The organism is Mesorhizobium sp. C395A, from assembly GCF_030323205.1.
Lineage (GTDB): Bacteria > Pseudomonadota > Alphaproteobacteria > Rhizobiales > Rhizobiaceae > Mesorhizobium.
Map to the genome: position 1 here is coordinate 905694 of NZ_CP100473.1, position 54848 is coordinate 960541.

General features: G+C 62.6%; 63 protein-coding genes and 2 pseudogenes (2 of these 65 cut by a window edge). 45 read left to right on the plus strand and 20 right to left on the minus strand.

Going from position 1 to position 54848, the window contains the following annotated elements; genetic code table 11:
* Positions 1-474, plus strand: partial view of an aminotransferase-like domain-containing protein gene (locus tag NLY37_RS04385; protein WP_023743298.1) — the 3' portion only. It extends 723 nt beyond the left edge of the window; the window shows 474 of its 1197 coding nt (coding positions 724-1197); its start codon lies off the left edge, out of view; its stop codon occupies positions 472-474.
* Between the two features lie 151 nt (positions 475-625).
* Here NLY37_RS04385 and yghU read toward each other — a convergent pair whose 3' ends face one another.
* The gene (gene yghU / locus NLY37_RS04390) at positions 626-1495 is read right to left on the minus strand and encodes a glutathione-dependent disulfide-bond oxidoreductase (RefSeq protein WP_023693764.1); all 870 of its coding nucleotides are present in this window, start codon (positions 1493-1495) and stop codon (positions 626-628) included.
* Between the two features lie 420 nt (positions 1496-1915).
* Here yghU and NLY37_RS04395 point away from each other — a divergent pair, with 420 nt between their 5' ends.
* A complete protein-coding gene (locus NLY37_RS04395; protein WP_023743299.1) occupies positions 1916-2827 on the plus strand; it encodes a S1C family serine protease in 912 nt (303 codons plus the stop codon).
* A 40-nt stretch (positions 2828-2867) separates the two neighbouring features.
* Here the strand turns inward: NLY37_RS04395 and NLY37_RS04400 are convergent, their stop codons facing one another.
* Positions 2868-3482, minus strand: coding sequence for an FG-GAP repeat protein (locus tag NLY37_RS04400; RefSeq protein WP_033003255.1), 615 nt, complete (start codon positions 3480-3482; stop codon positions 2868-2870).
* A gap of 171 nt (positions 3483-3653) precedes the next feature.
* On the opposite strand from NLY37_RS04400, the gene NLY37_RS04405 reads away from it, so the two are divergent.
* The 7 genes from NLY37_RS04405 (at position 3654) to NLY37_RS04435 (ending at position 10494) form a co-directional block, all read left to right on the plus strand.
* Positions 3654-4250, plus strand: a complete 597-nt coding sequence (locus NLY37_RS04405) for a YdeI/OmpD-associated family protein (protein ID WP_031246636.1) — start codon at positions 3654-3656, stop codon at positions 4248-4250.
* A 210-nt stretch (positions 4251-4460) separates the two neighbouring features.
* Positions 4461-5519: a GSU2403 family nucleotidyltransferase fold protein gene (locus NLY37_RS04410; RefSeq protein WP_033003257.1), complete on the plus strand. Its 1059-nt coding sequence runs from the start codon at positions 4461-4463 to the stop codon at positions 5517-5519.
* 208 nt (positions 5520-5727) lie between these two features.
* Entirely contained in the window at positions 5728-6936 is a 1209-nt protein-coding gene (locus tag NLY37_RS04415; protein ID WP_023743303.1) for an ABC transporter substrate-binding protein, read from the plus strand.
* Positions 6937-6938: 2 nt separating this feature from the next.
* Positions 6939-7742, plus strand: coding sequence for an ABC transporter ATP-binding protein (locus tag NLY37_RS04420; protein WP_286441604.1), 804 nt, complete (start codon positions 6939-6941; stop codon positions 7740-7742).
* Positions 7739-8443 (plus strand): ABC transporter ATP-binding protein, encoded by a 705-nt coding sequence (locus NLY37_RS04425; protein WP_023743305.1) that lies wholly within the window; start codon positions 7739-7741, stop codon positions 8441-8443. Before NLY37_RS04420 ends, NLY37_RS04425 begins: the two co-directional genes overlap by 4 nt.
* 175 nt (positions 8444-8618) lie before the next feature.
* Entirely contained in the window at positions 8619-9506 is an 888-nt protein-coding gene (locus tag NLY37_RS04430) for a branched-chain amino acid ABC transporter permease (RefSeq protein ID WP_023743306.1), read from the plus strand.
* Position 9507: 1 nt separating this feature from the next.
* Positions 9508-10494 carry a branched-chain amino acid ABC transporter permease gene (locus NLY37_RS04435; protein WP_023743307.1) on the plus strand — a complete coding sequence of 329 codons (987 nt, stop codon included), beginning with the start codon at positions 9508-9510 and terminating at the stop codon, positions 10492-10494.
* Here NLY37_RS04435 and NLY37_RS04440 read toward each other — a convergent pair.
* Genes NLY37_RS04440 through NLY37_RS04455 form a run of 4 tightly spaced genes read right to left on the minus strand, consistent with a single transcriptional unit; the run spans position 10488 to position 15088 of the window.
* A complete protein-coding gene (locus NLY37_RS04440; protein WP_031246640.1) occupies positions 10488-11441 on the minus strand; it encodes a Csu type fimbrial protein in 954 nt (317 codons plus the stop codon). The genes NLY37_RS04435 and NLY37_RS04440 overlap by 7 nt on opposite strands.
* Before the next feature lie 14 nt (positions 11442-11455).
* Complete coding sequence (locus tag NLY37_RS04445; protein ID WP_031246641.1) at positions 11456-13876, minus strand: fimbria/pilus outer membrane usher protein; 2421 nt, start codon at positions 13874-13876, stop codon at positions 11456-11458.
* Positions 13848-14570 (minus strand): fimbrial biogenesis chaperone, encoded by a 723-nt coding sequence (locus NLY37_RS04450; protein ID WP_031246642.1) that lies wholly within the window; start codon positions 14568-14570, stop codon positions 13848-13850. Before NLY37_RS04450 ends, NLY37_RS04445 begins: the two co-directional genes overlap by 29 nt.
* Before the next feature lie 26 nt (positions 14571-14596).
* A complete protein-coding gene (locus NLY37_RS04455; RefSeq protein WP_023685937.1) occupies positions 14597-15088 on the minus strand; it encodes a Csu type fimbrial protein in 492 nt (163 codons plus the stop codon).
* 819 nt (positions 15089-15907) lie between these two features.
* On the opposite strand from NLY37_RS04455, the gene NLY37_RS04460 reads away from it, so the two are divergent.
* From NLY37_RS04460 to NLY37_RS04470, 3 genes are all read left to right on the plus strand, one after another.
* On the plus strand, positions 15908-16297 hold the full coding sequence (locus tag NLY37_RS04460; RefSeq protein WP_023743311.1) for a DUF427 domain-containing protein: 390 nt from the start codon (positions 15908-15910) through the stop codon (positions 16295-16297).
* Positions 16298-16453: 156 nt separating this feature from the next.
* Positions 16454-17011 carry an RNA polymerase sigma factor gene (locus NLY37_RS04465; RefSeq protein ID WP_023743312.1) on the plus strand — a complete coding sequence of 186 codons (558 nt, stop codon included), beginning with the start codon at positions 16454-16456 and terminating at the stop codon, positions 17009-17011.
* A 145-nt stretch (positions 17012-17156) separates the two neighbouring features.
* Complete coding sequence (locus NLY37_RS04470) at positions 17157-19271, plus strand: EAL domain-containing protein (RefSeq protein WP_023743313.1); 2115 nt, start codon at positions 17157-17159, stop codon at positions 19269-19271.
* Between the two features lie 38 nt (positions 19272-19309).
* On the opposite strand, the gene NLY37_RS04475 is transcribed toward NLY37_RS04470, so the two are convergent.
* Together NLY37_RS04475 and NLY37_RS04480 are read right to left on the minus strand one after the other, a co-directional pair.
* The gene (locus tag NLY37_RS04475) at positions 19310-19810 is read right to left on the minus strand and encodes a hypothetical protein (protein ID WP_023693749.1); all 501 of its coding nucleotides are present in this window, start codon (positions 19808-19810) and stop codon (positions 19310-19312) included.
* A 106-nt stretch (positions 19811-19916) separates the two neighbouring features.
* The gene (locus tag NLY37_RS04480) at positions 19917-20234 is read right to left on the minus strand and encodes a DUF6894 family protein (RefSeq protein ID WP_023743314.1); all 318 of its coding nucleotides are present in this window, start codon (positions 20232-20234) and stop codon (positions 19917-19919) included.
* Positions 20235-20428: 194 nt separating this feature from the next.
* Here NLY37_RS04480 and NLY37_RS04485 point away from each other — a divergent pair, with 194 nt between their 5' ends.
* Positions 20429-21148, plus strand: a complete 720-nt coding sequence (locus NLY37_RS04485) for a Crp/Fnr family transcriptional regulator (protein ID WP_023671436.1) — start codon at positions 20429-20431, stop codon at positions 21146-21148.
* Positions 21149-21197: 49 nt separating this feature from the next.
* On the opposite strand, the gene NLY37_RS04490 is transcribed toward NLY37_RS04485, so the two are convergent.
* Positions 21198-21491: a DUF982 domain-containing protein gene (locus NLY37_RS04490; RefSeq protein ID WP_023685943.1), complete on the minus strand. Its 294-nt coding sequence runs from the start codon at positions 21489-21491 to the stop codon at positions 21198-21200.
* 113 nt (positions 21492-21604) lie between these two features.
* On the minus strand, positions 21605-21781 hold the full coding sequence (locus NLY37_RS04495) for a hypothetical protein (protein ID WP_023671438.1): 177 nt from the start codon (positions 21779-21781) through the stop codon (positions 21605-21607).
* Between the two features lie 241 nt (positions 21782-22022).
* On the opposite strand from NLY37_RS04495, the gene NLY37_RS04500 reads away from it, so the two are divergent.
* The gene (locus tag NLY37_RS04500) at positions 22023-22187 is read left to right on the plus strand and encodes a hypothetical protein (protein WP_023671439.1); all 165 of its coding nucleotides are present in this window, start codon (positions 22023-22025) and stop codon (positions 22185-22187) included.
* On the opposite strand, the gene NLY37_RS04505 is transcribed toward NLY37_RS04500, so the two are convergent.
* Positions 22184-22549 (minus strand): VOC family protein, encoded by a 366-nt coding sequence (locus NLY37_RS04505; RefSeq protein WP_023727100.1) that lies wholly within the window; start codon positions 22547-22549, stop codon positions 22184-22186. The genes NLY37_RS04500 and NLY37_RS04505 overlap by 4 nt on opposite strands.
* 83 nt (positions 22550-22632) lie before the next feature.
* Positions 22633-23190, minus strand: a complete 558-nt coding sequence (locus NLY37_RS04510; RefSeq protein WP_023727101.1) for an RBBP9/YdeN family alpha/beta hydrolase — start codon at positions 23188-23190, stop codon at positions 22633-22635.
* A 114-nt stretch (positions 23191-23304) separates the two neighbouring features.
* On the opposite strand from NLY37_RS04510, the gene NLY37_RS04515 reads away from it, so the two are divergent.
* Together NLY37_RS04515 and NLY37_RS04520 are read left to right on the plus strand one after the other, a co-directional pair.
* Positions 23305-23778, plus strand: coding sequence for an Lrp/AsnC family transcriptional regulator (locus NLY37_RS04515; RefSeq protein ID WP_031246646.1), 474 nt, complete (start codon positions 23305-23307; stop codon positions 23776-23778).
* A 145-nt stretch (positions 23779-23923) separates the two neighbouring features.
* Positions 23924-24337: a DoxX family protein gene (locus NLY37_RS04520; RefSeq protein ID WP_023727103.1), complete on the plus strand. Its 414-nt coding sequence runs from the start codon at positions 23924-23926 to the stop codon at positions 24335-24337.
* A 22-nt stretch (positions 24338-24359) separates the two neighbouring features.
* Here the strand turns inward: NLY37_RS04520 and NLY37_RS04525 are convergent, their stop codons facing one another.
* The 5 genes from NLY37_RS04525 to NLY37_RS04545 all read right to left on the minus strand — a co-directional run bounded on the left by NLY37_RS04525 (position 24360) and on the right by NLY37_RS04545 (position 26887).
* On the minus strand, positions 24360-24665 hold the full coding sequence (locus NLY37_RS04525) for a hypothetical protein (RefSeq protein WP_023671444.1): 306 nt from the start codon (positions 24663-24665) through the stop codon (positions 24360-24362).
* Positions 24666-24759: 94 nt separating this feature from the next.
* Positions 24760-25029: a hypothetical protein gene (locus NLY37_RS04530; RefSeq protein ID WP_023697755.1), complete on the minus strand. Its 270-nt coding sequence runs from the start codon at positions 25027-25029 to the stop codon at positions 24760-24762.
* 114 nt (positions 25030-25143) lie between these two features.
* On the minus strand, positions 25144-25338 hold the full coding sequence (locus tag NLY37_RS04535) for a hypothetical protein (RefSeq protein ID WP_023689866.1): 195 nt from the start codon (positions 25336-25338) through the stop codon (positions 25144-25146).
* Positions 25339-25380: 42 nt separating this feature from the next.
* Complete coding sequence (locus tag NLY37_RS04540) at positions 25381-25824, minus strand: Ros/MucR family transcriptional regulator (RefSeq protein ID WP_023671447.1); 444 nt, start codon at positions 25822-25824, stop codon at positions 25381-25383.
* A gap of 247 nt (positions 25825-26071) precedes the next feature.
* A complete protein-coding gene (locus tag NLY37_RS04545) occupies positions 26072-26887 on the minus strand; it encodes a class I SAM-dependent methyltransferase (RefSeq protein ID WP_023743318.1) in 816 nt (271 codons plus the stop codon).
* 432 nt (positions 26888-27319) lie between these two features.
* On the opposite strand from NLY37_RS04545, the gene NLY37_RS04550 reads away from it, so the two are divergent.
* The 5 genes and pseudogenes from NLY37_RS04550 to NLY37_RS04570 all read left to right on the plus strand — a co-directional run bounded on the left by NLY37_RS04550 (position 27320) and on the right by NLY37_RS04570 (position 30484).
* On the plus strand, positions 27320-27751 hold the full coding sequence (locus NLY37_RS04550; RefSeq protein ID WP_023743319.1) for a hypothetical protein: 432 nt from the start codon (positions 27320-27322) through the stop codon (positions 27749-27751).
* The gene (locus NLY37_RS04555; RefSeq protein WP_023743320.1) at positions 27744-28133 is read left to right on the plus strand and encodes a hypothetical protein; all 390 of its coding nucleotides are present in this window, start codon (positions 27744-27746) and stop codon (positions 28131-28133) included. The genes NLY37_RS04550 and NLY37_RS04555 overlap by 8 nt, the downstream gene beginning before the upstream one ends.
* Positions 28060-28851: pseudogene (locus tag NLY37_RS04560) on the plus strand (terminase large subunit domain-containing protein); the annotation flags it as partial. The gene NLY37_RS04555 and the pseudogene NLY37_RS04560, both read left to right, overlap by 74 nt.
* Before the next feature lie 189 nt (positions 28852-29040).
* Positions 29041-29790: pseudogene (locus NLY37_RS04565) on the plus strand (phage terminase large subunit family protein); the annotation flags it as partial.
* Between the two features lie 223 nt (positions 29791-30013).
* Positions 30014-30484: a hypothetical protein gene (locus tag NLY37_RS04570; RefSeq protein ID WP_286441620.1), complete on the plus strand. Its 471-nt coding sequence runs from the start codon at positions 30014-30016 to the stop codon at positions 30482-30484.
* Between the two features lie 373 nt (positions 30485-30857).
* On the opposite strand, the gene NLY37_RS04575 is transcribed toward NLY37_RS04570, so the two are convergent.
* Entirely contained in the window at positions 30858-31229 is a 372-nt protein-coding gene (locus NLY37_RS04575) for a nuclear transport factor 2 family protein (RefSeq protein ID WP_023743324.1), read from the minus strand.
* Positions 31230-31289: 60 nt separating this feature from the next.
* Entirely contained in the window at positions 31290-32072 is a 783-nt protein-coding gene (locus NLY37_RS04580) for a class I SAM-dependent methyltransferase (protein ID WP_198024965.1), read from the minus strand.
* Between the two features lie 208 nt (positions 32073-32280).
* On the opposite strand from NLY37_RS04580, the gene NLY37_RS04585 reads away from it, so the two are divergent.
* From NLY37_RS04585 to NLY37_RS04635, 11 genes are all read left to right on the plus strand, one after another.
* The gene (locus NLY37_RS04585; RefSeq protein WP_023743326.1) at positions 32281-32808 is read left to right on the plus strand and encodes a hypothetical protein; all 528 of its coding nucleotides are present in this window, start codon (positions 32281-32283) and stop codon (positions 32806-32808) included.
* Between the two features lie 10 nt (positions 32809-32818).
* Positions 32819-32944 (plus strand): hypothetical protein, encoded by a 126-nt coding sequence (locus NLY37_RS04590; protein ID WP_023740006.1) that lies wholly within the window; start codon positions 32819-32821, stop codon positions 32942-32944.
* 304 nt (positions 32945-33248) lie between these two features.
* Entirely contained in the window at positions 33249-34436 is a 1188-nt protein-coding gene (locus NLY37_RS04595; protein WP_031246651.1) for an acyltransferase family protein, read from the plus strand.
* A gap of 211 nt (positions 34437-34647) precedes the next feature.
* On the plus strand, positions 34648-36453 hold the full coding sequence (locus NLY37_RS04600; protein ID WP_286441626.1) for a portal protein: 1806 nt from the start codon (positions 34648-34650) through the stop codon (positions 36451-36453).
* A complete protein-coding gene (locus tag NLY37_RS04605; RefSeq protein ID WP_023743526.1) occupies positions 36450-36773 on the plus strand; it encodes a Bbp19 family protein in 324 nt (107 codons plus the stop codon). The genes NLY37_RS04600 and NLY37_RS04605 overlap by 4 nt, the downstream gene beginning before the upstream one ends.
* 325 nt (positions 36774-37098) lie before the next feature.
* On the plus strand, positions 37099-39435 hold the full coding sequence (locus NLY37_RS04610; protein WP_023743525.1) for a hypothetical protein: 2337 nt from the start codon (positions 37099-37101) through the stop codon (positions 39433-39435).
* Complete coding sequence (locus tag NLY37_RS04615) at positions 39435-39863, plus strand: hypothetical protein (protein ID WP_031246756.1); 429 nt, start codon at positions 39435-39437, stop codon at positions 39861-39863. Before NLY37_RS04610 ends, NLY37_RS04615 begins: the two co-directional genes overlap by 1 nt.
* A gap of 98 nt (positions 39864-39961) precedes the next feature.
* Positions 39962-40387, plus strand: a complete 426-nt coding sequence (locus tag NLY37_RS04620; RefSeq protein ID WP_031246755.1) for a hypothetical protein — start codon at positions 39962-39964, stop codon at positions 40385-40387.
* Between the two features lie 152 nt (positions 40388-40539).
* Positions 40540-40929, plus strand: a complete 390-nt coding sequence (locus tag NLY37_RS04625) for an SMI1/KNR4 family protein (protein ID WP_023743522.1) — start codon at positions 40540-40542, stop codon at positions 40927-40929.
* Positions 40930-40931: 2 nt separating this feature from the next.
* A complete protein-coding gene (locus NLY37_RS04630; protein ID WP_031246754.1) occupies positions 40932-41123 on the plus strand; it encodes a hypothetical protein in 192 nt (63 codons plus the stop codon).
* Positions 41124-41255: 132 nt separating this feature from the next.
* Entirely contained in the window at positions 41256-41723 is a 468-nt protein-coding gene (locus NLY37_RS04635) for a hypothetical protein (protein WP_031246753.1), read from the plus strand.
* A gap of 130 nt (positions 41724-41853) precedes the next feature.
* On the opposite strand, the gene NLY37_RS04640 is transcribed toward NLY37_RS04635, so the two are convergent.
* Complete coding sequence (locus tag NLY37_RS04640; RefSeq protein WP_023739167.1) at positions 41854-42171, minus strand: YMGG-like glycine zipper-containing protein; 318 nt, start codon at positions 42169-42171, stop codon at positions 41854-41856.
* A 345-nt stretch (positions 42172-42516) separates the two neighbouring features.
* Here NLY37_RS04640 and NLY37_RS04645 point away from each other — a divergent pair, with 345 nt between their 5' ends.
* From NLY37_RS04645 to NLY37_RS04705, 13 genes are all read left to right on the plus strand, one after another.
* Positions 42517-43089, plus strand: a complete 573-nt coding sequence (locus tag NLY37_RS04645) for a hypothetical protein (RefSeq protein ID WP_031246752.1) — start codon at positions 42517-42519, stop codon at positions 43087-43089.
* Positions 43090-43296: 207 nt separating this feature from the next.
* A complete protein-coding gene (locus tag NLY37_RS04650) occupies positions 43297-44208 on the plus strand; it encodes a hypothetical protein (RefSeq protein WP_023743517.1) in 912 nt (303 codons plus the stop codon).
* A gap of 45 nt (positions 44209-44253) precedes the next feature.
* A complete protein-coding gene (locus NLY37_RS04655) occupies positions 44254-45243 on the plus strand; it encodes a hypothetical protein (RefSeq protein WP_023743516.1) in 990 nt (329 codons plus the stop codon).
* Positions 45244-45511: 268 nt separating this feature from the next.
* A complete protein-coding gene (locus NLY37_RS04660; protein WP_023743515.1) occupies positions 45512-46114 on the plus strand; it encodes a phage connector family protein in 603 nt (200 codons plus the stop codon).
* Entirely contained in the window at positions 46111-48591 is a 2481-nt protein-coding gene (locus NLY37_RS04665; RefSeq protein ID WP_023743514.1) for a phage tail protein, read from the plus strand. Before NLY37_RS04660 ends, NLY37_RS04665 begins: the two co-directional genes overlap by 4 nt.
* Positions 48592-48841: 250 nt before the next feature.
* Positions 48842-49543: a hypothetical protein gene (locus NLY37_RS04670; RefSeq protein ID WP_023739173.1), complete on the plus strand. Its 702-nt coding sequence runs from the start codon at positions 48842-48844 to the stop codon at positions 49541-49543.
* Between the two features lie 2 nt (positions 49544-49545).
* The gene (locus tag NLY37_RS04675; protein WP_023747773.1) at positions 49546-50076 is read left to right on the plus strand and encodes a hypothetical protein; all 531 of its coding nucleotides are present in this window, start codon (positions 49546-49548) and stop codon (positions 50074-50076) included.
* Positions 50077-52395, plus strand: a complete 2319-nt coding sequence (locus NLY37_RS04680; RefSeq protein ID WP_023739175.1) for a hypothetical protein — start codon at positions 50077-50079, stop codon at positions 52393-52395.
* A 2-nt stretch (positions 52396-52397) separates the two neighbouring features.
* Positions 52398-52793: an SMI1/KNR4 family protein gene (locus NLY37_RS04685; protein WP_023735867.1), complete on the plus strand. Its 396-nt coding sequence runs from the start codon at positions 52398-52400 to the stop codon at positions 52791-52793.
* The gene (locus tag NLY37_RS04690; protein ID WP_023734799.1) at positions 52790-52996 is read left to right on the plus strand and encodes a hypothetical protein; all 207 of its coding nucleotides are present in this window, start codon (positions 52790-52792) and stop codon (positions 52994-52996) included. The genes NLY37_RS04685 and NLY37_RS04690 overlap by 4 nt, the downstream gene beginning before the upstream one ends.
* A gap of 454 nt (positions 52997-53450) precedes the next feature.
* On the plus strand, positions 53451-53708 hold the full coding sequence (locus tag NLY37_RS04695; RefSeq protein ID WP_156929854.1) for a hypothetical protein: 258 nt from the start codon (positions 53451-53453) through the stop codon (positions 53706-53708).
* 663 nt (positions 53709-54371) lie between these two features.
* A complete protein-coding gene (locus tag NLY37_RS04700) occupies positions 54372-54524 on the plus strand; it encodes a hypothetical protein (protein ID WP_023734801.1) in 153 nt (50 codons plus the stop codon).
* Between the two features lie 221 nt (positions 54525-54745).
* Positions 54746-54848, plus strand: partial view of a pyocin knob domain-containing protein gene (locus tag NLY37_RS04705; protein WP_286441644.1) — the start only. Its footprint extends 1796 nt past the window's final position; 103 of the gene's 1899 nt are visible here — the first part of the coding sequence; its start codon is at positions 54746-54748; its stop codon lies off the right edge, out of view.

A 54848-nucleotide genomic window follows, 5' to 3' on the forward strand; every position in this document is an offset into this window, starting at 1 on the left:
TTCTCAAAGATTCTGTCGCCGGGCATGCGCGTCGGCTGGGTCTGCGCGCCGCGCCGCGTCGTCGAGCGGCTGGTGCTGATGAAGCAGGCGTCGGACCTGCACAGCCCGTCGATCAACCAGCTGGTTATGCACCGCGTCTCCGAGTCCGTGTACGACAGCCAGGTGGAAAAGCTGATCGGCGCCTATCGCCAGCGCCGCGACGGCTTGCTTGCAGCACTCGAAGCGGAAATGCCGGATGGCGTCAGCTGGAGCCGACCGGAAGGCGGCATGTTCGTCTGGCTGACGCTGCCTGAAGGTGCGGACGCCACGGCACTGCTCGCCCGCTCTGTCAAGGAAGCCCGCGTTGCCTTCGTGCCGGGCAATGCATTTTATGCCGACGGTTCGGGACGTAACACGATGCGGATGAGCTTTACGCTGGCCGATGAACGCGCCGTGGGTGAGGGCGTGCCGAGGCTGGCGAAATTGATGAGCTAGTCTCCCCCCTCGAGGGGAGATGTCGCCAAAGGCGACAGAGGGGGTCGCCGCGCGTGGAGCGCTAACCTTCATCAGTCGCAGGAGGTCGCGCCCAGTCGAGCCGACCCCCTCTGGCCTGCCGGCCATCTCCCCCTCAAGGGGGGAGATTAGCTCACTCCGCCACCACCAATTTATCCTGCGTCTTCGTCTCGAAATCGCTGGCGTCGTGGCGCTCGTGCAGTTGCATGGCCGGGTCGCCGAAGGCGCGGTTGACCATGCGGCCGCGTTGCACGGTCGGGCGGGCGTCGATCGCCTTGGCCCAGCGTTGTACGTGCTCGTAGTCCTGCACCGACAGGAACTCGGCGGAATCATTGTACATGCGGCCGAGCGCCAGGCCGCCATACCAGGGCCATACCGCCATGTCGGCGATCGAATAGAAGGCGCCGCCGAGATATTCGGTCTCCGCCAGCCGCCGGTCGAGCACGTCGAGCTGGCGCTTGGTCTCCATGGCGAAGCGGTCGATGGCGTATTCGATTTTTTCGGGCGCATAGGCGTAGAAATGGCCGAAGCCGCCGCCGAGATAGGGCGCCGAACCCATCTGCCAGAACAGCCAGGACAAGGTTTCCGCGCGCGCCGGCTGTTCGGTCGGCAGGAACTCGCCGAACTTTTCCGCGAGATAAAGCAGGATCGAGCCGGACTCGAAGACGCGGACAGGCGTCTTGCCGCTGCGGTCGAGCAGCGCCGGGATCTTGGAGTTGGGATTGACCTCGACAAAGCCCGAGCCGAACTGGTCGCCATCGTTGATGCGGATCAGCCAGGCGTCGTATTCGGCGCCCTTGTGGCCGAGCGCCAGAAGCTCCTCCAGCATGACAGTCACTTTGACCCCATTCGGCGTCGCCAGCGAATAGAGCTGCAGCGGATGCTTGCCGACCGGCAGCACCTTGTCATGCGTCGGACCGGCAATAGGCCGGTTGATGCTGGCGAACGTGCCGCCATTGGCTTTCTTCCAGCTCCAGACTTTCGGCGGGGTGTATTCGGTCATGCGGGAAATTCCTTGGGCTTGGCGGACCTTGCGCTGTTGGCGCGAGACTGATGCGGAAAGTCGACTCGAAGCTAGATACTGATAGAGATAGGTGCAATTCAGAAAGGTTCAACTTGTGTTGAACTATTATCAATGTCGGCGCCGCCCCTCATCGCCGTGCCGGGCACTTCTCCCCGTATAGTGACGGGGAGAAGGACGCTGTCGCCTACTGATTTCGCCAATTGCCAGCGTTGCCAAGAGCGCCGATGTTGCGGCCATCTCCCTTCTCCCCGTCGCTATACGGGGAGAAGGTGCCGGCAGGCGGATGAGGGGCAGCGCCAGCCTCTGAAATGATTGCCTTGTTGCCTAAGCCCTTGCGCCCTGTGCAGCGCGGCATACCTATAGAGGATACTGCCCACGCATATCTGCCAGGATGAAAGCATGCCGATCGATCCCGTTTCCCCGCTCTTGCGCTCCGTCGTTGGCGTGCGCGCCATGGTTCCTGACGATGCCTTCACGGCCAATGCCTTGGGCACGCGCCGCGAAGGCAGCGGCGTCGTTATCCGCGGCGACGGGCTGGTGCTCACCATAGGCTATCTCATCACCGAGGCCGAGGAGGTCTGGCTGACCGACCAGGACGGCCGCGTCGTGCCGGCGCATGCGCTGGCCTATGACCAGGAGACAGGCTTCGGCCTGGTGCAGGCGCTGGCGCCGCTCGGCCTGCCGGCGGTGGCGCTGGGCGACGCGTCAAAGGCCAATATCGGCGACCCCGTGGTCTTTGCCGACGGCACCGGCCGCTCGGTCAAGGCGCACATCGTCACCAAGCAGGAATTCGCCGGCTATTGGGAATATCTGCTTGACGAGGCGATCTTCATTGCCCCGGCGCACCCGTCCTGGGGCGGCGCGGCACTCATCGGCCAGGATGGCAGCCTGCTCGGCATCGGTTCGCTGCTTTTGCAGATGAGCCGCAACGGCGAGGTCGCTGACATCAACATGGTCGTGCCGATCAACCTTCTGACCCCGATCCTCGACGATCTGCTGACGCGCGGCCAGGTGGCGAAGCCGCCACGCCCATGGCTCGGCGCCTTCTCGGCCGAGTCGAACGGCGCGGTCGTGGTGATGAGCGTCGCCGAAGGCGGCCCCGCCGCCAAGGCCGGCCTGCGCCAGGGTGACATCATCTCCGACGTTCGCGATGGCGAGGTCGACGGGCTCGCCGATTTCTACCGCAAGCTATGGCAGAATCCGGCGGGTTCGGAGATTCCTCTCAGGGTCGTACGCGACGGCCGCGAAACCTGGCTCAGGGTAAAATCCGCCGACCGCAACAGTTTCTTGAAGAAACCGCATCTGCAGTGAAAGCCAATCTCCCCCCAAGTGGGGGAGATTGGCTGCCCCCTCAATCTCCGCATACCCTAAAAGGCGTCCCTGTGTCCCACCCCGCGAAGGGCACGACCCGGCCTTCGACCGACACGACACTGTCCACCTTGCTGCCATCCTCCTGCGTCTTCATGCTTTTGCCTTTGCCGGTAAGCACATCGTAGTCGCAGCTGCTATCGATTATGTCGGTCTGGTATTTGTAACTGTCATAGGCCACGCCTGCGACGACGAAGGCTTCGTTGCGCCAGGCGATGGTCAGCGTCATGTCGGTCCGCTCGCCGGGGCCGATCAGCCCCGGCAGAGAGATCTTGATCGAGCCGTTGGGCAGTGCGGTCAACTCAGGTTCGATGCCGGAACCCTCATAATGCGGCTGGTCGTAGTCGTTCCATTCGCCGTAGACCTGCTCATGCACGATGCCGGCGGGTTTCAGAAAATTGTACTTTTTGTCCCTGAGGAAGAAATGCATGTCCATGGTGCCATCTTCGGGCTCGGTCTCGACGATCATCGCCAGATCGGCGACGCCGTCGCCGTTGAAGTCGCCGGTCAGCGCGGTGATGATCTTCTGGGTTTCGATGGGTTCAGCGAGCGCCGAGGCCGGCAGCAGAAGGATGAGGCCGAGTAACATCGATCGCATGGCATTTCCCCCGAATTGCAGTCTGCCTTGCCCGGCTCGACCAGCCGGGAAACTGCCATGAGCGCCGGCTTGGGCGCAAGCCGGCTCGCAATAGGCTAGGGGGTATCGACGCCGCTGACGGAAACTGGCATCGACAGCCGATACAGCCGGCCCGGCTACAACGAGGTGATGATGGCGCCGTTCAAGGTCGATCCCGACAAGGTTCATGAATTCCCCGATCCCGACAGTTTTTACGCCTGGCTGCGCGAAAATCATGCCGGCGAGAGCGAGGTCTGGATCAAGGTCCACAAGGTCGGCTCGGGCCTTGCCTCGATCACGCCGAAGCAGGCCATCGACGTGGCGCTGTGCTTCGGCTGGATCGACGCCATACGCAAGCCGCTCGACGACAAGAGCTTTCTGCAGCGCTACACGCCGCGCGGCAAGAAGAGCATCTGGAGCAAGATCAACATCGACAATGTCGCCCGCCTGGTCGAGGAGGGCCGCATGACCGAACACGGGCTGAAACAGGTCGAGGCGGCCAAGGCCGACGGCCGCTGGGACCGCGCCTATGCCTCAGGCAAGGACATGAAGATCCCTGACGATCTGCAGGCCGCCATCGATGCCGAACCCGCGGCAAAAGAGATGCTGGCGAAGCTTTCCGCCCAAAACCGCTTCGCGCTCGCCTTCCGCACCCACAACATGAAGACGGAGGCGGGGCGCAAGAAGAAGATCGAGGCTTTTGTCGAGATGCTGAAGCGCGGCGAGACGATCTATCCGCAGAAGCGGTGAGGCGACGGCAAGCGGCTGCCATGGTGCGCGCAGCTAAAAACCCGCTTGTGAGGTTCTGCCCTCCCTTGCTCGACATAACCTATTGTTTCTTCGGTATTTTCCACTCGTCGTGCGGATGATAGCTGCGATAGTGGAAAAAACATAACAACCTATTGTTAATTAAGAGTTTTCCACTATGTTAACTTGATCCTGGCTTAAGAGTGGAAAACGATGCTGAGAGAGTTGACCGGCGAGCAGCGGCGCCAACTCATAGATACGCAACAGGTCTACGAGGCCTGGCAGCATGCTGATGACCAGCGCCAAAGGCGCTTTGCAGGCAGCATGCGCTGGGTTGAGCGCAGCGGTGCTGAATACCTGCTGCGGAAGGTCCGGCAGGTCGAGAATTCACTCGGGCCGAAAAGCAGCCAGACGGAGAAGGCGTTCGCTGCGTTTTCCGAGGGCAGGGTGCAGAACAAGGATCTGCTGGCAGGTCTGGCCGATCGCCTGAACGGCCTGGCGAAAGTCAATGTGGCAATGGGGTTGGGCAGGGTACCGGCCATCGCCGCACGGATATTGCGGCGGTGCGCCGAAATAGACCTGCTGGGCAAGCAGTTGCTGGTCGTCGGCACGAATGCGCTGTTCGCTTACGAGGCTCTGGCGGGCGTCCAGATCACCAGCGGTCTCACGGCAACCGGCGACATCGACCTGCTCTTCGATTCCCGACGTCGCATCAGCTTCGTGACCGGCGAGAGGGTAAGCCAGTCCGGCCTGATAGGCGTGTTGCGTAAAGTGGACAGGTCCTTCAAGCCGCTCCAGCCCCGGGCCTTCAGGGCAGCGAACCGTGATGGCTATCTGGTCGACCTGATCCGTCCGCAGGCAAGACATGTCCTCAAGAACAACGCCACTACCTCGATTACACAGCTTGCCGACGACCTCGACAGCGCACCCATGGAGGGGCTGCAATGGCTCATCAACGCCCCGAAGGTGGAGGCTGTGGCGATCGATGAGCGTGGCTATCCCGTAAGCATACCGACGGTCGACCCTCGAATGTTCGCTCTGCACAAGGCTTGGCTGGTCACGCGGCCTGATCGGTCTGCGGTCAAGGCAGTGAGAGATCGTGAACAGGCGGAAGCGGCTGCACGCATTGCCACGGGCTATCTTGCGCTTCCGCTGGACAGCGAGCATCTCAAAGGGCTTCCGGGGGCACTGCTGGACGCTTCGGCCGCAACGCTCTCTCTGCCTGGCCCGAGCGGCTTTTCCGAAGACTCTCCAATTGAGCCCGACTGGTAGCGGCCGCGCTAGCACGCCATGCTACGAAAATAGCATTCTCGCCTCGCGAAATGTGATGCTACGGTTCCCGGCGCACCCAGGGCGGAGGGGTTGCCAAGAGGAGAAGTGGCGGGCGCTGGCCCGGATTTCAGCGAGAACCGGACGGAACTGTTGAACCATTGCAAGGCCGCCGCGTTTTCCAGCGTCGGCCACAAGGGAGGAACCACCTGTGAAAGCATCCTATCTCGTCTCAGCCGCGCTGCTTGCGGCGACTGCGATGCCGGCGGCGGCCGGCGAAATTTCCGACGGCAAGGTCAAGATCGGCATCCTCAACGACCAGTCGGGCGTCTATGCCGATTTCGGCGGCAAATGGTCGGTCGAGGCCGCCAAGATGGCGGTCGAGGATTTTGGCGGCAAGGTGCAGGGCGCGCCGATCGAGATCGTCAACGCCGATCACCAGAACAAGCCCGACATTGCCTCCAACATTGCGCGCCAGTGGTACGACACCGAGCAGGTCGACGCGATCATGGAACTGACGACATCCTCGGTGGCGCTCGCCGTCCAGGGGTTGTCCAAGGAAAAGAAGAAGATCGACATCGTTACCGGAGCGGCATCGGCCGACCTGACCGGCAAGCAATGCTCGCCCTACGGTTTCCACTGGGCTTACGATACCCACTCGCAGGCGGTCGGCACCGGCGGCGCGCTGGTGCAGCAGGGCGGCGACAGCTGGTATTTCATCACCGTCGACTATGCCTTCGGCTATTCGCTGAAGGAGCAGACCTCAAAGGTTGTTGAGGCAAGCGGCGGCAAAGTGCTGGGCGAGGTGCGTTACCCCTTGGGATCGACGGATTATTCCTCCTTCCTGCTGCAGGCGCAGTCCTCCGGCGCCAAGGTTATCGGCCTTGCCAATGCCGGCCTCGACACCTCCAATACCATCAAGCAGGCGGCCGAGTTCGGCATTGTCGCCGGCGGCCAGCGGCTGGCAGCCCTTCTGTTCACCCTTGCCGAGGTGCACGGCCTCGGCCTGCAGGCGGCGCAGGGCGTGGTGCTCACCGAAGGGTTTTACTGGGACCGCGACGACAAGAGCCGCGACTTCGCCGGGCGCTTCTTCAAGCGCACCAACCGCATGCCCAACATGATCCAGGCCGGCACCTATTCGGCGGTGCTGCAATATCTCAAGGCCATCGACAAGGCCGGCACCGACGAGACCGAGGCGGTCGCCAAGCAACTCCATGAAATGCCCGTCGACGACATCATCAACGCCAACGGCAAGGTACAGGCCGACGGGTCGATGGTGCACGACATGTATCTCTATCAGGTCAAGAAGCCCGAGGAGTCGAAGAAGGACTGGGACTACTACACCTACCTTGCGACCATTCCGGGCGACAAGGCCTTCATCAAGGCCGAAGACAGCGGCTGCCCGCTCGTCACCAAGTGACGATGGCGCAAGCCGTGGCCGTCCAGCCGGACGGTGCCGAAATCAAGCCGCGGGTGGTGCTCTCCGCCCGCGGCCTGCGGCGCGACTTTGCCGGTTTCATTGCCGTCAACAATGTCGACCTCGACGTCCATCACGGCCAGATCCATGCGCTGATCGGGCCGAACGGCGCCGGCAAGACGACGATCTTCAACCTCTTGACCAAGTTCCTGCAGCCGAGCAGCGGCAGGATCGAACTGTTGGGCAACGACATCACCCGCACCGCGCCGGCCAGGGTGGCGCGCATGGGTCTCGTCCGCTCGTTCCAGATATCGGCGATCTTTCCGCATCTGAGCGTGCTCGACAATGTCCGCGTCGCCTTGCAGCGGCCGAGCGGGCTCGGCTTCCAGTTCTGGCGCTCGCTGGCCGCGCTTGACCAACTGACGCCACGGGCGCGCGAACTGCTTGCCGTCGTCGGTCTCGACGATGTCGCGCATCGTCCGGCCGGCGATCTCTCCTATGGCCGAAAGCGCGTGCTCGAGATCGCCACCACGCTGGCGCTCGACCCGAAAGTGCTGCTGCTCGACGAGCCGATGGCCGGCATGGGGCACGAGGATGTCGGCGTCATTTCCGGCATCATCCGCTCGCTGGCAACGGACCGCGCCGTGCTGATGGTCGAGCACAATCTCACCGTCGTCGCCGACCTTTGCGACTGGATCACCGTCATGCAGCGCGGCCAGGTGCTCGCCGCCGGCGACTACGCAACGGTGAGCAACGATGAGCGCGTCAGGGTCGCCTACATGGGGACCGAGCAGGGGGACCGAGCATGAGTGAGCCGCTGCTTGCCGTGCGCGATCTCCATGCCTGGTATGGCGAGGGCCATGCGCTGCATGGCGTCAACCTCGACGTTTTTCGCGGTGAGACGGTGACGCTGCTCGGCCGCAACGGTGTCGGCAAGACCACAACGCTGCGCGCCATTATGGGGCTGGTCCGCAAGCGCAGCGGCAGTGTCACCTTCGACGGCAGCGACCTGATGCGCCTGCCGCTGCATCGTGTTGCCCATCGCGGCATCGGCTTCGTGCCGGAGGAACGCGGCATCTTCGCCACGCTCACCGTCGACGAAAACCTGATCCTGCCGCCGGTTGTGGCCAAGGGCGGCATGAGCGTCGAGGAAATCTTCGGTCTCTTTCCCAACCTCAAGGAGCGCCGCAACAGCCCCGGCACCAAACTCTCCGGCGGCGAACAGCAGATGCTGGCCATCGCCCGCATCCTGCGGACGGGCGTGCAGATGCTGCTGCTCGACGAGCCGACCGAGGGCCTGGCGCCGGTCATCGTCCAGCGCATCGGCGAACTGCTGGCGACCTTGAAAAAGCGCGGCATGACCATCCTGCTCGTCGAGCAGAATTTCCGCTTCGCCGCCCGCATCGCCGACCGCTTCTACCTGATGGAGCACGGCAAGGTGGTGGAGGGTTTTGCCGCAAGCGAGCTTGCCGCTCACACGCAACAGCTGCACGAGGTGTTGGGGGTATGATGACGACAGCCCACGGCAGTACCCCCACCCCGCTGCTGCGCAGCGACCCTCCCCACAAGGGGGAGGGTGGAGGGCCACCGCCCTACCTCTCCCTTGTGGGGAGGTCGGACCGAAGGTCCGGGTGGGGGTACGTGCCGCACAGACGCATCCCGCTTGCAACACCCTCGGTGACGCCATGACCATGATCTTCGGCATCCCCGTCCAGGCCTTACTCGGCCAGATGCTGGTCGGGCTGATCAACGGCTCCTTCTACGCCATGCTGAGCCTCGGCCTGGCCGTCATCTTCGGCCTGCTGCGGATCATCAATTTCGCCCATGGCGCACTCTATATGCTCGGCGCCTTCATCGGTTACCTGCTGCTCGTCCATCTCGGCATCGGCTACTGGCCGGCGCTGCTCCTGGTTCCGCTCATCGTTGGCGTCTTCGGCATGGCAGTCGAGCGCGTGGCGCTGTCGCGGCTCTACCGCCTGGATCCGCTCTACGGGCTGCTGTTCACCTTCGGACTGGCGCTGGTCATCGAAGGCGTGTTCCGTTTCTACTACGGCGTGTCGGGCAACCCTTATGCCGTTCCGGCGCAGCTTGCCGGCGGCACCAATCTCGGCTTCATGTTCCTGCCCAACTATCGCGGCTGGGTGGTGGTGGCCTCGCTCATTATCTGCATCGGCATCTGGCTCCTGATCGAAAAGACCAGGCTCGGCTCCTATCTGCGCGCCGCGACCGAAAATCCCGAGCTGGTGCAGGCCTTCGGCGTCAACGTGCCGCTGCTGCTGACGCTCACCTATGGGCTGGGCGCGGCCCTTGCAGGCCTGGCCGGCATTCTTGCAGCACCCGTCTACCAGGTCAGTCCGCTGATGGGCTCCGATATCATCATCGTCGTCTTTGCCGTCGTCGTGGTCGGCGGCATGGGTTCGATTCTCGGGGCCATCGTCACCGGCTATATGCTCGGCCTCGCCGAGGGCCTGACCAAGGTGTTCTATCCCGAGGCGTCGAACCTCGTGGTCTTCGTCATCATGGCGATCGTGCTGCTCCTGCGCCCCGCCGGCCTGTTCGGAAGGGACGCCTGAGATGAGCGAGGCAGCCCTTCACGACCAGCGCACCGCCGCCTCCGTGCGGCTTGAGCGGGTATTGCTGGCATTGGCCATACTGGCGCTGATAGCCGCGCCCTTCTTCGTCTATCCGATCTTCCTGATGAAGATGCTGTGCTTCGCGCTGTTTGCCTGCGCCTTCAACCTGCTGCTCGGCTACACCGGGCTGTTGTCCTTCGGCCACGCCACCTTCTACGGCGCCGCCGCCTATTTCTGCGCCTACGCCGTCAAGGCATGGGGCTGGCCGCCCGAGGCCGGCATCCTGCTCGGCACCGCCGGAGCGGCCGTGCTCGGCCTGGTCATGGGCTTCCTCGCCATCCGCCGGCAAGGCATCTATTTCTCGATGATCACGCTGGCGCTGGCGCAGATGTTTTATTTCTTCTGCGTCCAGGCGCCGTTCACCGAAGGCGAGGACGGCATACAGGGCGTGCCGCGCGGGCATCTGTTCGGCATCGTCGATCTCAACGTCACGCTCAACATGTATTTCGTCGTGCTTGCCGTATTCCTCATCGGCGTCTTCGCCGTCTGGCGCATCGTCAACTCGCCCTTCGGCATGATCCTGCGTTCGATCCGCGAGAACGAGAACCGTGCCATCTCGCTGGGCTATTCGGTCGGCCGCTACAAGCTCGCCGCCTTCGTCATGTCGGCAGCCCTTGCCGGGCTTGCCGGCGCCACCAAGGCGATCGTCTTCCAGTTCGCGACGCTGACCGACGTCACCTGGCAGATGTCGGGCGAGGTGATCCTGATGACGCTGCTCGGCGGCATCGGCACCATGGTCGGTCCTGTCGTCGGCGCCGGCCTCGTCGTCGGGCTGGAAAACACGCTCGCCACCTCCGGCTTCCCGGTGACCATCGCCACCGGCCTGATCTTCATGATCTGCGTGCTGGTCTTTCGCCGCGGCATCGTCGGCGAGATTTACGCGCGCTGGCTGGCGCCGGCCAACGGCGAGGCGGGCCGCGATCAATAGGTGATGGTCACCACCACCGTGTCGGTGTAGACGCCGGCCGAGGGCGTCGTCTGCGGCGGCACGCGGCCATAGACGGTGAGCGCCTGGGCCGTACCGGTTCCGGTGCCGGCCACCGTGCTTCCCGGCGTTCCGGCGTCACCCCAGGGCTGCGAGCGCGCCAGATCCTTGTAGAGGCCGTAGGTGACCCTCTCGGCGCCCTTCGACATTTTGCGGGTGGTCGGCGTGCCCCCTGTCGTGCCGCCATTGAGGGAAACCGTGTACGCGGTAGACGGGGTGCAGGTGACCGTAACCTGGCCGGTGGCGTCGACATTGGCGTCGAGCACCCCCTTGGGGCCGAAATCGATGTTCTGGGTGGCGACCAGGCAGTTTGCCGCGACCGTGGCGTTGATGGTGAAGGTCGGACTGGTGCCCAAGTTGCCCGCGCCGGTGTCGCAGCTGCTGCTCAACAGGGTTGTCCGGGAGCGGAACTCGAGTTGCCCGCCCGAAAATGTCGACACATAGGTGCCCGGCGGGACGGTCGCCTGGCCGCCGGGAACCCGCCCATAGAGCGTCAGGGTGTCGGTTGAGTTGCCGAAGAGATTGGGGCTCAGCAGCAGCGGTGGCGGGCGCGAGGCATAGGCCCAGTTATGGGTGCCCCAGACAACGGTCATTGCGGGGTCCGAATAGAGTTGATAGTTGAGGCTGTTGACGCCGCTCGCCATCTGCCGGGCCGCCGCCGAGGTTGCACCGCCGGTGCCGGCGGCAATATGCGGACACACCAGGACCGGCAGCAGCAATGGCAAACTGCCGCTGCAAGTCGCGGTGAAGGTGGCTGTCGATGTCGCCGCGGTGCCCGACAGCGTGTCGATGAGGCCGAAATTCAAACTGGTGACGGTGTAACTGCAGCTTTGCGCGCGGGCGAGCGACGGCAGCAGCATAAGGACAATGATGAACGTTGCGCGCAGCACCTGGCGTCGGATGTTCATTGGCACACCACGTCCCCGATCACCACCTGCCGGCCACGCACCGCCTCGAAGGGAAACTCTGCCCGGCATGAACCGCCGTCCGCGCGCTCGACCTGCACGGAATTCTGCTTGCCGAGGCCCTTGATATAGGCCTGCCCGTCATAGCCGACGACAAAGTCTTCAGTGCCGCCATCGACGCGTCCCGACAGTCCGGCTTCGAGCGGCGTTCCGCTCGAGTCGACCAGCGTCACCAGCGCGGCCTGTGCCGCCTCGGACACGCCGAACTTCAGCACGACGCCGTTGCGGTCGGCTGGGACGACGGTCTCCTTGGTAGCCGGGACATCCGCGTCTACCGGCAGGTTTTTCGGGTCGATGGAGACCGTGTTCAGCTCATAGGAGTTGAGCCCGGTGACCAGGATGCGGCCTTTGCTGTCGGTCCTGCCTACGGGCCGGTTCTGATGCAACACCTCGACATCAGGCGTGCCGACATCGACGACGGCAAAGGCATCGTCGATGCGGTTGGTGGCGAACACCCCGCCGCCTGCGACCGCAATGGCGCCGTCCATCTGGCCGGTCACGCGAAAGTCCTTGTCGAATTGCTGAGCGCCGGCCTCGAAACGCGCAAACGGCGCGCGGTAGCTGACCGCTGCCGAACGATTGGGGACCTCGCCCTCCGAGGTGCGCAGCCGCCAGCCGATGCTGCCGTCCTCGGCCCGCTCCGATTTGGCGAGGTCGGCGACGACATTGAGGCCGTCAGGCCCATGCTCGACACCCGTCGAAGCCATGACGTCGTCATTGAACGGGATCGAAATCCCCGCAAAGATTCCATAACTGTCGCCGTCGTCGAGATCGGCGAAGGCCGTGGCATAGAGCGTGCTGCGCTTGAAGATCGCCTGACTATAGGAGAGGCCGACGATCTGGCTGGTCTCGCCTTCGGCATCCTTGAGGTGGGTATAGGAGAAGTTGAGGCTGGAGAAATCGATCGGCATCGGCACGCTGAGCGTCACCTGGTCGACCGCCCGCGGCACACCGGCGCTGAAACGGGTGAAATCATCGGGATCGAGTATGACCGGCTGTGCCGTCACCGAAGCGATGTCATCATAGCCGCCGAACGCCCGCTGCATGCGGGCATTGACCGCCCAGCCATCATAACCGAACTCGACCCTGGCATCGACCAGCGAGCCGGTGCGCCCGTCATGATGGCTGCCGGCGACTGCCAGCGAAGCCGCGCCATATGCCCCGAGCGGGAAGGCAGCGCCTATGCCGCCATTGATCAGATCCGCGCCGCCCTCGGCATGGGCTTCCAATGTCAGCCGGTCGGTCACGCCGTAACGCGCCGTGGCGACCCCCATGACGCGGCCGTCATAATCGTCGGAGGAGATGCCGAAATTGCGCCGCGCCATCCCTGCCTCCACGGAAAAGTCGAGCAGTCCCTGGCGCAGCAGCATGCTGGAGGCATAGAACGGCAAGGTGGCCGTGGTCTCGCGGCCGAGGCTGTCGCGCAACACCACCTGCGCCTGTCCGGCGCCGGTGAACACCGGCAAATTGGTGACCTGGAACGGTCCGGGCTGGATGTCGCCGGAATAGGTGCGCACGTTCTGCGTATAGACCTCGAGCGTCGACGGCACCGCCGCCGTGCCGCCGAAGGAGGGCAGGGGCAGCGTCACCAGGTCCGATCGCAGGTGGAAGTTGCGTTGCGCCTGGATGCCGCCGAGATAGACCGGACGCGTCCACGACAATCCACCGGAGATGAAGTCGCCGGCGCGGTAGGTCATCAGCCGGTCGGGGTCGGAATAGCTCCATGTCGTGTTGAGCCGCGTGAAGCCGCCCAGCCTGCCGTCGGAATAGCCGGCGATGAAGGATTGGCTGAGCGTTCCATAGGGGCTGAACACGCGCGCATCGAAGCCGCCGGAAACGCCTTGGAACAGCTCGACGTCCTTGTCGAACAATGTGTTGGAGCTGGCAAACAGCGAATAGTTGAGAACCGCGCCCAAGCCCGATTGCGGCGCCGGCCGGTCCTGCAAGCGCAAGCCGAGATCGACCATGCGCGCCTCGCGGCTGTCATTGGCGGCGGTGACGTAGAGGCGCTGGGCTACCTCATCGATCCGAAACGAAACGTCGGCCAACTGGTCGAGCCTGACCAGGCCGCCGGCGTCGGCTATGTCCTCCGGCGGTTTCAGGCCGACCTCCTTCAGCTCTTGGGGCGTCGCCGCCAGCCCACCATCCGGCATCTCGATAAAATTGCCGACCAGCTTGGTCGAAACGTCGTTGATGAACACCTCGAGATAGAGGCTGCGGCCCGCTGGCAAAACGGAAGCCGGCTGTTCGAGGTTCGTCACGGCCGGAAATTCCTGCGAACGCACCGCCAAGCAAGGCGTGAAAGTCGCAACCGCGACGATGACAGCGACGCTACTTGCCCTTGACGGCAACGTTGGCATCGAAGGGTCCAAGATCGCTCTGTGCCTTCAAAAGCACGGAGCCCGCGGACAGTGATTTGCCGCTGCCGATCGGCCACTGCATGGTCGCGCCGCCCAGCACATAGCCGACGAGCCCGTTTCGGTTGCCGAGCTTTTTGCCGTTCTGGGTCAGGGATAGGTTGGACAAGCGGAGACGACTTTCACCGGTATTGCTGGCTGTCAGCACAAGACTGCCGCCCTTGTGCGAAACACTCCAGGCGACTGCCGGCGCGGCGGCATCGGCGTCGCGGAAAAACACCGGGACCGAATAGCGCAGCGCGAGCGCGACCGTACCGGCCTTCTTGCGCGACGGGTCGGGTAACTCGTCGACGATGACGCGGTAGCTTTCCTCGGCCCGCACCGGCGCCTTGCTGACGCGCACGACGCGAACCACGTATTGGGCATTGGGTCCGAGTTTGGTCGATGGCGGGCTGGCGACGACGTCCGTAGTCGGCGTCAGCGTCTCGATCCCGCCAGCCTGGCTCCAGGCGAAGACGCGTATCTGCACATTGATCGGCCGCTTGGGGTCATCGTTGCTGAGGTTGAGAACCGCCGAGGCGTCGGGCGAGATCAGCTCGAGACCTGTCGGCGCCACCCTGAGCGAAGCGGCTTGTGAGAGACCGGCGCACAGCAACAGAACAGCCGTGGCTCCGATGCATGAAAGCATGGATCGCATGATCGTCCTCGTGTTGGTATCGATTGTCAGTACGTTATGGTGATCGCAACCGTGTCGGTGTAGAGGCCCGCCGCCGGTGTCGTCTGCGGTGGAACACGCCCGTAGACCGTCAGCGGCTGAATGGCGCCGTTGCCGGTTCCGCCGACCGTGTCGGTGGGGATCGTGGTGCCCCAAAGCTGCGTCCGGGTGCTTTCCCTGTAGATGGTGTAGTCGATCGTCGCCGACGCCGGCCCGGTCATCTTGCGAACAGCAACCGTTGCGCCCGCGCCCGCTCCGGCGCTCAGACCAACATTGTAGGACTTGCCGGTCGTGCATTGCACGTTGATGGTGCTGGTCTGGTCGACATTCGCATCAATGACACCGTGCGAGCCGAAATCGAGATCGCTCGCCGTCTGCACCTTGCATTCGTCGGTAATCGTGATGCGGACATTCATGCTGCCCGTCGCGGTCGCGGCGATCGCGGGCAGGATGGGAAGCAGCGACGCTCCCGCCAGCAGCGCATATTTCAGCAATCTCATGCGTGTTTCCTCCGTCGGGCAGACCGTTCCTCGCAACACAGTCTTGACCCGGATTTCACTCCTACAGCTCCTCCGTTGCATGCTTCGCAAGACATCAACGATACAGTAATGTCAGAAGCGAACTGTGCAATGATTATTACAACTTAGATTCGGACTACGACAGCGAATAACTTCGGTATGTATCGGATAATTTTGGTTAATATTTGGTTAACAGAGATGAAATGGACATTTTTCCGAAGTGAAAGTTCGTCTGTCGAAAATTTATTTTGCTTCTCGTGCCGAAAAGAAGAAAATATCTGGCAAATCATCTTTATTTTGTAGAGTCTCACCTTTCGTCCTTTATTATCGATATTTCGCGGCGTGCACCGGCGCCAAGCAGCCATCGCCATAGCCGCGCCGGTAGCTGTTCGCGCCTGTCCAAGCCTTGCGGTCGTGCTGACAGGGCCGCATTCGCCAAACCGTGTTCCGCCCGGCCCAAGCATGGCCGTCCCGGCTGAGATAAATCCACCGCCGTCGGATCGCGGCGAAACACATGCGAATCGTTCTTGCCACGCTGACCCGGATTTCCTTCGGCGGCGCATCGGCCGGACGGGAGATGCGCCTGTTGTCCCTTGGAGCCATGATCCACGGCCGGCAGCCGCGCGGACCGGCTGCCAGACGTCAGAAAAGGAAGAACGATGAAGAAGACCTATGAAAAGCCACAGCTCGAAAAGCGCCAGAAGCTGTCGCGTGTGACCGCTGTCGCCGGCCCATCAGTGACCAGTGAGAGCTGACGCCGTCGACCCGGCATCGAACCACCAGTGGACAAGGAGAGCAGTCATGAATCAGCATGCGAACCCGTCACCCGGCTTCAGGCGCAATCCCGGCAAGGTGATCACCGTCGAGCCCTTCAACGGGCGTGTCGTCGTGTTTGCAAGCGGCAACATCATCGCTTCCTCGGCAAAAGCCAAAATGGTGACCGAGCCGCCCCATCCCTTCTCCTTCTACATCCCGTTCGAGGACATCGACTTCCGGAAGCTCAGGAAGACGGAGCGGTCGACGCTGTGCCCCTACAAGGGCGACTCCAGCTACTGGAACGTGCTGCCGGCGGGTGAAACCGGCAACGACGCGATGTGGGCCTATGAGCAGCCCTTCGACGAGATGGCCGAGATTCGCGCCCACGGCGCCTTCTATCCCGACCGGGTCACCATCGACGCCACGCCGCGCTGAGCTGAGCGCGTCATGCCTGTCGCCCAAAAGTGCCCAGCGTTTTTGGAGCCGACGACAGGCATGAACAGAGGAATTTTTCAGATCAGCCAAAGCTGTCCTCACCCGGGGGCGCAGCGGTTTTGCGGCAACGGCATGCCGAAACAAAGACAAAATGTCATGGACGAAAAGCAGAGAGCCATTCTCAACGAAATCCCGCGCCTGCGCCGCTATGCGCGCTCGCTGCTGCGCGACCGCGATTCCGCCGACGATCTCGTCCAGGACTGCCTAGAGCGGGCGCTGCTGCGGCTGGACAACTGGCAGACGGGAGAGAGCCCGCGAAAATGGCTGTTCACGATCATGCATCATCTGTTCATCGACCAGATGCGCAAGGTGAACCGGCGTGGCGAGGCCTCGATGCTGCCGCTGGAGGCCGGCGAGGTGCAGGCCTCTCCCGCCGACCAGCTGGAGAACGTCGCTGCGCGCGAGATCATCGACGCGCTGCAGGCGATCAGCCCCGACCGCCGTGCCGCGCTGACCATGGTCGCCATCGAGGGCTTCTCCTATGCCGAGGCCGCCGAGATGCTCGGCGTTCCGGCCGGCACGCTGATGTCGCGCATCGCGCGCGGCCGTGAGGAACTGCGCGGCCTGCTCGAGGACAATGCGCGCCGCCGCGCGATAAGGATCGTCGAGCCAGGCCCGGCCAGGGCGGCTCCAATCAGGGCGCCAATGGCATGACGAGCCCCAATCGCATGATGACGCCTTACGGCATGGTCCGGCACGATTGCAGGCCTTGTCCGCACTGTGGGCGCGGCGCACCCGGTAACGCTTTCTTCTCTGCTTGCGTGCATAGTGGCGGCGACGGAGTGAGCGAAACCAGGGCATGGCTGAAGAGAAAATACGCAACGGCGAATTCTGGGCGCTTGCGCTCGAACGCGCTCATCTCGGCGTATGGGACTGGGATATTTTGAGCGGCGACTGTTTCTATTCGCCAACCTGGTCGCACATGCTGGGTTATGAGGATGGCGAGCTTGCCAACAGCGACGACCTCTGGCTGAAGCTGACGCATCCCGACGACCGCCAGCGGGCGCTGGCCAGCGGCGAGCGGCACATTTCCGGCCTGACCGCCTCGATCGAGACCGAGCTACGCCTCAAGCACAAGGACGGCCACTGGATCTGGGTGCTGGACCGCGGCGGCATTGTCGAGCGTGACGAGACGGGCAGGCCGGTCAGGCTGATGGGCGTGCAGACCGACATCAGCCGGCAGAAAGAGGCGGAAGCCGAACTGGAGCGGGTCAATGTGCGCTTTCGCCTGGCGCTGGCGGCCAGCGGCACCGGCATCTGGCATCACGATATCGACGCCAACAAGAGCTATTGGGACGCCCGCACCAGGGAGATATTCGGCCTGGTCGCCGACACCGACGAGGTGGCCGCCGACCTCTGGCATTCCTATCTGCACCCCGACGACAAGGATGCCGCAGAGCGCGCTCATCTGGCGCCGCTTTCGACCGACGGCGTCGTCGCCGCGCAATACCGCATCGTCAGGCGCGACGGCGAAATCCGCCATGTCGAATCGCTGGTGCGCTTCATCGCGGCGCCTGAGACAGCGGGCCAGATTCTCGGCACCGTGCGCGATATCACCGAGGACAAGAAACGCGAGCGGGAACTCGCCTACGCCGCTCACCACGATGCGCTGACGGGCCTCTTGAACCGTGCCGCCTTCGACCGGCTGCTGGCCGTGCACATCGCCACCGAGCGGGCTTTGCCGCTGGCGGTGTTTTACGTCGATCTCGACTACTTCAAGGCGCTCAACGACTTCGCCGGCCACGCCGCCGGCGACCTGGCGCTGAAGGGTGTGGCCGCCGGTATTCTGGGCTGCCTGCCGGCATCGGCGCGTGCCGCGCGCCTCGGTGGCGACGAGTTCGCGCTGCTGGTGCCCAATTGCCAACCGGCCAAGGCCGAGGCGCTGGCCGGCGCCATCCTTGCGGCGGTCCGTGACGCCGACCTCGGACTGCCGGTGACCTCGCGAAAACTCGCGGCCAGCATCGGCATCGCCTTCGTCGAGGACACCACCACCACGGTTGCCGATGCGTTGGCCTGCGCCGACGACGCCTGCTATGCGGCCAAGGCGGCCGGGCGCAATCGCTTCGCTGTGTTTTCGGCCGATGCGGCGTCGGGCTCCGGCGGCCTCAACGCTGCGCGTGTCGCCGCCGACACTGTCGACGCCATGGATGACGGGCGGCTGAAACTGTTCGGCCAGGAAATCCATCTGCTCGGCCAGCCCTGGCAGGAGAGCCGCCATGTCGAGGTGCTGGCGCGGCTTGCCGGGCGCAATGGCAAGCTGATCCCGCCCAACGAATTCATTCCGGTCGCCGAGCGCTTCGGCATTGCCTCGCGGCTGGACCGCTGGATCATCAGGACAGCGCTTTCGCAGCATGGCGCGGCGATGCGGTCAGGCGCCATCATGCTCGGCTTCAATCTGTCGGCGCAGACGCTGAGCGATCCGCTGCTGTGGGATTTCGTCGACGCCGTCATCGCCGAGACCGGGGCGCCGCATTCCGGCATCGGTTTCGAGATCACCGAGACCGCGGCCGTCACCAATTTCGACGCCGCCGAGCAGTTCGTGCGCAAGGCGCGCGAGCGGCAATGCCGCGTCAGCCTCGACGATTTCGGCGCCGGCATGAGCTCGTTCGAATATTTGCGGCGCTTTCCGGTCGATCAGATCAAGATCGACGGCTCGTTCATCGAGAATATCGCGGAAAGCCGTTTCGACCGCGAGATCGTCTCGGCCATAGCGGGCATCGCCAAAAGTCTCGGCTGCGCGGTGGTGGCCGAAAAGATCGAACAGCAGGAAGCGCTCGACATTCTGCGCGGCATGGGCGTGGCCTATGGCCAGGGTTTTCTGCTTCACCGGCCGGAGCCGCTCGAGGCGATCGTCGCGCGGGCCGGCGAACAGTCACCGGCCAGCGGACAGTCGCCGGAAAAGCGCTTCGGCTGACGGCTTCTCATCGCCTCGGGCTCGCGCGACTTGTCCGGCTAACCGGCGTCGGCCTTTTCCTGCTTTCGCTGCGCCGCCTCCTTCTTGCGGCGCAACACCTCATCTGTACCGACAAGGTCCTTCGAGGCGCCGGAAATGGCGGTCGAGACGACGGCGGGCGGATCGCTGGCCGGAAAACTGTCTTCGAGGCCTGATTGCAACTGCTCCTCGAGCGTCTGCGGGTTCTCGGAGCGGCCTTCGGCGCGGCGCTCGCCAACGGCTTCGACATCGCTCTTGGTGTCGGGGTGAGCGCGGGCTTCCGATATCGTCGACACCACCAGCTCGATGGCGAACTCTTTCATCGCCTCGGCTTGCGGCCCATCGACATCAGAGTCTTCGATCAGGCGGATGAGCGACTTTTCCAGGGCGCCCAGTTCCTTGACGCCCTGACACCGCGCCAGACGCTTGGTGAGCGAACCGATCAGCGCCGGGGCAAAGGTCGAATAGGCAAGCCTGCGTGTGTCGTCGACCTGCTCGGGATGAAGCTTTTGCAAGGACATAGATGCCTCCAGTCAATCAGCCGTGCAGCTTCTGCCGCTGGCCCCTCCTTAGGAAACAGAGGGGAGGGCAAGAGGTTCCATACAGTCCTCGACAGGGTCGACGAGTTCAACTCCACAGCGACGCCATGGTCAGCGACGCTTCGAATATCTGCTCCCTGTTCTCGTTCAGCATCTTGACGGTGATCCGCCGGTGGTCGCCCTCCGGTATCTCGTCGCGCGCCACATCGTGCAATATGCGCAGCGCTTCGGCTCCCGCACGCTCCCGGCTGGGAAAAAGCTGCCCCTCTTCGTCAATCTGGGTCTCGGCGTTGTACAAGTCGAAGTAGAACCGTTCCATATGTGCAAGTCCCTGCTGGAGAATGCTAAAGCGCGTCGCGGTTGAAAGGGCGCAGGCGACGCGCTTCAGGTCTGTGTTTTTATGCATGTCGTTGTCTCAAAATCGGGGCCAATTTGAGCGACATGGATTAAATTCCAACCCGCGCCCATGGTTCCATGCGACTGTGTCCTGAGCAGATTTCCTGCCAGGAGCCGTCGCCGTGCCGGCCGATTGCAACCGCACCCGATCTCCGGCGTTTGGCTAGGCCACGAATGTCCACGAAATCTCGAACTGGATCCTCGATGCTAGAACCGCTTTATCTCAACCTTGGCCAGCATGACGCTTTGTCCGAGCAGGAAAAGGGGCTGCTGGCCGCCGCCATGACCATCGAGATGGATTTTGCCACCGGTCAGGACATCGTTTCCGAGGGATCGAGGCCAGGCTACAGCACGCTCATCATCGAGGGTCTGGCGGCGCGCTACAAGGTGCTGGAGGATGGCGGCCGCCAGTTCACCTCGTTGCAGGTGCCCGGCGATTTTGTCGATCTGCACGCCTTTCTGCTCAAGACCATGGACCATGGTATCATCGCATTGTCGCCATGCCGGGTGATTGCCGCCGACCACAGTCGGCTAAGGACGATCACCGAACAGGCGCCTCATCTCAGCCGCTTGCTGTGGCTGGACACGCTCGTCGATGGCGCCATTCACCGGGAATGGATCGTGGCCATGGGCCGGCGGTCCAAGACTTCGCACCTGGCGCATCTTGTGTGCGAGCTGTTCGTGCGGCTCCAGGTCGTCAAGCAGACCAACGGCATGAGTTTCCGGCTTCCCCTGTCGCAGGCGGAACTGGCCGATGTGCTTGGGCTTTCGGTCGTCCACATGAACCGGGTCATCGGCGCGCTGCGCAAGATCGGTGTGATCGGCTGGGCGAATTACATGGTGACCATTCTGGACTGGCAGCAGCTAGTGGAAATCGCCGAGTTCGACCCGACTTATCTCAGCATGAATCGCGAGCCGAGATAGGCCATCCGGCGTTCGCCATGACATCGCCGGCAATCCGTCAGCCGGTATTTCAACGATGCCCATCCAGCGACGCCAATTCGTCGAGCATGGCAAGGGCGGCACTTGGCTTGGCCGGCTTCAGCAAGCCCTGTTGGGCGGCGGCATTCTGGAAAGCGGCAAAGGCGATGTCCGGGCGGCAAATGCCGTTCAACGCGTCGTCCACCAGCCTGTCGGCCGCCTTGTAGGCCGCCGTCTGCTTGTTCTTCCATGTTCCGCCTAGCGCCCTCCTGGCGTCGGCGATCGACGACACCGTCATCGCGCTGCCGTCCACGAATCTGATCGTCAGGGGCAGAAAACGGCTCATGCGCTCACCATCCAAACCATTCGCGTCTCGCCCGGATCGATCTCATCACTTGCCTCCTTGAAAACGGGATCGCCATAAACGAGGCAATCACAAACTGGTTGCAGCCCGGCGAGCTACATGTTGCTTGCCGGCCAGATCGGCCGATGCGGACGATAAGGCGGCCGCGGCGCCGGCTTCAACGGGATGTCGGCGAGCGAGTTGCGGATCGGCCTGAACAGTATCGGCGAAGACGCGGCGCGGCGGTGCAATACCGCGGCTGACAATTTGGCAATCAGATTTCGAACGTCCATGGGACACCTCGAGCGCGTTGAGAGTCCCCCCATCGCGATCACCTACCACCTCACGCCCAGCATCCGCATTTAACTTTGATATAGGCCGGACGAATACGCGCCGCGCGCAATGTCTGCCGCCGAGATTCTGCCGATCCTCGGCGGCGGCTATTGAGGGCGGCGCCAGGCTGGCGGTCACGCATCCCAGCAGCGACGTCGCAGACGCTGCTGCAACCGGATGAATTTTCGTGCATTCTTGTGCATGGCCACAATGCTTCGAACCGACACGCCGGCAAAATGCTGCTCCTATTGCGGTTCGCGAGAGCATGACTACGAGGATTGTCCGAAGCGCAAAGCAGAGGCGGAGCGGCAGTGGGAAGGCCAGGCAAAGCCCGGCGCCGAATCCGAGGCGACGGCCGAAGCCTAGCTGGGCTCGAACAGCTCGATCACGTTGCCGGACGGGTCTTCACAAAGAATCTGTCGCCCGCCCGGACCTTCGACGATCTGGTTGCGGAACCGCACGCCGGCCTCGCCCATCTCAGTCACGATTGACGGCAATTGCTCGACTTCGAGCACAAAGCGGTTCCATCCGCCCGGCTCGGGTGTCCGGCCGTCCGGCATCGGCCTGGCTGCCGACGCCAGGGGGCCGGCGAGCCAGAGCGAAAGGTCGCCGCGCGTCAGGATGGCCATCGCCGGACCGAATTGCTGCTTCAGCGCGAAGCCCAGATGGCTCGTATAAAACGCGATGGACAGATCGACATCGCGGACCAGATATCGGACGGACACCATTCGCAGGCTCCCTCACAAACGCCCCTTCCGAGAGATAGCTGGCGGGACAAGTCGGGGCAAGCCCGCGCGCACGCTTCGGGTGTCTATGGTGCGATTGCGTGGTCGGCCTGTCTCTCTCTCACGAAGGCCCTCAGCAGCTCCGTTCCCGCCGGCCAGTCGCCCAGCCCGCTATTGCTGTTGATGTGACCAAGCGGCCCGGCGATGTGCAGTTCGCTGCCCCATTGTGTGGCTTTCTCACCGGCATAGCCGTTCGGATCATAGGGATCGTCGGTGCTGGCCACGATCAGCGAGGGGAAGCGAAGCGGCCCGCGCGGCGTATCGGCGAAGGGAATTCCGTAAGCGGGATAGACCGGCGAGGCCGGGTCGGGAACCGCAACCAGAAACGCCCCGCCGATCCGACGGCTCGACACCGCCTGCCAATGCGCGACCAGCAGGCAGCTGAGGCTGTGGGCTATGAGCACCGGCTGGGTCTTTGCCTGTGACACCGCGACGTCCAGCGCCGCCACCCAGTCGTCGAAATCCGGCAGCTCCCAGCTTGCCGGGCTGAAACGGCGCATCGCCGGGTTGGCCTGCTGCCAGCGTGTCTGCCAGTGGGCCTCGCCCGATCCGCCGCTGCCCGGCAGAATGATGAAGTCTGTCATGGAAAATCCTGTTTCTTCGCCGCAGATGATGCCTTAATTCTAGGTCTTCTCCTTGTTCGCGGAATGAGAGATCATCGGAAAGCGACGAAGAATTCCGATGGATTGAAGGTGTTCATGGCAAACGGCGATTACCGGCCACGGCTCGACCCCACCGACATGGCAATCATCGAGATCATGCAGGAGGATGGCCGCATCGGCATTTCCGAACTCGGCCGCCGCGTCGGCCTGTCCCAGCCCGCGACGTCGGAGCGGGTGAAGCGGCTGGAGGAGCGCGGCATCATCGCCGGCTACCGGGCCGCGATCGATACCACCGCCCTCGGTCTCGGCACCATGGCCATGATCCGCCTGCGCACCACGCATGAGCACATCCAGACCTGCCTGAAGAAATTCGCGGCCATGCCGGAAGTGGTTGAGGTGCTGCGGGTGACCGGCGAGGATTGTTTTCTGCTCAAGGTCGTCGTCCCGTCGCCGCCCGACCTCGAAAGCATCGTCGACGCCATCGGCCGCTACGGCGCGGTGACGACCAATGTGGTGCTGCGCGCCGAGCCGCCGAAGCGGTTGGGGCGGGAGCTGATGGCGAAGCTCTGAGCGGGGGGCAATCAGGCTTGCCCGCAAGCGGCGGCCTTTTCAGAAGTTCTGCTTCGCCGGGAAAGAATTTTGCGGGACGATGTCGGATCGGCGGCGTCGCGCCCGTCCTTGGGATGAAACCCGTTGCAAACCTTTGGAGCACATCATGGAAGCCGTTCAATCGCCGTGGCAGACCGCGGCCATTCTCATCGCCCGCCTGACCCTGGCCGCCATGTTCGCGATGGGGGCAGCCTTCAAGTTCATGGATATGAACATGACCGCCGGCTACATCGCCGCCGCCGGCTTCCCGTTCCCGCTGTTTCTGGCCTGGTGCGCCGCGATCCTCGAAACGCTGCTGGTGATCGCCTTGCTGACCGGAGCATTCTTCACGCCGGCCGCCCTGGTCGCCGCCGTCTACGTGGTCTTCCTCGGCTTTGCCTTCCACGGTCCGTCGCACTGGGCCGGCAACCAGGCCGAGTTCGGCGCCTTCATGTCCCATTTCCCGTTCGCGGCCGGCCTGCTGTTCGCCGCCGTGCATGGACCGGGCAGCGTGCTGGCCTCGAAACTCGGCCGAGGGTGAGGCCCCGCGTCGGCAGACCGCCTCACATCTGGTCGTTGTAGGGTTCCTTCATCTGGCCGACCATGCGGGCCAGTTTCGAGAAGGACGGCATGTCCGCCTCCGGCTGGCATTGATTGGCCAGTTCCAGCAGTCGGATCGGAAAGTTGACGGCGTCGCGGTTGGACTCCGACATGCCGTCGGACCGCTCCTCGCCGGTTTCGATGGCCTCGGCCTTGCGCAGCGCGATGTCGATATCCTCGACCGTGAGCAGGCCCTTGCGCACCAGCACCTGATTGATCGAAGCGACGGCCATCAGCAGGCCTTCGAGTTGCAGATTGGCGACGTTCATGGCTGTTGCTCCCATTTGGCTCACGCTCAACGCATGAGCCGCTGTTACGATCCGGACGGGGATGCAAGCGATAGGCGTCGGCCGATGGCCTGCGCTACTCTTCCATCCAGCGGCGGCCATATTCGGCCCACAGCGCCTTGACCTCCCGGCTGCCGAGGCGAGGGGCCGAGCCGTCGCCATAGGCGATCGAAACGCCGCTGATGTCGTAATGGGGATGGGCGTCGATGACGAAGCGGATCGCCTCGCCGAGCGGCCTTCTGCCGATGACCGGATCGGCCTGGCCTTGGCCGACGCTGCGAACGCCCGAAACAGTGGCTGGCGCTTGCCGCATCCTGAACACGGATGCCATGGCTGGTTTGTCCATCCCGCTCTCCCCCGAGTTGGAGTGGAATGATTCCATAAGAGCCAGCTAATGACCAGTCGCTAGACGGCCTGTCGAAGGCTGCGTCTTGTATCCTGCAGCCGGTTGAAGGACTGTTCAGGCCAGCGGATCCGCCGCCGGCGGCCTGGCGGGAAGGCCGAGCCTTGTCCGCTCGCCGTCGGCAAACTCCTCGGCCGCTTCCTGGGCCATGAACAGATGCTGGGTCACCGTGCCATTCTCGGCAACCAGCACCGCCCATTGGCGGCGGTCGACACGTTCCACGCGAACGTCATTGGGCTCTCCGGCCACCATGATCGTCCTCCAGCAGGCGTACGGCACGGAGGGGGCGTGCCTTTACGCCTTGGTCTTGCTCTTGGCCGGCGCCTTGGCGGCCGGGGCCTCGGGTGTCCTGATGCCGAGCCCGAACTCCTTTGCCAGCTCCGAGCGCTTGGCGGCGTAGCTGGGCGCCGTCATCGGATAGTCACCGGGCAGGTCCCATTTGGCGCGATAGGCTTCCGGCGTCATGCCATGGGCGGAGCCGAGATGACGCCGCAGCGACCTGAACTTCTTGCCATCCTCGAGGCAGTAAATGAAATTCGGCGTTACCGAGCGCTTGCGGTTGACCGCGGGCTCAGGCGCAGGTTGCGGCGGAGCAACGGGATTGTCCACGGCCGCGAGCGCTGCATTGACGCTCTCGATCAACGCCGGCAGGCTATCCGGAGGCACTGAATTGTTGCGCACGAATGCCGCGACGATGTCGGCGGTCAGATTTATATTTCGGATTTTGTCCTCAGACATGGCTTCTTTTGCCCCCTTGATGCCAAAGGGCAAATTATCAGACAACATCCGCCGACGGCATGGCACTTTAGAACATATGCATATGACTTGACGCCGGATGTGGTAGCGCTAGCATCGCCGAGTCTCCGATCGATGTCGATGTAGGAATTCTTTCCTGACATATCTTGACCGGTGAGGGCAGCTATGCTATGATTTGTTCATGCTGCTGATTTGCGCCAGCAACCCGCCGCCGAGGCGGGTTTTTGTTTCATGCCGGCTTGGAAACAATAACGGCCAGTGACGCGAGTTTTCCCTCGCTCAGGCTGCTTATGTAGTTTTTTCGCCGATGCACGAACTCGGCGCCGAGCACGATCTCATTGGCCTGCTGCTGGGCCGGCGAGGGCACGATGCCGGAATTTGCCCGTTTCAACGCCAGCTCGACATGATCGCCGGTTTCGTCGATGACATCGTCGACCCGGAATCCGGCTGAAGCAAACAGGGCCTTCAGGGTTTCGCGGTCGACGAGATGGCTGGCCACAGGCGACACCGCCCAAGGCAAGGGATAGTGAGGCTCGCCGTCCGCCAGCACCGCCTCGGTCCAGACAAGCCTGGCCTTCGGCTTCAGTACGCGCCACGCTTGCCCGATGACCGCCGCCTTGTCGGCGATATTCATGCCGACATAGAAGCAGATCGCCGCGTCGAATGTGTCGTCCGCAAAAGGCAGCCTTGTCGCATCGGCCTCATGAAAACGGACTTTGTCACTGAGGCCGCAGAACTCGGTCAATCGGCGGGATGCCTCGACGAACGCCGGCGTCAGGTCGACGCCGTCGACGCTGCACCCATAGGTCTCGGCAAGGAACCGGGCCGGGCCGCCAATGCCGCTGCCGATGTCCAGAACCCGATCAGAAGCGGAGGGCGCAAGACGCGCGGCATGGTCCTGCGTGGCGATCAGCTCGCGGCCATGAAGCTGGTCGAACGGATAGAGTTGTTCGGCCGCGAGGCTGCCGGCCCTAGCGTCCGGCACAGCCGACAGGATGCGCTCGACGATGCCGCCGCTGCCATAGTGACTGGTCACATTGCTCATTGCGCTCTCCGACGAGACGCAGCATCCCATCGATGCTGCCCTTGCGCAATGCGCGGCCGCGCCAAGACGCGGCTTTGACCGAAGTAGGAATTATTTCCTTTTTTGCATTGACGGGTGAGGGCAGCTTTGCTATGATTTGTCCATGGTGCTGATTTGCGCCAGCGACCCGCCCACAAGGCGGGTTTTGTTTTCCTGATGCCCACAACGTGCGGATATCGGATGTCGGCGGGACAGCACCCCCCTCTGGCCTGCCGGCCATCTCCCCCTCAAGGGGGGAGATCGGACTGCCGCTTTGCTTTCGCCAATCGTCAGCGCTGCAAATTGGTCGCGACCCTGGAGCTGCCAATCTCCCCCCTAGAGGGGGAGATGTCCGGCAGGACAGAGGGGGGAACGCTATCCTCGGTTCATTCTGCCTTATCCGCGAGGCCTCCCTTGTCCAACCGCTATGCCACCATCATCACCGACGATGACGGCCGCGAGGTCGTCAGCGCCATTGGCGTGTTCGAGGGCGCTGCCCCGCAGGCGCGCATCGGCCGTATCGAGCCGGTCATGCCGGGCGTGCTGATCGGCATGGTTCGCGGCGGTCCCGTCGATGCCATCGGCGGCTTCGGTTTTCCGCGCGGCACGCACGACGGCCGGGCGATCGCCCTTGCCAGGGCAACCCTGAAAGCCGCGCCCGCCGGAAAACGCAACGCGCCGGCCGCTGATGCGGCCCGCAAGGCCGCCCCAAAACGGTCAGGGCCAAAATCGGCACGGCGCAAGTCCGGCAAGATCAAGTCCGGCAAGATCAAGCGGGCAAGGCCGGCAAAGCCGGCGAAGCAGGCAGCGACCGCCGAGCCCGCCGGGATCTCGGATCATGGCTGACCGGACGGCGCCGCGTGCGCGCCCTGACCGCAAGGCGCCTGCCGCCGCCGCTGCCAAGCCGAAGCGGACGAAGAAGACGCTTGGCGATGATTTCCTCGACGCGGTTCGCGCCGATTTCCGCGCCCATGGCGCCGGCGTGATTGCCGCGGTCCGGGCCGACAAGCCCGACCAGTATCTGAAGATCGTGCAATCGGTGCTGCCCAAGGATCTGGCCAAGGGTTTGCATGTTTCATCTGACAATCTGGAAGCCCTGAGCGATGACGAGATCCGCCGCCGCATCCGTGGCCTCGAAGCCGTCCTCAGGCCGTTTGGCGACCAGCCTGAAGACGCGCCGCCACTATCTGGCGCTGCTGCAGGAGCTGGACCGCAGGCGCAGGACTAACCAGCTTGCCGCCTACCGGCCTTATCCCAGGCAGGCGCAGTTTCACGCCGCCGGCGCGCAGAACCGGGAACGTCTGTTCATGGCCGGCAACCAGCTGGGCAAGACCAGGGCCGGCGGCGCCGAATGGGCCATGCATCTCACCGGCCGCTATCCCGCGTGGTGGCAGGGCAAGACCTTCGACGCCGCCGTCAGGCTATGGGCTGCCGGCGTGACCGGCGAGGGCACGCGAGACAACCCGCAGCGCGTGCTGGTCGGCCCGCCGCAGCAGCAGGCGGCATGGGGCACCGGCATGATCCCCGCCGATGCCATCCGCCAGACCACGATGGGCCGCGGCGCGCCGGGCGCGCTCGACAGCATCGTGGTGCGCTGGGGCGGCGGCGGCGACGTGCAGGCCGATGAATCGGTGCTGTCGTTCAAGAGCTATGAGAAGGGCCGCGAAAAGTGGCAGGGCGAAACCCTGCACGGCGTCTGGTTCGACGAGGAGCCGCCGCTCGATATCTATTCCGAAGGCCTGACCCGCACCAACGCGACGGGCGGTATCACCATGGTGACGTTTACGCCGCTGCTGGGCATGAGCGACGTGGTGTTGCGGTTCTTGACGGCGCAGGAGGAGGGCAGGCGGATAGGCTAGGCGTTCATTCTACGCACGCTTGCGACGCCTCTCATTGCCTGCCGGGCATTTCTCCCCGAAAACGTGGAGAAAGAAGCTGACCGCAGCCTTGGCGCTCTTCCTGCAACGTCGGCGATTGGCGAAATCGGAAGCCACAGCCATCTTCTCCCCGTTCACGGGGAGAAGATGGCGGCAGCCAGATGAGGGGCGGCGTTGACGCTGGTTTGCGAGGCGAAAAGCTTTTCCAAACAAAGTCATATGACCACACCCTGAATCAATCTGGCAGACCCCATGACCCGTCACATCACTTTCATGACCATCGACGACGCCGAACATTATTCGCCGGACGAGCGTGCCGCGATCGTTGCCGCCTATCCCGAGCATGAGCGCGAGGCGCGTGCGCGCGGCGTTCCGGTGCTGGGCTCCGGCCGCATCTTTCCGATTGCCGAGGAGCTGATCGCTTGCGAGCCGTTCCGGCTGCCGCGCTACTGGCCGCGGATCGGCGCGCTGGATTTCGGCTGGGACCATCCCTCGGCCGCCGTCGAACTCGCCTGGGATACGGAGGCTGATATCGTTTATGTCACCAAAGCGGCCAGGGCCTCGCAGCAGACACCAGCCATGCAGGTGCTGGCGCTAAAACCGTGGGGAGAGTGGCTGCCCTGGGCCTGGCCGCGCGACGGCCGCCGCGAGACGCTGGAAGGGGCAGGCACCGCGCTCGCCAGGCAATACGCCGCACACGGGCTGAACATGCTCACCGGTCACGCCCGCTTTGCCGACGGCTCGGTCTCGGTCGAGGCCGGGCTGATGGACATGCTCGACCGCATGCAATCCGGCCGCTTCAAGGTGTTCTCGACGCTGCTGTCCTGGTTCGAGGAATTTCGGCTTTACCATCGAAAGGACGGCCAGGTGGTCAAACTGCGCGACGATCTGATGGCCGCGACCCGCTATGGCGTGATGATGCTGCGGGAAGCGGTGATCGATCCGGCGGAGTTCAGGGCGGCGCGGCGGCCGGTGGGGCAGAGCGATCCGCTGGGGGCGTTTCGGTGAGCGCTATGGACATTTCCGACTGTGCGACAAACGAAGAGGCAGTCTGCGCCCGCACCGGGCTATACCTGACAGCTTATGAATTCCATCGCTTTGTCCCCTCGCGCTTGTACCCACGCGGTGCCGTTGGACCCTGAGAAAAGAGGCAGAGATGAAATTCGATAAGTGTAGCCATTGACAGACAGTAGCCGACGGCGCGAATATTTGGCTTGAGGGGACCATAAAAATGAAAAATAGCAATGTCTACTGCGCAATTGGATGTTTTTTTGCTCTTTCAGCCTGTGCTGACCAACGTATCAACCATTCACAAGCAGACCTGGGTCAGAATCTTTACAACGCGCAGTACCAGCAGATAAATTATCAAATAAGTAAGTCGATAGACGATCCATATTCGGTGCCGAGTTTTACGTTCGTGTCATCGAGTGTTTTGGGTGCGACTGAAAGTGTCACCGCAGCCGGTACTTACACTTCAGCAGCAGCAGGGTTGACGCGGCAGTTTACGGGCACCGTCGGAGGAATGGGTAATTCCTTCCTTTACACCTCCAGCCCGATTAGTGATCCGGACGCCCTTAGGATGGTGCGAGACATCTATGCCTACACCGTTGGAGAAACACCTTGGCGGACGGAGTTCTCGAAACTCAAAATCCCTCCCCCCGCGAGCGCTGGCTGGTCGTCTCGAACGAGAATGGCAGCGTAGATAGGGCGAACCTCGTTTTGATTGGCAAGTTCGGAAGCCACGTCTTATGGACTAATTCCCGGCGAGCCTACAGTGATTTTGTCTTGTCCGTATTGAGTGCTCTTGCCCCGAGCGAGGAACCTGCCGCGGCGGGGAAAGCAAAGGGGAAGAGCCCAAAATCGGCTGCCCCGAGGTCGTTCGTTCCGAAGACGCAACCATTGTTTGTCTTGCCGACGCAGTGAGACTCCCTGCTAGCCCCAGAGAGCAGATCGTTTTGATCGAGCACAAGCGATGGTTCTCGCCGCATTGTCCTCCGCCGGTTGCGCGATCTCAGCTGCATCGCTGCCAACGAACTGTGTCGCGAACAAAACGCCAAGGAGCCAACACCCAGCCCTTATTCCACGATCTTCCAGTACGAATCCTTGCGGATCACCTTGCCGTCGCGGAACGTGTAAAAGTCGCAACCTCGGACCTCCTTTTTCACGCCCTCGCGGGTTGTGCCGGTGAGGATCCATTTCGACATGCCGGTATCGGCAGCCGCATCGACGAAATGCTCGCCGTCGCCGTAGTGGACATCGGGCAGGCCTTCGAAGCGTGTCGCCAGCGCGTCGCGCACGTTCCGCTTGCCCTCGAAGCGCCAGCCCCAGTGGTTGCTTCCCCTCGGCATCTCCAGGACGCAGTCCTCGGCAAAGAACGCCATGATGCGATCGAGGTCGTGCGCGTTGAAGGCGTCGCATAGCTCCGTCAGTGTCGATCGAATGTCCACTCGCCCGTCTCCTCCAGTCGCATGACCATTATGCCGATATCGGCACAGCGATGGAACACGTCAGCCTTCGGCCGTCGCCAAATTGGTGATGACCTCGAAAGCGAGTCCCGATCCATCGGCGTAGGGGTGCAGCACGGGCGCACTTTCGCTCACGATGGCCTCTGCGACGCGGTTGCGTTCCTGATCGCCCATTTCCCTGCCGACAGCGCTCATGCCGACGAGCGCCATCGTGTTCAAGCGCAGGAGGGGTTCGCCGTTCTGGAAGCGTATCGTGCGCGATATCGTCGTTAACCGGACTTCGTGGAGGCCGGCGTCCCGGAGCAGCGCCTCAAGCGCGGCCGCGTCGCCAAAGCTGTACCGCTGATCCGCAATGGCGCCCAGGCGGCGCTCCGCCACGCGGCGCAGCTCCTGAAAGAACGGGATTTCATCGTCGGATCGCCATGTGGCTACCGCCAGCCTGCCGCCCTTCGCCAGCGCCCGCCGCATCTGCGCCACCGCCGCGGGCTTGTCAGGAAAGAACTGCAGTCCCTGCTGGCAGACGACAACGTCGAACTGCTCTCGGTCATGGAGAGGCAGGGCGCTGGCATTGCCTTCGCGCCAGTCGATGCCCGGTTCCACGGCGCGCGCAACGGCAAGCATATCCGAACTGACGTCGATGCCAACGACGTATGCGGTGTCACCGAGCCGCTCCCTTGCAACGCGGGCCACTATTCCTGTTCCGCAGGCGATGTCGAGGACACGATCGCCTGGAGACAACTCCACCTCTTCGAGAATCATTTCGGCCCACGGCTGGAAGAGAGGGCCTGCGAGCCACCGCTCGTACATCTCCGGGAAACTTGCCATCATTGCCTCCAATATCTTATTCCGACCTACCGCGCCGGAAGGTCAAACTGCGGGTTCCAGCGCTCCCGCGCGACACAATCCGGCAACGGCACTATGTTTCTGTTCGTGCGCGTTCGACGTCCGAATTAGCTCACCAGCGGTTGGGCCGGTCAAGGCCGCAGCCCTCCACTCCCAAGACGATGCGCACCCTTATGGCTCTGGCCCTTGCATGACCCTCCGCATCATCTCCGCCACGCTGCGCGATCTCTCCTACATCGCCGCAAATCTGCGTGCCGAGGACCGGGCCGAGATCGACTGCCAGCTTGACCATTGGTCGCCGGCCCTGCTGGCGGTCACCGCGCTGCAGGGCTTTGCCTATGTTGCCGAGCTAGACGGCAATCCGGAGGCCGGCTTTGGCGCTGCCGAACAGCGCGGCGGGCTGTGGATCGCCTGGAGCTGGGGCACGCGCCGCATGAAGCGCTGCGTGCCTGGCATCACCGGCCACTTCCATGCGGTGCTTGGGCCGAAGGTTGCGGCGCGGGGCGCCTGGCGGGTCGAGGCGCGGGCGCTCGCCGCCAACGAACTGGCTCTGCGCTGGCTCGGCCGGCTCGGCGCCACCCAACGCTGCCGGTTGCCTGGATATGGCCGCAACGGCGAAGACTTTTTCCTCTACGACTGGACAAGAGAAGGCTGGAACCATGTGTCTCTTTCAAAAGCCGCCGGCGCTGAAGCCGCTGCCACCGACCCCGACCATTGAAGACAAGGACGTGCAGGCGCGCGAGGCCGCCCTGCGGACTGAACTCGAACAGCGCCAGGGCACGGCGGCGACGGTGAAAACCGACCTCGCGCCCGGCGACCTCACCGGCCAGCGCCGCGTTCTGCTGGGGGTATGACCATGACCGCGATGAAACGCAGTTTCAGCAAGCGCGTGCTGGCGTGGTGGTACTGGCGACGGCATGCCAGGCTGGTGAAGCGGAGGTGACGCATCTTACCCTCCGCCTTGTGGGGAGGGTCGTAGGCTGAGCCGCACGGTACGTGCGGTTCAGCCTGCGGGGTGGGGTCTGCGCTGCACCCGTCTCCCTCGCTTTACTTTGCAAAGCGAACTCGCCGACCCTCCCCACAAGGGGGAGGGTGTAGCAATTCGTCATCTCTCAGCGGCTTGACAATCGCTCCTCAGGCGCCATGCTGCAGTGCAACATGGCTAGCTACGAAACCAGCATCATCAAGTCGTCGCGCATCGAATGCCTGGACGGGCTTCGCGCGCTTGCGGCGATCTGGGTGCTGGTCGGGCACTGCATGCTTTTGACCGGCTGGCAAATTCCGATCGTCGGCGAGCCGGATCTCGGCGTCGACCTGTTCATCATGCTGTCCGGCTTCCTGATGGTGTTCCACTATCAGCTGCGCCAGGAAAAGGAGCCTTGGCTAAGACCGGAAACCTGGCTGAAATTCTGGACGCGCCGCTATTTCAGGATCGCGCCGCTGTTCTATGTCATGCTTTTCCTGGCGCTGGCGCTTGGCCCCTATCTCTACGATTGCAGGATCATCATCGACGATTTCCTCTCCAGATCGCACCAGGCGCCGGAACGCTACCTCGACGGCAGCCTGAAAAACATCGTCGCTCATCTCACGTTCCTGTTTGGGCTGGTGCCGAACCTCGCCTATCGCACGCCGCTGCCTGACTGGAGCCTGGGGCTGGAGATGCAGTTCTATGCCGTGTTCCCGGCCGTCATGCTGCTGGTGCGCAGGCTGGACTGGATGAGGAGCGCCCTTGTGGTCGCGGCGGCCGGCTGCGTCATCGTGTTTGCGACGCGGCTGTTGTCGATCCATTTTCCGATGCCGTCCTTTCTGCCGCTCAAGATACAGATATTCCTGTGCGGGATGCTGCTGGCCGGAGTCGTGCATCAGCGCCAGCCGCGATTTATCCTGTACTTGGCACTGGCGCTGCTGCTGGCGGCGCTGCCCTTTGGCGGCGACCAGGGGCTGGGCAAGCTTCTGGTGCGTGAAGCGCTGGTGGCGGGCTTCTTTGCGCTGGTTCTCTACCGCATGCTGCCTGGAAGGGCGGGAACGCTGGCGCGAGCGATCGCCGTGACGCTCAGCAACCGGTTCTTCCACCTGATGGGCGAGCTTTCCTTCAGCATCTACCTGATCCATCTGCTGGTGCTGCAGCCCGTCGCGGCGTTCGTCATCAGTGAGTTCGGCCACCAATTGTCGGCGCCGCTGCGCTTCGCCATCGTCGTTGCCGTTGTGCTGCCGACGGTGACGTTGCTGTCCTGGATCACCTATACTTTGATCGAGGTCCCCGGCCAGAAGGCGGGCCGCTTCGTCGTCCAGCGCTTTGGCCGGAAAACTGCGCCGGTGCTCGAGGGCATCAAGCGCAGCGCGTAGTCGGCTGACGCTGCCGATCTCCCCCTCGAGGGGAGATGTCGCCGAAGGCGACAGAGGGGTCGGTGCGACCGGACGCGACCTCCCGCCACCGACAGATGACGCTAGCGCTCTACGCGCGGCGACCGCCTCTGGCCTGCCGGCCATCTCCCCCTCAAGGGGGGAGATCAGCCGCTTCGCCGTCCATCCCTTTCCTTACCCGAGCGAGCCTCTCATGACCGATTCCCGTGCCCGCGATATCCTGTCCCGCCAATCCGAGCTCGAGACCGAGCGCTGCCAGTATGAGGCGGTGTGGGAGCAGGTCGCGGAATTCTGCGATCCCGATGCGCCCGACGTCTGGAGCGGCCGCAGGACGGGCGGGCCGGACTCGCAGGCCGAGCGGCAGGAGCGGCGGGGCGCACGTGTCTACGCCAACACCATCAACTCGGCCGCCAATCGCCTCGCCGCCGGGCTGGAAAGCCTGATCATCCCGCAGTCGGAAAAATGGCACGGGCTGACGACCGCGCAGATGAATGACGAGGAGACCGACGAGGAGAAGGAATGGGCGGAAGCCTTGCGCGATTTCCTGTTTGCGCTGCGCTATTCCGCCAACTCCAATTTCGTGCCGGCGACGCAGGCCTGCCTGCGCAATGTCGTGCGCTACGGCCCGGCCTATCTCTATGCCGAGGAAGGCTTTGGCGGCACGCTGATCCGCTATGCCTCGATCCCCGTGGTCGAGGGCTATCTCGCCCGCAACCGCTGGGGCCAGGTCGACATTTTCCATCGCCGCTATGAGCGCACGGCAAGGCAGGCGGCGCAGCTGCTCGGCTACGAAAAGCTGCCGGCGCGCATCAAGATGCTGGTCGACGACCCCGCCAAATGCGAGACGAAGATTTCGCTGATCCAGTGCATCCAGCCGCGCGACGAACGCAAGATGTATCGGCTGTCGGGCGACTATCAGTATCTCGACACGGCCTTCGCCTCCTATCACGTCATCGAGGACGAGGAGGAGATCGTCAGGGAAAGCGGTTTTCGTTCCTTCCCGGTGTCGACCTTCAACTGGCGCCGCTACGAGGGCGACCCCTATGGCATTTCGCCTGCTATCGAGGCGCTGACGACGGTTCGCGAGGAGAACGCGGTGCGCCGCTCGGGCCTTCGCGCCCTGCAGCAGATCACCGATCCGGCCACCGCCTCGAAGGCCAGGCTCGATTATGTCCCGGTGCTCAACCCCGGTGAGAATTATCCCGGCCTCATCGACGACAATGGAAGGCCGCTGATCCAGCCGATCGCGACCGGGCAGAACCCGACCTATGCCTTCAACTATGCGGCGAGCCGGGCGGAGGAAATCCGCGACATGATGTTCGTCAATTTGTTCCAGACGCTGGTGCAGAACCCGCAGATGACGGCGACCGAAGCGCTCATTCGCCAGGAAGAGAAGGGCGCGCTGCTCGGCCCCTCGGGTTCGATCATCCAGGCCGGATTTGCCTCGAATCTCGACCGCGAGCTCGGAATTCTCGAGGACAAGGGCCTTTATGACGAGGACAGCCGCTTCGCGCCGCCGGACAGCCTCGCCGGCAAGGCGGTGCGGCCGACCTTCACCGGCCCGCTCGACGTGCTCAGGCGCTCGGCTGAGGCGCGCGACACCATCCAGGTGGTGACGACGGCCATGCAGATGGCGCAGTTCGATCCCGGCATCATGGACAATATCGACGGCGACGAAGCGCTGAAGATCGTGCAGAGCGCCGGCCGCAGCCCGCAGCGCATCTTTCGCCGCAAGGAGGAGGTGGAAGGTCTGCGTGGAGCAAGAGCACAGGCCCAACAAGCCCAGGCCGGCATGGCGGCGATCGCCTCCGCCGGCAAGGTCGCCAAGGATGCCGTGCCGGCCGCCGTTCAGGCGCGCGACAGCGGGTTGCTCGACGCATTGATGCAGCAGGCGGGCGGCGGCGGAGAGGCGACGGCCGGATCGGCCGCGCCGGGCGCCGGCGGGCAAGCGACGGCCGTGCCGGCCGCGCCAGCCGCCAACAGTGAGCAGGGAGCATGAGCGCCAAACGCTTCGCCCGAGCCGGCCAGACGGGCGGTCCCGCCAAGGCGCGCGACGCGCTGACCAAGGCCTATCTCAGGGTCTTCTCCGGCGAGGACGGCGAAATGGTGCTGGCCGACCTCGCAGCAACCGTCGGCTACTATCGCCGCCCGTCCTATGGCGAGTGGATGGCCAGGACCAGAACGCCGAACGGCTTCGAATTGCACAGCGCGCTCAGCAATGCGCGTGCTGAAGTGGTGCAGCACATTATGGGATTTCTGACGTTGGACGAGACGCAGCTGGCTGCGCTGGAGAAGGCGGCACGGGCTGAGGATAGATAGGGCGAACCGGAGGCGCGAGGCACCCCCCTCTGGCCTGCCGGCCATCTCCCCCTCAAGGGGGAGATTGGCTCTCTTGTCAACTTTCGCCAATCACCAACGTTGCAGGATTGTCGGCAAGAGCAAAGCTGCTGATCTCCCCCCTTGAGGGGGAGATGGCCGGCAGGCCAGAGGGGGGCGCTGTTCCGCCGGCCTTGCTGCCGGACATCTCACTGGTTCTCAAAAAAGACCGATCCGACAAAGCGCGCAAACGGCCACGGTGCGTGCGCCATGGCCCTGCCGTGATCGCCAGCGCAGCGCGCCTTTGTTCAAAGCCAGGGAACAGCCAATGGTACACATCATCCCTCTCTCCGTGGCTAAACGGCGGCGCGATGCCGATGCCTCGCCGGTGAGCGCAGCGGCGCAGCCGCTCGACAGCTACTGGCAGGAGGTTGCCGAGCACTACGAGCGGCTCATGGCGCAGCAGCAGGCCTTCGACACCGAGATCGCCGCGCGCAAGCTGGATGGCGAGATCGCAAAGGCCGAGGCCGACGCAGTTGCCAATGCGCCGGCAGATGGCGCCGGCCTGCACGAAGGCATGTATGGCCAGGTCGACCCACACACGGGGCGTGTGCTGCAAACGGGCCGGTTCGACACGCTGTTCAAGGGTTTCCTGAGCCAGGTGCCGCCCGAGCTGCATCCCGGCCTCGGCGCTCGCAAGGAGACGTTGCGCACGGAGGGTGCGTGGCGGATGGCTGCGCAGCAGCTCCAGCGCCGCAAAGACTATGAGCGGACCCAAGTCGACACCGCGCTGCAAACCAACGCCATTGCCATCGGTAAGGCCAACCCCGACGACCACCTCACCTTCGAAGCGGCCAGGCGGAACGGGCTCGATCTCATCGACAAGATGGGGGTCGATCCTGATATCCGGCAGCAACTGGCCAAGGACTGGTACAGCACCGCCGCCAAGGCGCGGTTCGAGGCGCTGATTTCCAGGGACCCGAAGCGCGCGCTGGAAATATTCGGCGTTGGCACGCCGGCCACCGGCGGCGAGGCCGCCGGCGATAGCGCGCGCGCTGAGGGCGGTTCCTCTGGGGGCGGCCCGAAAATGGCGCCCAAGAAGGAAGGCCGCGGGGCGCAACTCGCCCGTTTGCCTACGGATGCGCTGCTTGCCGATCTGTCGCCCGACGCTGCCAGCGAACTTGTTCGACAGGCGCATGCGGCAAATGCGGCACGCTTGATCGACGCCCGCACTGATATTGCTTTAGCCGCGCAGAACGCGCCAGACGCCATCGCAACCACTGGCGTCTATTCCGGCAGGACGCCCGGCCCGGAAACCTTCGCTGCCGTCTATGGCGTGGAGGAGGGCGGCAAGCAGTACGGGGATTTTGCAAGAAGGATAGACGTCGGCCGTCTGGCCTTTGGCATGCGGACCATGCCCAACCAATCGATCCACGCGGCACTACGCGATGCCGAGCCTGGGCCGGGCAGGTCCAATGAGGAGCAGGCCCAGTATGAGGTTACAGTTGCTGCCGCACTTAAGGCGCTGAACCTCAGGCGCGCGGACCCTGCTGGCTATGTTCGCGAGGCTTTTCCAAACGTTGACGCCGCTTGGAGCAAGGCAACTAGCCCGGACAACAATTCACAATCGCGAGACCCAAAGGAATACGGACGGGCCATCGCTCTATCTATCGCGGCCCAAAGGCAACTGGGCGTCGAGAAACCCCTACCGCTACCAAAATCTGTTGTCCAAAGCATTATCGACGCCTTCCGCAACAACGACATGTCGCAGGCCGCGAAGGATGCCAGCCTGCGTGATCTTCTGGCTGCGGGGCCAGATCCTAGCATTCGAGAAGCTCTGTCTCAGCAACTGGAGGAATCTGGCTTTTCTCGACCAAATCAAGTCGACCCGATCACCACTGCTGCGACGGGGCAAGAACTCCCTTCATCTGTACATTCCGACAACCCAAAATCTGCATTCCAACAAGCCGCGGAGGATTTCGGCAATTATCTCAGTGAAGGGTTCGAATCCCTGGGCCGAGCCCCGCATGACATTGGGCTGGCTCTCCAGGATTTACGGGATTCTCCTTGGAGCTTCCTCGAGCAACTGCCGGTCACCCCTGGCTCGGGGGCCGTTGCCGAAGGACGCCTAGCATTAGAGTCACTCGGCCAGGCTGCTGCAAAAGGCTTGGCCATTGTCCGCGGCGGCGCAAGCAAGTTTAGCAAGCCGCTTGAGAAGTTTGCGACAAGTGCTTTGCGTACTGCATCGGGCCTTGCCCCCGAGGGTGCAACCGGTACTCGATGGGGCGAAAATCTTCTTCGAGGCAAAGAAATTGCCGCGGAAGTGATTGAGCCGGCTCTAAGAGCCTTCTCCAAAAATTATCGGCAAACATTTCTGCGAGAATATCCAGAATTAATTGATATTGTATTCGTCCACCATCGAATTGAGCAAAAGGTATTGAAAAGATATATTGGAATAATTAGTCAAGAAATGATGCATTCGCTCGAAAATTTGCGTGGTATTCCTAAGGAGTTGAATTCCACTCTGCACCTGAGTACCATCCGACGCGAGTGGGACGCCTTCTACAGGCAAAATCCAACCACCACGTTGAAAAAGTTGTTGGAAAAGGCGACCGAAATTGACCAAAAATATGGCCACCTATTCAACCCTCCAATAGGTAAATAATGAGATATTTTTATCTTGAGCCGGAAGTATCAGGCGGTCCTGGTGATAATTCTGTTATGGATACGAGCGTACATCCGCCCATTGTAACACGTTTACACTATGAGTTCGATGGATGGTTGGGCGATGCGATGGTTACATCGTTCCCGTGCTACCTCGTGACCGAAGGTGTGGAGCGTAAGATTCTAGAGAGCCGATTCTCAGGAGTAACCTTCGACAAAGTCGAGGTGACAACGTCCGAATTGTTCGAAGAGATGCAGCCCGATCAAAAACTTCCGCCTTTCGTATGGCTGAAAGTAAGCGGCAAGGCTGGCCTCGATGACTTCGGGATAGCCAAGGACTATAGACTTGTTGTCTCAGAGAGCGTTCTCGACGTCTTGAAGCTGTTGGGGGTCTCCAATGCGTTGATCGAGCCTTTTGAAGGGTCTTGAGCTGCAGCTTTAGGCTGCTGCTTGGCGCCGCTTTCAAGCACCAGTGTGCGTCTTGCCTTGGTAGCTGCGTAACGTCTCCGCAAGACTTTGGGTGAGTGATGCAATATTTCTACATCGAGCCGGACGTTGCAGGTGGGCTCGGACCCCACACGATTCTTGATCCGAGCGTTCACCCTCCAATGGTGAGCAAGCTTCACCATGTCGTGGAGGGTTGGACCGGGGACGTGCTCGTTACGACCTTCCCGTGCAACCTCGTCACTGAAGATGCGCAGCACGCGCTGCAAAAGATAGGTTTTTCAGGTGCCACATTCGCAGACGCCGAAGTAACAACATCCGAAGAGTTTCATGAGGATCAACCTGGGCAGGAACTTCCACCCTTCGTCTGGTTGAAAGTGGATGGGAAGGCTGGCCGCGATGACTTCGGGGTCGCAGCGAGCTATCTTCTTGTCATCTCGAAACGCGTTCTCGATTTGCTGGAGTCGTTGGGAATACCGTTTGCAGTGGTCGAACCTTACGAACAGTAAGGGATCGCGCTTTTGTTGTCGCGGCTGCGCAACGCTGACCGGCCTCTCCAGTCGATCGACGCCTCCAACAAGATCGTTCTGCCTCGCGATGTCCATCGGCAACAAGTTACGCCATGGTGGAATCAGTTGGCTAAAGACCTGGGAGGATAGCAGTGAGATATATCTTAACCGAGGGACAGTTTGACGCGCCGGCCGAATCCGCGGTCGTCGATGGGCTGTCTGCACGCCCGGGAGTCGAGCTTCCCAAGGACTATACCGACTTTCTCAAAGAACATAATGGGGGCGAAGGTTTTGTTGGCGATAACTACATTATCCTCTTTAAAGCCGAAGAATTGGGCGACTTCAATCGAGAATATGAAGTCGAAAAATATGCACCAGGCATCCTCCTGTTCGCATCGAACGGAGGAGGTGAAGGCTATGGCTTTGACACTGAAGATCCAGCCAAGCCAATCGTACGCATCCCATTCATAGGTATGAATCGGCAGTCCGCTGAAATAATAGCGCGTGACCTCGCCGATCTATTTTCTAGGTTGGGGCAATGAAAATGAGTGACAAAAACGGAAATTCGCGTCCCAAGGGCATGGAGCTGTTTGAGATTAAACCCGTGATCGTTGGTGGTGATCCAGTCAGTCTGGAGAACAAGATTTGGTTGACCAGGCAAGAGCATTTTGAATTGGTGCGTTACTGGAATCGAGTTATCGAGATTCAGCGTAGGGCGGCGCTGGAATTACGGTGACAGTGCATTTTATCGGTCGCCCACATCGCTTGAGTGAGCCGTCGGACAGAGAAATAGAACAATAAGTGCACCGTCACCGTATTCCGGAGATCATGCGCGCTGGGCTAGACGAAGGTCGCAAGGGAGTTAGCCATGGAGACCGCCAAACCAGACTTAAGCAGCGTTATGCGTCTGCCTCCGGCCAACATCAGCACCGCCGATGACGATCTTGATGCCGCCCGGATCGAGGCACGGCAGTATCTGGAATTCTACACCTGGGTCTTATCCATCAAAGAAGAATATTTCGGATATGGCGCCGAAGGAATAATCTATATTTTCCTGTTCGAGATAGAGCCGCGACCGGATGTGAACCGATGGATCTGGGTGATCGTTGGCGACGTACCGCCGACATATATCCCTGCAGACGACGCCAGGACGCCTTTCGAGGTTCTTGATGGCTATATCGGTGCCCTTGAGGACTGGGTTGAGGCAGCGCGACAAGGAAAGTCGGTGGCGAAATTGATACCGGTCAATGTCGACGCAAATCCCGCTAACGCCGAAATGCTGGCTGGCCGCCTCAAATTTCTCGACGAAAAAATCTTGCCGGAGCTTGAACGGTAATTCGGACGATTGCGGCAGAGGATGCCGGTAGGCAGGTGAGGGTTGGCGCCAGCCTCTCAGAGGATCGCGCTGCCCCTCATCCGCCCTTCGGGCGCCTTCTCCCCGTGAACGGGGAGAAGGCGGCTAGTCCTCAATAATCGTTGTTGTAGTACCGGTCGTCGCAGGGCGCTGTGTAAATGCGGCCGTAGCGATCCTGGTAGCGGCAGAGCTGTTCGCCGCGGCGCTGCGGCGTGGTGGCCTGGCCGATGACGGCGCCGAGCAGGGCGCCGCCGGCGGCGCCGATCACCGTGCTCTTGGTGTTGCCGCCCAGCGCCTGGCCGGCGAGCGCGCCGACGCCGCCGCCGATGAGCGCGCCGTTGGTCGCCCTCTGCTGCTGTTCGGTCTGGGTCGCGCAGCCTGCCAGAGCGGCAGTCATGAGCACGGCGGCAATGGCTTGTCTGATGATCATCTTGGAACTCCTTTGAAGCCCCAAACGCGGATTGGAGCGAATGGTTGCCAGTTGCTGGCGCATTGCGGCCAAACGGCGGCACGCCCGCTCACGAAATGCGACATGGTTTCTCAGCCCTTGAAGATGATGGTCGCCAAAGCGGAAACGCCTTGCGCGAACGGGGCGATAGCGCTGTTGCATGAATCGAATTCCGAGGCCGCTGTGCCGCCTGACTGCTGGATACCAGCAGTGGACTGATCCGGCCCTTCGCTGTCGCTTCGGGCGTTCGTCGTTCGGAAAGCCAAGCAATTGGCTTTCCGTGCGCTGCGCGCACCACTCCTCACCCAAACAGAAATGGAGATACCAATGACCCGAGGTCTTCCCCGGACGCTGTCGCGCGCCGCCGCTCGCGAGGCTGGACTTGCCCCGCCCAAATTAGGCCTCAAGGCCGTCACCACGGGGCAGGGCGGCTCGTACCGCACCGTCTTCACCCTTGCCGGCATGCAGGTGCCGGTCGCGGATGCGCTGGCCTATGCCAGCCAGAAGCTGTTCGATTTTGCCGACGGCAAGGTGCGCATCAAGGGCGGCACGGCCCGATTGCAATTTGCGGTACTGACCACCCGCGCGGCGACTATCAACGACAATGCGGCGCTGACCTGGTCGCTCGGTTCGGCGGCGGCTTCCAGCGCGACGCTTGCCGGCGCCATGGTCAATGTGCTGGCCTCGACCGCCCGCACGCTGGATGGCGTGGGCGCGGCGCTATCGACTGCCTCGACCGCGGATGTCGCGGCAGCCGCGACGCTGGATGGCACGACGACGCCGGTGGACCTTTACCTCAACCTGGCGTTTGCGACCGGCACGGATATCGATGCCGACGGGACGATTGCCGTGACGGGCACGATCACGCTGCTGTGGGAAAACTGGGGCGACAACGCGTAGCCGCTAATCTCCCCCCTTGAGGGGGAGATGTCGCCAAAGGCGACAGAGGGGGTCGGTGCGACCGGATGCGACTCCCATTCTGCGACAGATGAGGTCGGCGCCCCACGCGCAGCGACCCCCTCTGGCCTGCCGGCCATCTCCCCCTCGAGGGGGAGATACCAAGCTTCGCCGCCGGCTCCTTCTAACAACAATCAAAGGAATCCACTCATGACAGATCTGGCAGATTCCGGGTCCGTGGCGGCGCGTGCGCAGCCGGCGGGCAACCCAGTACGGCCACCGGCAGGCGCGGAGAACGGGTCCGCCGCGCCTGTCGGCCAAAGTTGGTTTGACGGTCTTTCCGAAGGCAACCGCAAGCTCGCTGAAGCCAAGGGCTGGACCAAGGCTGAAAACCTCGATCGGGTTTTCACATCCTATGCGGAACTGGAACGCCAGCAGGGTGAAAGCCTGCGCGTTCCCGCATCGGACGCATCCCCGGAAGACTGGCAGAAGTTTCATGCCCGGCTGCCCGAGACCATGCGTCCGCTGACATCGCCTGACAAGGTCGAGTACAGGCGGCCCGATGGGCTGCCGGAAAACTTCGCCTATTCGGACGAGCTTGCCCAGGCGTCCAAGGCCTGGGCGGTCGAGGCCGGCGCCACGCCCAAAGTGGCGCAGGCCTATCACGACCGCTTCGTCGGCTACATGGCCGAGCAGGCCGCGCGCCAGGACATCGCGCTTGCCCGCTCGGTCGAGGCAACGCATGACGACCTCGTGCGCGACTGGGGACCGACCGACAGCGATGGCTTTCGCCAGAAACTGGAGGTCGCCAACCGGGCGATGAAGAAGCTCGGCCTGGTCGACGCCTACAAGGCCAAGGGCATCCTTCTGCCGGACGGGGCGCTGACCGATCCGCAGATCGCCAAGGCATTTCACGCCGTCGGCGAGGCGATGTTCAGGGAAGACACGATCGACGGCGGCGCGGCCGTGAGCGGCGGCAATCCGTTCAAGCGCAACGCCACTGGTGATCGCAACATTTCGGCGATTTCAGCCCTTGTCAAAAGCGACCCCGCCCGCGCCCGGCGGCTGGCGCGGGAAGCGGGCGAAAACCCGGATCTATGGATGCCGAACAACCCGCTCTGATCCCGAGCTACCCGCCGCCACATCAAACCTCAAAGGAAGTGAAAAATGGCAGACGCCTATACCCGTATCGCGGACGCGATCGTTCCGTCCGTTTATGCCCAGTACTCGTTCGAAGAGCACGTCCAGTCGCTGGAAATCTTCCAGGCTGGCATCCTGTTCAACGACCCGGCCACCACCGCCAAGCTGTCGATGGGCGGCCGTTCCGTCGACATGCCCGGCTGGAAGGATCTCGGCAACGATCCGTCGGAACCCGTCAATGACGATCCGGCCGATTCCATCGAGATGAAGAAGATCGGCGCCCGCCGCGAGGTCGCCGCCCGCAATGTTCGCGCCCAGGCCTGGGGCGTTCCGGACCTGACCTCGATCCTGGCCGGCGACGACCCGCAGAAGCTGATCGTCAAGCGCCAGACCGAATACTGGCAGCGCGCCAACAAGCTGACCCTGCTCGGCATCCTGAAAGGGGTCGTGGCCGACAACATCGCCAACGACGGCAGCGACCTGGTGCGCGTCACCGGCGCCTCCATCGTCGACACCGACATCATCGAGGCCGCCTATCTGATGGGCGACCGCGCGGACAAGTTCAAGACGATCTGGATGCACTCCAAGCAGATGAAGGCACTGAAGCTCGCCGATCTCATCGACTATGTTCCGTCGTCAGAGCAGGGCGGGCCGCTCATCCCCTACTACATGGGGCTGCGCTGCGTGGTCGATGACGACATTCCGGTCGCGGCCGGCGTCTACACCGCCTTCATGTTCAAGGACAAGGCGATCCTGTGGAACGAGCTTCCGGTCAACACGGAAGGCGGCCCGCTGGAGTTCGACCGCAAGCCGCGCCAGGGCCATGGCGGCGGCGTCACCGAGATGGTCGGCCGCAGGCACTTCGTCCCGCACGTGCCCGGCACCCGTTTCCTTGACGCGTCTTCGGCCGGCGAGTTCGCCACCGACGCCGAACTCGCGCTGGCGGCAAACTGGGACCGTACGGCCTCCAGCGTCAAGAGCATGACGTTCATCGCGCTGAAAACGACCGAGGCGTAGTACCTTTCGTCCGGCCAGCGGGTCGCCGAAACTGCTGATCTCCCCCCTTGCGGGGGAGATGTCCGGCAGGACAGAGGGGGGTGTGAAGGATCGCCAACTTCCGGTCCCTTTCAACCCCCTTCAACCCACAACCGCTTCTCCAAATTACGTCAGGTCGGCGGGACAGCACCCCCCTCTGGCCTGCCGGCCATCTCCCCCGCAAGGGGGGAGATTGGCGCTCCGCCATATGCCCTTGCCCAATCAACCACCATCCACGAGGCGCTGATCCATGGCCATCACCCCGCTCGACATCGCCAATATGGCGCTCGCCGTCCTCGACGAGGCGCCGATCGACAGTCTCGACCAGGACGTCAAGGCGGCGCGCCTGCTCAACCTGCATTTCGACCTGACGCGGGAAGCCGAACTCGGCAGGCACGTCTGGGTGTTCGCCATCCTTGCCGCCAGCGTCGCCGGCGCCGACACCGGCAGCGGCAATTGCACCTTGAACTTCGCCTATGAACTGCCCGCCGATTGCCTGCGGCCGCTGCCGCTGACCGCAAATGGCGAGCCGGACGGCGTACCGATCTCCTGGCGCCAGGAAGCCGGGCTGATCTACTGCGACCGGTCCGGTGCATTGATCATCCGTTACATCGCCAACCTTACCGACCCGAACGACTGGGACGCGCTGTTCACCGAAGTGCTGGTGGCAGCCCTCGCCATCAAGATCGCGCATCCCTTGACGCACAAGGCGGGCATGATCGACATCGCCCGCTCCGCCTATGACCGGGCGCTGGACGCGGCCTTTGCCGCCAACGCCATCCAGCGCGGCGGCCGGCTCTACACGGGCTCGTGGGCGCAGCAGCGCGGCGACTTCAGGGTGTCTGCCCGATGACCGCGCTCTACCCCGTCCAGGATGTCTTCACTCGCGGCGAGATATCGCCCAGACTGCACGCGCGCGCCTCGCTCGATCTCTATCGTGCGGCGCTGTCCAAATGCGAGAACTTCGTCACGTTGCCGCATGGCGGTATCCGCGCCCGCGGCGGCAGCTATTTCGTCAACGAGGTGAAGAATTCGGCCAGGAAGACGCGCGCCATCCCCTTCATCTTCTCCTCCGAGCAGGCCTACTGCCTGGAGTTCGGCGACCTCTATATCCGCGTCTATGCCTATGGCGCCCGCGTCGGCACGGTCGAGGTGGCCTCGCCCTATCTGGAGGCCGATTTGTTCGACCTCGCCTATGTCCAGTCAGCCGACCAGATGTGGATCACCCACAAGAACTATGCGCCCAAAGTGCTGACCCGCACCGCCCACACGACATGGACGCTGGCAGGTTACGAGTTCCTCGACGGCCCTTACGATCCAATCAACACGACCGGCACCACGATGACGCCGGCCAGTTACGGCTCGTACGTGCCGAAGATGACAGGCTTGACGGCTCCGGCCGGAACGGCTTTGGCCAGCAACGGTTCCGCGTCAGCGTGGGCGATTTTCGACAAGGACAGCAGAACAGGTGCGGAGATCGGTGCCGGCACCAATGGCTGGGTCCAATATCGGCAGGCGAGCGGAGCGCAGAAGGTTTGCAACGCCTACTGGGTGCAAGCCATGAACAGCGCGTCGGAAGCAGAAAACATGCCGACGCAATGGGAAATCCAGGGCTCGAACGACGGATCGACATGGACAACCATCGACTCGCGGATTGGCCAGATAGGCTGGGGTAACTCCGAGCGCCGGTTCTTCGAATTTTTCAACAAGGCCGCCTTTGAATATCTGCGCATGGACATGGACGGTGGCGGCGGCTCTGACAGTACCAGAACCGACTTCGCCGAATGGGCGCCGAACGAGGACGGCGACCTTATGACGCCGTTCAATCTGACGGCGTCATCGATCACCGGTATCAACGATGATACCGGGTTCCAGACATCGGACGTTGGCCGGGCCATCCGGCTGCTCGGTTCGGATGGGCGGTGGCGCTGGGCCAAGATTGCAGCGCGCACGAGCGCGACAGTCGTTACCGTTCGTCTGTATGGCCATGCCTTGCCGGATCTCAGTCCGATCAGCCGCTGGCGGCTTGGTACCTTCGTGCCCGGAAAATATGTCGAGGCGGGCTCGCTCTATGAGGAGCGGTTGGCCTTCAGTCGAAAATTCTCGGTCTATGCATCGGCGACCGGCGACTTCGACAATTTCGCGCTCGGCGAGGAAGATGACGACGCGCTGGAATTCGTCCAGGCCGGCGGCGGCCAGGCCAACGACATCGTCTGGATCGCCGATTCCGATGGTGCGCTGCTGATCGGAACCTCGGGCGGCATCCGCGCGCTGTCCGGCTCCGGCATCGACGAGGCACTCACCCCGTCCTCGTTCAAGAACCGCCGTTCGCGCACCTTTGGCTGCGCCCGCATCCGCCCAGTCGATGCCGGGCAGTCCTTCCTCTATGTCACCCGCTCGCGCAAATCGATTGCCGAGCTGACGCAGAGTTCTACAGCCAAATTCACCTCCGATGACATCGGCCAGATCTCGGAACATATCCCCAAGCAAGGCGTGGTCGAACTCGCCTTCCAGACCGACCCCGACCCGATGCTGTGGTTCCCGCTCGAAAATGGCGAACTTGGCGGCTACACCCACCAGCCGAGCCAGGAGGTGCGCGGCATGCACCGCCATCGCTTCGGCGGCAGCTTCGCTGGATCCGCCCCCGGTCAACCCACTTGGGCGGTCGTTGAAAGCGCCGTGGTGACGCCTGGCCAGAACGGCGTCGACGACATCTGGCTGATCGTCAAGCGCACCATTGGCGGGGTGACCAGGCGCTACATCGAAATCATGACCACGCCATTCGAATACGGCATGCTGGAGGATGCCTTTCAGGTCGATTGCGGACTGACCTATTCGGGTGCACCCGTCAACGTCGTCTCCGGGCTCGGCCATCTCAACGGCCAGCTGGTCGACGTGCTGGCCGGCGGCAAGGTCTATCGCGGCCTGCCGGTTGCCTCCGGCCAGGTGGCGCTGCCCGCCGGCGCCACAGCTGGGAAGTGGCAGGTCGGGCTGCCCTTCCAGTCCGAGGCCAACACGCTGGAACTCGACGTCGGCGGCCAGGACGGTTCCGTCATCGGCCGCCGCAAGAAGGTGGCGAAAGTCATCCTGTCGCTGCTCGAGACCGACACCACCGGGCTGCAGGTGCAGTCCTTCCTCCGCGGCCGCTGGGAGAGCGTGCGCATGCCGAGCATCGTCGCACCCGACGGCAATGCGAAACTCTACACCGGCAATGTCGATGTACCGGTCGACGACAGCTGGGAAGGGCAGGGCAGGGTCCGCATCCGCCACCTCAACCCGACGCCCTGCACGATCCGGGCGTTTACGCCGGTATTCGACGCCGAGCCGTAGAATAATTTGATGCGGCAATAGTCAACGCCGAGTTCCCGCCCACCCCCCTCTGGCCTGCCGGCCATCTCCCCCGCAAGGGGGGAGATCAACGGCATCTTTGCCTTCGCTAATCGCTGACGTAGCAAGACTGGCGAGCCTGCTCGAGCTGCCAATCTCCCCCATGCGGGGGAGATGTCCGGCAGGACAGAGGGGGGTGCTGTCCCGCCGACGTCACCATTCTCGCACCATTCCCACCAAGGAACCCACCCCAATGACCCCCCATGCCGAGACCCTCGGCAAGGCGCGGACGGCTGCCGATTTCGCGGCCGTCATCGCCTTGCTCGACACCGACATTAACGACGCCGTCGTCCGCAGGCGCGCGCTGGAGCAGGCCGAGGACCGGGCCGTCTTTGGCGACGGCGACCTGGCCGCGGCGCGCGCCGCGCTCGATGCCTGCAACGACGTCATCACCTTGCTGGAAAAAACCATCTGCGTCGCCGACACGCGCCGCATCGACGCCGCCGAGAGCGAAGCCCGCGCCGACATTGCCGCTCTTGGCGACGAGATTGCGGCCAAAGCCGCCACCCTGACCGAGCGCTGGCGCAACGCTGCCCGGCTGGTCGAGCTGCTGCGCCAGGAACTGTTCGAGGCCGATGCGCTCGTCCGTGCCATCGCCACCGCCAATGGCCTGTTCGACGCCGCCAGCGTCGCCGAGCTGAAGATAAACCTCACCGCTGCCCGCCGCGCCGCCATGGCCGGCGCACGGGCAGCCGCACCCGCTCGCCTCAGCCGCGCCGGGCTGCAGGTCGACCGGCTGCTTTTGTCCCTGCTCGCTGCCGGCGGTCCACTCGACCCGCGCCCGCAGCTTGGCGCGCCGGTCGCCGGCGTCAAAAGCAAGTTCATTCCCGCAATCAAACCCATTCCCGCGAGAAAACCCATTCCTGCAATCAAACCCCTGGGCGAACGAGGCTGACCATGTGCACACTTGCCCTTCTCGGCACCGTTCTTTCCGTCGGCGGCGCGCTGGCCGAGGGCCAGCAGTCGAAGCAGATGGCCGACTATCAGGCCAAGGCCTATGAGCAGCAGGCGCAGGCGGATGCTCAAGCCGCCGCCTTCGAGCAAGGCCAGGAGCGCCACAAGCAGGACCTGCTGCAGGCGCAGGCGCGCGCCCAGGCCGGCGCGTCCGGCGTCGGCATAGCCGGCTCGCCGACCGAGGTGCTGGCGGCGAATGCCAGGCAGGGCCAGGCGGATCTCGGCGCGCTGCTGTACGGCTCGAAGCTGCGCCAGAACAATCTCAACAGCCAAGCCGCCATCTCGCGCTTCCAGGGCAAGCAGGCGGTGACGGCGTCAATCTTCAACGCCGGCAGCGCGCTCGTTGGCGGCCTCTCCAAAATCTACGACCCGACGAAAGCGGCAGCGTCAAGCGCTGCGGCCGCCGCTGTGCCGGGCCGCTCCGTGATCTTCGGCAGTGCGGCCCTCAGGGCTCCGTGGGCGGGGAACACGTAGATGGTACACATCATCCCCCTTTCCGTCGGCCAGCGCCGGCTCGATACCGGCAACGCCGTGCAATATCCCCAGGGGTCGCCGATCGGCGGCGCCATGCAAGGTTTCGGCGACCACGTTTCCGCTCTTGCCGAACGCTACCAGCAGATGAAGGACCAGCAGGACGCGTTCGACGCCGAGCTGGCGCGTCGCGGCTTCGACGCGCGGATCGCGCAGGCCGAAGATGAAGTGGCGGCGAACGCGCCGGCGGATGGCGCAGGCATGCATGAAGCCATGTATGGCGAGGTCGACCTGCGCGCCGGCCGGGTGGTGAAACCAGGCCTGTACGATACGCTGTTCGACGATGCGAAACGGACGATGCCCGAAAGCCAGCGCGCCGCTTTCGCAGGCCAGAAGGAAAACAAGCGCGTCGTTGGCGCATACCGCATGGCGCTGCGGCAAAAGACCAAACGCGACGACTACGAGAAGGCCACCGTCGACACGACGCTGACGACCAATGCCATCGCCATAGCAAAAGGCGACCCGAACGACACCGCGAACTTCGAGGCGATCCGGCAGAGCGGGCTCGACCTGATCGCCAAGATCGGCAACCCGCTTGCCAGGCAAGCGGCGGAAGCCGCCTGGCGCACCAACTCGGCCAAGGCGCTGGTTCAGGCGATGATCGCCACGGACCCGAAGCGCGCGCTGGAAATGTTCGGCGGCGCAGCGGCCGCCGGCGGCGAGACCGCTGGCGATAGCGCGCAGGCTGCGGGCAACTCCTTTGTGGACGGCCCAAGGATGGCGCCCGGGAAAGAAGACCGCGTCGGCACGCAGACGCCGGATGACCGCATCGCGCAGGCGTTCAGGGACGATCTTCCGCAGGAGGAACAGGATGCGCTGGCCTTAAAGGCAAAGGTCGCAAAATTCAGGCAGGACATCCAGACGCGCGTCGAGATCGGTCGCGCCGAGAGGGAAGCGCCGGACGAGATAGCACGCACGGGCGCCTACTCCGGCGCAATGCCGGGCAAGGACGCCTACAGGACCATCTATGGCCTCGATGAGGGCGACAGGCGCCGGCAGGGTCTCGAATGGCGTACCAATGTCGGCAAGAAGATTTTCGACATGGCGACCATGTCGAACCAGGAGATCAATGCCGCCGTTGTCAGTGCCGAACCGGGGCCGAACGCTTCACCGGCGGATCAGGCGGGCCACGATTCAACCGCTGCCGCGGCAAATCTGGTCCTGGAAAGGAGGCGAGCCTATCCAGGTGACTATGTCGATGGATTGTCTTCAGAAATCTCGGAGGGTTGGAAAGCCGTATTTGGCACTGGGCCCTCTGATTCAGAGGCTTTCGACCAAGATACTTACGACAAAACACTAGCCTTGTCTGTCGCCCAGCAAAATGCATTGGGCATCGCTGATGAAAATCTCCAACCCGTGCCGTTCTCTTTTCTCCTCAAGCTTGCCGAGCAGCGCGACAGCGGAGCCATGTACTTCATGGACAACTACGCGAAGGCGAGCGAGTTGTTCGCGCGCACGAAGGGTCCTGTCGCACGAGCAGCTTTGGTTCGGGAATTGGATGAGGCCGGCCTGGGCGGGATTCTTCCTGGCGGCAAGCCTGGCCTTTCGGCGATCGAGGTATTTCGATCGGAGGCCAGAGGCCTTGGCAAGGCAGGTGCGAATGCGGGGATATTCGCAGGCAAATTGATGAAGGGGATTGGCTACGGGGCTTCCCTTGGAACAAGCGATCCTCCCGATTTCAGCCAAGGCTACTTCGAGCCTTCGAACAATGCCGAGAAGGTGATGATGCGTCAGGGAAATGACGCATTGAGCTGGGCGATACCTGGGCCGGGCATTGGGCGAGCTGCTGTTGCCGCGAAAGGGATACCTCGCACACTTGAGCCGTTGAGTGCCATGGCGTCGGGGCGCGCCGAAGGTCTCATCGCCAAAGAGCTTCCCGGTGAGTTGTCTAAGGAAGGCGCGGGACTCGTCGAAGGTGGCAGCGGACACCCGGCCGTCGCTCTCGATCTCCCCTCGGGCAGTTTCTCAATGTCAGATTGGGCAGATTATCCGATAGCGGTTGTGCCCAAGCCAGATGGATTATTCATACGGCTAGAAGGTACACAGCAAAAAGCTGCTAGAAAAGCGGCTGATAAGGCCAATCGCATTATCCGCCAAGAGCGAGGCCTTGTCGGCCAGCCCGTGGATGTGCATGAAATTAAGCCAGTGAAGTTTGGCGGGAGTCCGACCGATCCGTCCAACAAGGTCATTCTGCCCCGAGAAGTTCATCAGCAGCAGGTTACGCCCTGGTGGAACAAATTACTAAAAGACATTGGAGAATAGCAGTGGGATATGCACTAACTAAGGGACGTTTCGACCCACCGGCTCAAGCTGCAGTTGTCGATGGCCTGCCCGCAAGCCTGGGAGTGACGTTGCCGAAGGATTACGCCAATTTCCTTAGGGAGCACAATGGAGGTGAAGGCTTCATCGGCGACAGCTATATAATTTTTTTCAAGGCTGAAGAGTTGGTAGACTTCAATCGAGAATATGAGGTTGAGAAATACGCACCAGGCATCCTCTTGTTTGCGTCGAATGGAGGAGGGGAAGCCTATGGCTTCGACACCCACGATGTGGAAATGCCGATCGTGCGCATCCCATTCATATTTATGGAACGGCAATCCGCCGAGACGATAGCGCGTGACCTCGCCGGTCTATTCGCTGCGTTGGAGGACTTGAAATGAGCGTCCAAGGTACAGATTCGCGTTCCAAAGGCATGGAATTGTTCGAGATCAAACCGGTAGCGGTTGGCGGCGATCCAGTTAGCATGGAGAACAAGATCTGGTTGACCAGGCAAGAGCATTTTCAAGTGGTGCGCTTTTGGAATCGAACTATCGAAGTTCAGCGTAAGGCGGCACTGGAAAAGGCGGGACGAAACGGGGAATAGAGTGCAAGGAGCACGAGCCATGACCAGCGTCGGACGATCATTTGCAAATCCACCGAACCGCCGGCGCAAGCAACTCGTCCCTAGATCCCAACATAATAATGGTACCATCTTCCAGGAGGTTTTGCATCCGAATCGTGGCGGAGGGTTTCTCTTTTGGGGCAAGTAGGCAGGCTGATAGACATAGTTGCAAGGCTGTCGGAGTTTGACGAGTACGACACGATTTATGCGTCGGAGCCTTGGACCGAGGATTCCGATGCGATGGTTGCTACCGGGCTGGACACGGGAAGATCGCCACCGGAGGCCGTCGAAGCCGGTTTGGAATATTTTCTTGAGATACATATCCGTCGAGAAGTCATCGAGGGTTGGCTTGCCTCAATAAAAGAAAAACCTAGCCTAGCGGGGGTTTGTCAAAGGCTTATCGAATACGCCATCAATGACGCATAGGAGAGATAGAGTGGAACATAACCCGCGCTATGACGGAAAGCCGCTGCTTAAACTATTGGAATTTTATGTTTTGTGGGTAATTGGTGAGCTGCCCGAAGAGGTGGATAAATCCTTGAAGGCGATAGCTCCCAAACTGCACACTCTCTATGGCGGCGATGGACAGTGGCAGGGCGCAATTGCCGCATCTGTTCATCTTTCCGAGGAATACCGGCGGAAATCCGGGGTCTATGGGCGAGGAACCTCGAAATCGCTCGCGACAACGAAGTAACGCTTTCGCCTCAGAAATTTGCCGAGATGTTCGTAGATGAAAATTTCGAGAATGATGGATTACGGTGACAGCGTATTTCTAGAGGTCCGCACCAGTGCGAGGTAGAGCGAAAGCTCTAAAGCTGACAAATTGAAAAGAGTGCACTGTCACCGTAATTCCGAAGCATTGAGACGCATAATTCAGCTGGACAGCCTGATCGTGGGCGTTGGAGGAACTGCCGGGTTATACTTGTCCAGCGGACAAAGTGGCTCCAGTATGGACGGACCCGTTGAGAAGAACAGCAATGTCTATTAGATTCGCTGCGCTGGCGCCCACTTACATCTGAAGGGCTGGCCAGCGGTCACCTTGAAAATCGCATGGGACGGCGGCCTTGGCTCGCCGCAATGAACATGGGCAGGAAGATACTTCTCGGTGGAACGTTTCCTATGACGACGACATCGAACTGAACAAGCGGCGGCAACACCCGACCATAGCCTGGTTGTGGCGGCTGGAGACATGTGATCCTTCGGAAAGGCCAGAGCTACTGGCCAAATAGGAAGAATGGAATCAACTCCACGAAGAGAAAAAGCGGAATGCCAAGGGTTGGGAACACCGCAGCTTTTACCCCTTGCTGGACTTTGATGACATCGGTCGCACAGTCATGCAGAGGGCGACGCCGAGGCAATGGCGCTGAGGATCGAGCTTGGGCTGCCGGCTGAACCGGAGAAAGTGCCGACCGAAGAAGAGCGTATTCTGGCCGAGGCCGGGGATGGCTATGTGACGCCTGCGCAGCGCAAGCGGCTGCGCTACCTGCGCAAGCACCCTGAGGAGGGGTGATGCGCCGCGTCTAACTCTTCGGCCTTCATCACAGCGCTGATCGTCGCGCACCAAATTGGAACTTCTTTCAAGCCTCGCTTTCGCGGGGCTTTTTTCATGGAGCAAGCCTTATGGCCCGACCTGCAACTGCCGCCGTTCGCCTGTTGACCGGCGAACGCGAACCCGTGCGCCTGGCGACGACGGGCAACATCACCCTTTACGGCCTGCAGACCATCGACGGCGTGCCGGCCGAGGTCGGCGACCGCGTGCTGGTCAAGAACCAGACCGATGCCCGCGACAACGGCATTTATACCGCCAGCGAAGGCCAATGGTTCCGTGCCGCCG

Excerpts from the sequence above, each read along its gene's own strand:
- NLY37_RS04485 (WP_023671436.1), top strand. The coding sequence starts at position 20,429 with ATGCTAGAACCGCTTTATCTCAACCTTGGCCAGCATGACGCTTTGTCC.
- NLY37_RS04585 (WP_023743326.1), top strand. The coding sequence starts at position 32,281 with ATGACCCTCCGCATCATCTCCGCCACGCTGCGCGATCTCTCCTACATC.
- NLY37_RS04635 (WP_031246753.1), top strand. The coding sequence starts at position 41,256 with ATGGAGACCGCCAAACCAGACTTAAGCAGCGTTATGCGTCTGCCTCCG.
- NLY37_RS04515 (WP_031246646.1), top strand. The coding sequence starts at position 23,305 with ATGGCAAACGGCGATTACCGGCCACGGCTCGACCCCACCGACATGGCA.
- NLY37_RS04475 (WP_023693749.1), bottom strand. The coding sequence starts at position 19,810 with ATGTCCTTGCAAAAGCTTCATCCCGAGCAGGTCGACGACACACGCAGG.
- NLY37_RS04600 (WP_286441626.1), top strand. The coding sequence starts at position 34,648 with ATGACCGATTCCCGTGCCCGCGATATCCTGTCCCGCCAATCCGAGCTC.
- yghU (WP_023693764.1), bottom strand. The coding sequence starts at position 1,495 with ATGACCGAATACACCCCGCCGAAAGTCTGGAGCTGGAAGAAAGCCAAT.
- NLY37_RS04460 (WP_023743311.1), top strand. The coding sequence starts at position 15,908 with ATGAATCAGCATGCGAACCCGTCACCCGGCTTCAGGCGCAATCCCGGC.
- NLY37_RS04405 (WP_031246636.1), top strand. The coding sequence starts at position 3,654 with ATGGCGCCGTTCAAGGTCGATCCCGACAAGGTTCATGAATTCCCCGAT.
- NLY37_RS04570 (WP_286441620.1), top strand. The coding sequence starts at position 30,014 with ATGAAAAATAGCAATGTCTACTGCGCAATTGGATGTTTTTTTGCTCTT.
- NLY37_RS04605 (WP_023743526.1), top strand. The coding sequence starts at position 36,450 with ATGAGCGCCAAACGCTTCGCCCGAGCCGGCCAGACGGGCGGTCCCGCC.
- NLY37_RS04430 (WP_023743306.1), top strand. The coding sequence starts at position 8,619 with ATGACCATGATCTTCGGCATCCCCGTCCAGGCCTTACTCGGCCAGATG.
- NLY37_RS04650 (WP_023743517.1), top strand. The coding sequence starts at position 43,297 with ATGACAGATCTGGCAGATTCCGGGTCCGTGGCGGCGCGTGCGCAGCCG.
- NLY37_RS04445 (WP_031246641.1), bottom strand. The coding sequence starts at position 13,876 with ATGCCAACGTTGCCGTCAAGGGCAAGTAGCGTCGCTGTCATCGTCGCG.
- NLY37_RS04610 (WP_023743525.1), top strand. The coding sequence starts at position 37,099 with ATGGTACACATCATCCCTCTCTCCGTGGCTAAACGGCGGCGCGATGCC.
- NLY37_RS04620 (WP_031246755.1), top strand. The coding sequence starts at position 39,962 with ATGCAATATTTCTACATCGAGCCGGACGTTGCAGGTGGGCTCGGACCC.
- NLY37_RS04670 (WP_023739173.1), top strand. The coding sequence starts at position 48,842 with ATGACCCCCCATGCCGAGACCCTCGGCAAGGCGCGGACGGCTGCCGAT.
- NLY37_RS04435 (WP_023743307.1), top strand. The coding sequence starts at position 9,508 with ATGAGCGAGGCAGCCCTTCACGACCAGCGCACCGCCGCCTCCGTGCGG.
- NLY37_RS04690 (WP_023734799.1), top strand. The coding sequence starts at position 52,790 with ATGAGCGTCCAAGGTACAGATTCGCGTTCCAAAGGCATGGAATTGTTC.
- NLY37_RS04615 (WP_031246756.1), top strand. The coding sequence starts at position 39,435 with ATGAGATATTTTTATCTTGAGCCGGAAGTATCAGGCGGTCCTGGTGAT.
- NLY37_RS04505 (WP_023727100.1), bottom strand. The coding sequence starts at position 22,549 with ATGGTGTCCGTCCGATATCTGGTCCGCGATGTCGATCTGTCCATCGCG.
- NLY37_RS04535 (WP_023689866.1), bottom strand. The coding sequence starts at position 25,338 with ATGGTGGCCGGAGAGCCCAATGACGTTCGCGTGGAACGTGTCGACCGC.
- NLY37_RS04580 (WP_198024965.1), bottom strand. The coding sequence starts at position 32,072 with ATGGCAAGTTTCCCGGAGATGTACGAGCGGTGGCTCGCAGGCCCTCTC.
- NLY37_RS04665 (WP_023743514.1), top strand. The coding sequence starts at position 46,111 with ATGACCGCGCTCTACCCCGTCCAGGATGTCTTCACTCGCGGCGAGATA.
- NLY37_RS04530 (WP_023697755.1), bottom strand. The coding sequence starts at position 25,029 with ATGGACAAACCAGCCATGGCATCCGTGTTCAGGATGCGGCAAGCGCCA.
- NLY37_RS04700 (WP_023734801.1), top strand. The coding sequence starts at position 54,372 with ATGGCGCTGAGGATCGAGCTTGGGCTGCCGGCTGAACCGGAGAAAGTG.
- NLY37_RS04595 (WP_031246651.1), top strand. The coding sequence starts at position 33,249 with ATGGCTAGCTACGAAACCAGCATCATCAAGTCGTCGCGCATCGAATGC.
- NLY37_RS04645 (WP_031246752.1), top strand. The coding sequence starts at position 42,517 with ATGACCCGAGGTCTTCCCCGGACGCTGTCGCGCGCCGCCGCTCGCGAG.
- NLY37_RS04675 (WP_023747773.1), top strand. The coding sequence starts at position 49,546 with ATGTGCACACTTGCCCTTCTCGGCACCGTTCTTTCCGTCGGCGGCGCG.
- NLY37_RS04455 (WP_023685937.1), bottom strand. The coding sequence starts at position 15,088 with ATGAGATTGCTGAAATATGCGCTGCTGGCGGGAGCGTCGCTGCTTCCC.
- NLY37_RS04395 (WP_023743299.1), top strand. The coding sequence starts at position 1,916 with ATGCCGATCGATCCCGTTTCCCCGCTCTTGCGCTCCGTCGTTGGCGTG.
- NLY37_RS04640 (WP_023739167.1), bottom strand. The coding sequence starts at position 42,171 with ATGATCATCAGACAAGCCATTGCCGCCGTGCTCATGACTGCCGCTCTG.
- NLY37_RS04410 (WP_033003257.1), top strand. The coding sequence starts at position 4,461 with ATGCTGAGAGAGTTGACCGGCGAGCAGCGGCGCCAACTCATAGATACG.
- NLY37_RS04680 (WP_023739175.1), top strand. The coding sequence starts at position 50,077 with ATGGTACACATCATCCCCCTTTCCGTCGGCCAGCGCCGGCTCGATACC.
- NLY37_RS04555 (WP_023743320.1), top strand. The coding sequence starts at position 27,744 with ATGGCTGACCGGACGGCGCCGCGTGCGCGCCCTGACCGCAAGGCGCCT.
- NLY37_RS04500 (WP_023671439.1), top strand. The coding sequence starts at position 22,023 with ATGGCCACAATGCTTCGAACCGACACGCCGGCAAAATGCTGCTCCTAT.
- NLY37_RS04490 (WP_023685943.1), bottom strand. The coding sequence starts at position 21,491 with ATGAGCCGTTTTCTGCCCCTGACGATCAGATTCGTGGACGGCAGCGCG.
- NLY37_RS04630 (WP_031246754.1), top strand. The coding sequence starts at position 40,932 with ATGAGTGACAAAAACGGAAATTCGCGTCCCAAGGGCATGGAGCTGTTT.
- NLY37_RS04660 (WP_023743515.1), top strand. The coding sequence starts at position 45,512 with ATGGCCATCACCCCGCTCGACATCGCCAATATGGCGCTCGCCGTCCTC.
- NLY37_RS04540 (WP_023671447.1), bottom strand. The coding sequence starts at position 25,824 with ATGTCTGAGGACAAAATCCGAAATATAAATCTGACCGCCGACATCGTC.
- NLY37_RS04655 (WP_023743516.1), top strand. The coding sequence starts at position 44,254 with ATGGCAGACGCCTATACCCGTATCGCGGACGCGATCGTTCCGTCCGTT.
- NLY37_RS04480 (WP_023743314.1), bottom strand. The coding sequence starts at position 20,234 with ATGCATAAAAACACAGACCTGAAGCGCGTCGCCTGCGCCCTTTCAACC.
- NLY37_RS04400 (WP_033003255.1), bottom strand. The coding sequence starts at position 3,482 with ATGCGATCGATGTTACTCGGCCTCATCCTTCTGCTGCCGGCCTCGGCG.
- NLY37_RS04465 (WP_023743312.1), top strand. The coding sequence starts at position 16,454 with ATGGACGAAAAGCAGAGAGCCATTCTCAACGAAATCCCGCGCCTGCGC.
- NLY37_RS04450 (WP_031246642.1), bottom strand. The coding sequence starts at position 14,570 with ATGCGATCCATGCTTTCATGCATCGGAGCCACGGCTGTTCTGTTGCTG.
- NLY37_RS04520 (WP_023727103.1), top strand. The coding sequence starts at position 23,924 with ATGGAAGCCGTTCAATCGCCGTGGCAGACCGCGGCCATTCTCATCGCC.
- NLY37_RS04470 (WP_023743313.1), top strand. The coding sequence starts at position 17,157 with ATGGCTGAAGAGAAAATACGCAACGGCGAATTCTGGGCGCTTGCGCTC.
- NLY37_RS04495 (WP_023671438.1), bottom strand. The coding sequence starts at position 21,781 with ATGGACGTTCGAAATCTGATTGCCAAATTGTCAGCCGCGGTATTGCAC.
- NLY37_RS04420 (WP_286441604.1), top strand. The coding sequence starts at position 6,939 with ATGGCGCAAGCCGTGGCCGTCCAGCCGGACGGTGCCGAAATCAAGCCG.
- NLY37_RS04425 (WP_023743305.1), top strand. The coding sequence starts at position 7,739 with ATGAGTGAGCCGCTGCTTGCCGTGCGCGATCTCCATGCCTGGTATGGC.
- NLY37_RS04525 (WP_023671444.1), bottom strand. The coding sequence starts at position 24,665 with ATGAACGTCGCCAATCTGCAACTCGAAGGCCTGCTGATGGCCGTCGCT.
- NLY37_RS04510 (WP_023727101.1), bottom strand. The coding sequence starts at position 23,190 with ATGACAGACTTCATCATTCTGCCGGGCAGCGGCGGATCGGGCGAGGCC.
- NLY37_RS04545 (WP_023743318.1), bottom strand. The coding sequence starts at position 26,887 with ATGAGCAATGTGACCAGTCACTATGGCAGCGGCGGCATCGTCGAGCGC.